Annotated in this window: 49 protein-coding genes, 2 tRNA genes, 2 pseudogenes and 1 riboswitch (2 of these 54 only partly in view); of the genes and pseudogenes, 19 read left to right on the top strand and 34 right to left on the bottom strand. The window is 58.1% G+C overall.

Annotation, left to right across the window (positions count from 1 at the left end; all coding sequences use genetic code 11):
* Together ACZ5FP_RS05860 and ACZ5FP_RS05855 are read right to left on the bottom strand one after the other, a co-directional pair.
* Nucleotides 1-26: the 5' portion of a hypothetical protein gene (locus ACZ5FP_RS05860; protein ID WP_464662709.1), read on the bottom strand. Its footprint begins 265 nt before the window's first position; 26 of the gene's 291 nt are visible here — the first part of the coding sequence; its start codon is at nt 24-26; its stop codon lies beyond the left edge, outside the window.
* Between the two features lie 92 nt (nt 27-118).
* Nucleotides 119-556, bottom strand: coding sequence for a MarR family winged helix-turn-helix transcriptional regulator (locus ACZ5FP_RS05855; protein ID WP_464662707.1), 438 nt, complete (start codon nt 554-556; stop codon nt 119-121).
* 90 nt (nt 557-646) lie between these two features.
* Between ACZ5FP_RS05855 and ACZ5FP_RS05850 the strand changes: the two genes are divergently transcribed.
* Nucleotides 647-1525, top strand: coding sequence for a haloalkane dehalogenase (locus tag ACZ5FP_RS05850; protein WP_464663194.1), 879 nt, complete (start codon nt 647-649; stop codon nt 1523-1525).
* Between the two features lie 109 nt (nt 1526-1634).
* Here the strand turns inward: ACZ5FP_RS05850 and ACZ5FP_RS05845 are convergent, their stop codons facing one another.
* From ACZ5FP_RS05845 to ACZ5FP_RS05830, 4 genes are all read right to left on the bottom strand, one after another.
* A complete protein-coding gene (locus ACZ5FP_RS05845) occupies nt 1635-3026 on the bottom strand; it encodes a reverse transcriptase domain-containing protein (protein WP_464662705.1) in 1392 nt (463 codons plus the stop codon).
* 891 nt (nt 3027-3917) lie between these two features.
* Nucleotides 3918-3988, bottom strand: a tRNA-Gly gene (locus tag ACZ5FP_RS05840).
* A gap of 101 nt (nt 3989-4089) precedes the next feature.
* Entirely contained in the window at nt 4090-4398 is a 309-nt protein-coding gene (locus ACZ5FP_RS05835) for a hypothetical protein (protein ID WP_464662703.1), read from the bottom strand.
* 80 nt (nt 4399-4478) lie between these two features.
* Nucleotides 4479-5573: a 2'-deoxycytidine 5'-triphosphate deaminase gene (locus ACZ5FP_RS05830; protein WP_464662702.1), complete on the bottom strand. Its 1095-nt coding sequence runs from the start codon at nt 5571-5573 to the stop codon at nt 4479-4481.
* An 83-nt stretch (nt 5574-5656) separates the two neighbouring features.
* Nucleotides 5657-5736: riboswitch (SAM riboswitch) on the top strand.
* Between the two features lie 62 nt (nt 5737-5798).
* Here ACZ5FP_RS05830 and ACZ5FP_RS05825 point away from each other — a divergent pair.
* The 3 genes from ACZ5FP_RS05825 (at nt 5799) to ACZ5FP_RS05815 (ending at nt 7935) form a co-directional block, all read left to right on the top strand.
* A complete protein-coding gene (locus ACZ5FP_RS05825; protein ID WP_464662700.1) occupies nt 5799-6986 on the top strand; it encodes an O-succinylhomoserine sulfhydrylase in 1188 nt (395 codons plus the stop codon).
* Nucleotides 6987-7154: 168 nt separating this feature from the next.
* Nucleotides 7155-7547, top strand: coding sequence for a Co2+/Mg2+ efflux protein ApaG (gene apaG / locus ACZ5FP_RS05820; protein WP_105736766.1), 393 nt, complete (start codon nt 7155-7157; stop codon nt 7545-7547).
* 79 nt (nt 7548-7626) lie between these two features.
* Nucleotides 7627-7935 (top strand): hypothetical protein, encoded by a 309-nt coding sequence (locus tag ACZ5FP_RS05815; protein WP_223611880.1) that lies wholly within the window; start codon nt 7627-7629, stop codon nt 7933-7935.
* Nucleotides 7936-7965: 30 nt separating this feature from the next.
* Here the strand turns inward: ACZ5FP_RS05815 and ACZ5FP_RS05810 are convergent, their stop codons facing one another.
* Genes ACZ5FP_RS05810 through ACZ5FP_RS05795 form a run of 4 tightly spaced genes read right to left on the bottom strand, consistent with a single transcriptional unit; the run spans nt 7966 to nt 11358 of the window.
* Nucleotides 7966-8178, bottom strand: coding sequence for an alkylphosphonate utilization protein (locus ACZ5FP_RS05810; RefSeq protein ID WP_162800123.1), 213 nt, complete (start codon nt 8176-8178; stop codon nt 7966-7968).
* 23 nt (nt 8179-8201) lie between these two features.
* Nucleotides 8202-9203, bottom strand: coding sequence for an Hsp33 family molecular chaperone (locus ACZ5FP_RS05805; protein WP_464663193.1), 1002 nt, complete (start codon nt 9201-9203; stop codon nt 8202-8204).
* 1 nt (nt 9204) lies between these two features.
* Nucleotides 9205-10143, bottom strand: a complete 939-nt coding sequence (gene argF, locus ACZ5FP_RS05800) for an ornithine carbamoyltransferase (protein WP_346307647.1) — start codon at nt 10141-10143, stop codon at nt 9205-9207.
* A 9-nt stretch (nt 10144-10152) separates the two neighbouring features.
* Entirely contained in the window at nt 10153-11358 is a 1206-nt protein-coding gene (locus tag ACZ5FP_RS05795) for an aspartate aminotransferase family protein (protein WP_223611883.1), read from the bottom strand.
* Nucleotides 11359-11841: 483 nt separating this feature from the next.
* On the opposite strand from ACZ5FP_RS05795, the gene ACZ5FP_RS05790 reads away from it, so the two are divergent.
* Nucleotides 11842-12369: a GcrA family cell cycle regulator gene (locus ACZ5FP_RS05790; protein WP_223611884.1), complete on the top strand. Its 528-nt coding sequence runs from the start codon at nt 11842-11844 to the stop codon at nt 12367-12369.
* Between the two features lie 54 nt (nt 12370-12423).
* Here the strand turns inward: ACZ5FP_RS05790 and phoR are convergent, their stop codons facing one another.
* The gene (gene phoR / locus ACZ5FP_RS05785; RefSeq protein ID WP_464662698.1) at nt 12424-13701 is read right to left on the bottom strand and encodes a phosphate regulon sensor histidine kinase PhoR; all 1278 of its coding nucleotides are present in this window, start codon (nt 13699-13701) and stop codon (nt 12424-12426) included.
* 162 nt (nt 13702-13863) lie between these two features.
* Here phoR and ppk2 point away from each other — a divergent pair, with 162 nt between their 5' ends.
* Complete coding sequence (gene ppk2, locus ACZ5FP_RS05780) at nt 13864-14706, top strand: polyphosphate kinase 2 (RefSeq protein ID WP_464663192.1); 843 nt, start codon at nt 13864-13866, stop codon at nt 14704-14706.
* On the opposite strand, the gene ACZ5FP_RS05775 is transcribed toward ppk2, so the two are convergent.
* Nucleotides 14675-16519, bottom strand: a complete 1845-nt coding sequence (locus tag ACZ5FP_RS05775; RefSeq protein ID WP_464662696.1) for a glycosyltransferase — start codon at nt 16517-16519, stop codon at nt 14675-14677. The genes ppk2 and ACZ5FP_RS05775 overlap by 32 nt on opposite strands.
* 367 nt (nt 16520-16886) lie before the next feature.
* Here ACZ5FP_RS05775 and ACZ5FP_RS05770 point away from each other — a divergent pair, with 367 nt between their 5' ends.
* The 3 genes from ACZ5FP_RS05770 to ACZ5FP_RS05760 all read left to right on the top strand — a co-directional run bounded on the left by ACZ5FP_RS05770 (nt 16887) and on the right by ACZ5FP_RS05760 (nt 19861).
* Nucleotides 16887-17675, top strand: a complete 789-nt coding sequence (locus ACZ5FP_RS05770) for a transporter substrate-binding domain-containing protein (protein ID WP_464662694.1) — start codon at nt 16887-16889, stop codon at nt 17673-17675.
* A 106-nt stretch (nt 17676-17781) separates the two neighbouring features.
* On the top strand, nt 17782-19440 hold the full coding sequence (locus ACZ5FP_RS05765; RefSeq protein WP_464662692.1) for a lysine--tRNA ligase: 1659 nt from the start codon (nt 17782-17784) through the stop codon (nt 19438-19440).
* A 37-nt stretch (nt 19441-19477) separates the two neighbouring features.
* On the top strand, nt 19478-19861 hold the full coding sequence (locus tag ACZ5FP_RS05760) for a VOC family protein (RefSeq protein ID WP_464662690.1): 384 nt from the start codon (nt 19478-19480) through the stop codon (nt 19859-19861).
* Between the two features lie 14 nt (nt 19862-19875).
* Here the strand turns inward: ACZ5FP_RS05760 and ACZ5FP_RS05755 are convergent, their stop codons facing one another.
* The 6 genes from ACZ5FP_RS05755 to ACZ5FP_RS05730 all read right to left on the bottom strand — a co-directional run bounded on the left by ACZ5FP_RS05755 (nt 19876) and on the right by ACZ5FP_RS05730 (nt 28201).
* Nucleotides 19876-20763, bottom strand: a complete 888-nt coding sequence (locus ACZ5FP_RS05755; RefSeq protein WP_464662688.1) for a thermonuclease family protein — start codon at nt 20761-20763, stop codon at nt 19876-19878.
* 16 nt (nt 20764-20779) lie between these two features.
* Complete coding sequence (locus ACZ5FP_RS05750; RefSeq protein WP_464662686.1) at nt 20780-21424, bottom strand: S24 family peptidase; 645 nt, start codon at nt 21422-21424, stop codon at nt 20780-20782.
* Between the two features lie 276 nt (nt 21425-21700).
* Complete coding sequence (locus ACZ5FP_RS05745; protein ID WP_464662684.1) at nt 21701-23923, bottom strand: 3-hydroxyacyl-CoA dehydrogenase NAD-binding domain-containing protein; 2223 nt, start codon at nt 23921-23923, stop codon at nt 21701-21703.
* Nucleotides 23924-23936: 13 nt separating this feature from the next.
* Nucleotides 23937-25145 (bottom strand): acetyl-CoA C-acetyltransferase, encoded by a 1209-nt coding sequence (locus ACZ5FP_RS05740; protein WP_464662682.1) that lies wholly within the window; start codon nt 25143-25145, stop codon nt 23937-23939.
* Between the two features lie 26 nt (nt 25146-25171).
* A complete protein-coding gene (locus tag ACZ5FP_RS05735; RefSeq protein WP_464662680.1) occupies nt 25172-26344 on the bottom strand; it encodes an acyl-CoA dehydrogenase family protein in 1173 nt (390 codons plus the stop codon).
* A 63-nt stretch (nt 26345-26407) separates the two neighbouring features.
* Nucleotides 26408-28201: an acyl-CoA dehydrogenase C-terminal domain-containing protein gene (locus ACZ5FP_RS05730; protein WP_464662678.1), complete on the bottom strand. Its 1794-nt coding sequence runs from the start codon at nt 28199-28201 to the stop codon at nt 26408-26410.
* A 535-nt stretch (nt 28202-28736) separates the two neighbouring features.
* On the opposite strand from ACZ5FP_RS05730, the gene ACZ5FP_RS05725 reads away from it, so the two are divergent.
* The 3 genes from ACZ5FP_RS05725 (at nt 28737) to ACZ5FP_RS05715 (ending at nt 34116) form a co-directional block, all read left to right on the top strand.
* Nucleotides 28737-32186, top strand: a complete 3450-nt coding sequence (locus tag ACZ5FP_RS05725; RefSeq protein ID WP_464662676.1) for a peptidoglycan-binding protein — start codon at nt 28737-28739, stop codon at nt 32184-32186.
* A 191-nt stretch (nt 32187-32377) separates the two neighbouring features.
* On the top strand, nt 32378-33331 hold the full coding sequence (locus tag ACZ5FP_RS05720) for a sulfite exporter TauE/SafE family protein (protein ID WP_464662674.1): 954 nt from the start codon (nt 32378-32380) through the stop codon (nt 33329-33331).
* The gene (locus ACZ5FP_RS05715) at nt 33328-34116 is read left to right on the top strand and encodes a TIGR02186 family protein (protein WP_226904557.1); all 789 of its coding nucleotides are present in this window, start codon (nt 33328-33330) and stop codon (nt 34114-34116) included. The genes ACZ5FP_RS05720 and ACZ5FP_RS05715 overlap by 4 nt, the downstream gene beginning before the upstream one ends.
* On the opposite strand, the gene ACZ5FP_RS05710 is transcribed toward ACZ5FP_RS05715, so the two are convergent.
* The 7 genes and pseudogenes from ACZ5FP_RS05710 to ACZ5FP_RS05680 form a co-directional block, all read right to left on the bottom strand.
* Nucleotides 34076-35026: a methyltransferase domain-containing protein gene (locus tag ACZ5FP_RS05710; RefSeq protein WP_464662673.1), complete on the bottom strand. Its 951-nt coding sequence runs from the start codon at nt 35024-35026 to the stop codon at nt 34076-34078. The two genes, ACZ5FP_RS05715 and ACZ5FP_RS05710, sit on opposite strands and share 41 nt — an antisense overlap.
* Before the next feature lie 6 nt (nt 35027-35032).
* Entirely contained in the window at nt 35033-36031 is a 999-nt protein-coding gene (locus ACZ5FP_RS05705; RefSeq protein WP_464662671.1) for a hypothetical protein, read from the bottom strand.
* 221 nt (nt 36032-36252) lie between these two features.
* Entirely contained in the window at nt 36253-37032 is a 780-nt protein-coding gene (locus ACZ5FP_RS05700) for an amino acid ABC transporter ATP-binding protein (RefSeq protein WP_346305632.1), read from the bottom strand.
* A 14-nt stretch (nt 37033-37046) separates the two neighbouring features.
* Nucleotides 37047-38018: an amino acid ABC transporter permease gene (locus ACZ5FP_RS05695; protein ID WP_464662669.1), complete on the bottom strand. Its 972-nt coding sequence runs from the start codon at nt 38016-38018 to the stop codon at nt 37047-37049.
* The gene (locus tag ACZ5FP_RS05690; protein ID WP_464662668.1) at nt 38015-38911 is read right to left on the bottom strand and encodes an ABC transporter substrate-binding protein; all 897 of its coding nucleotides are present in this window, start codon (nt 38909-38911) and stop codon (nt 38015-38017) included. Before ACZ5FP_RS05690 ends, ACZ5FP_RS05695 begins: the two co-directional genes overlap by 4 nt.
* 40 nt (nt 38912-38951) lie before the next feature.
* Nucleotides 38952-39752, bottom strand: a complete 801-nt coding sequence (locus ACZ5FP_RS05685) for a deaminated glutathione amidase (protein WP_464662666.1) — start codon at nt 39750-39752, stop codon at nt 38952-38954.
* Nucleotides 39749-40745, bottom strand: a pseudogene (locus ACZ5FP_RS05680) (substrate-binding domain-containing protein). The gene ACZ5FP_RS05685 and the pseudogene ACZ5FP_RS05680 overlap by 4 nt, the downstream one beginning before the upstream one ends.
* Nucleotides 40746-40849: 104 nt before the next feature.
* Between ACZ5FP_RS05680 and ACZ5FP_RS05675 the strand changes: the two are divergent.
* Both ACZ5FP_RS05675 and ACZ5FP_RS05670 read left to right on the top strand, forming a co-directional pair.
* The gene (locus tag ACZ5FP_RS05675; protein WP_464662664.1) at nt 40850-42190 is read left to right on the top strand and encodes an aminotransferase-like domain-containing protein; all 1341 of its coding nucleotides are present in this window, start codon (nt 40850-40852) and stop codon (nt 42188-42190) included.
* A 141-nt stretch (nt 42191-42331) separates the two neighbouring features.
* Nucleotides 42332-43294: an NAD(P)H-dependent flavin oxidoreductase gene (locus ACZ5FP_RS05670; protein ID WP_464662663.1), complete on the top strand. Its 963-nt coding sequence runs from the start codon at nt 42332-42334 to the stop codon at nt 43292-43294.
* Here the strand turns inward: ACZ5FP_RS05670 and ACZ5FP_RS05665 are convergent.
* Complete coding sequence (locus ACZ5FP_RS05665) at nt 43291-43809, bottom strand: N-acetyltransferase family protein (protein WP_464662661.1); 519 nt, start codon at nt 43807-43809, stop codon at nt 43291-43293. The genes ACZ5FP_RS05670 and ACZ5FP_RS05665 overlap by 4 nt on opposite strands.
* Nucleotides 43810-43838: 29 nt before the next feature.
* Between ACZ5FP_RS05665 and ACZ5FP_RS05660 the strand changes: the two genes are divergently transcribed.
* Complete coding sequence (locus ACZ5FP_RS05660) at nt 43839-44408, top strand: helix-turn-helix domain-containing protein (protein ID WP_464662659.1); 570 nt, start codon at nt 43839-43841, stop codon at nt 44406-44408.
* Here the strand turns inward: ACZ5FP_RS05660 and ACZ5FP_RS05655 are convergent.
* The 3 genes from ACZ5FP_RS05655 to ACZ5FP_RS05645 all read right to left on the bottom strand — a co-directional run bounded on the left by ACZ5FP_RS05655 (nt 44405) and on the right by ACZ5FP_RS05645 (nt 48139).
* Nucleotides 44405-45205 (bottom strand): FAD binding domain-containing protein, encoded by an 801-nt coding sequence (locus tag ACZ5FP_RS05655; protein WP_464662657.1) that lies wholly within the window; start codon nt 45203-45205, stop codon nt 44405-44407. The genes ACZ5FP_RS05660 and ACZ5FP_RS05655 overlap by 4 nt on opposite strands.
* Before the next feature lie 11 nt (nt 45206-45216).
* Nucleotides 45217-47562: a xanthine dehydrogenase family protein molybdopterin-binding subunit gene (locus ACZ5FP_RS05650; protein ID WP_464662656.1), complete on the bottom strand. Its 2346-nt coding sequence runs from the start codon at nt 47560-47562 to the stop codon at nt 45217-45219.
* Nucleotides 47563-47650: 88 nt separating this feature from the next.
* Nucleotides 47651-48139: a (2Fe-2S)-binding protein gene (locus tag ACZ5FP_RS05645; protein ID WP_105736548.1), complete on the bottom strand. Its 489-nt coding sequence runs from the start codon at nt 48137-48139 to the stop codon at nt 47651-47653.
* 413 nt (nt 48140-48552) lie between these two features.
* Here ACZ5FP_RS05645 and ACZ5FP_RS05640 point away from each other — a divergent pair.
* From ACZ5FP_RS05640 to ACZ5FP_RS05630, 3 genes are all read left to right on the top strand, one after another.
* Nucleotides 48553-48628: transfer RNA gene (locus tag ACZ5FP_RS05640), tRNA-Thr, on the top strand.
* Nucleotides 48629-48835: 207 nt separating this feature from the next.
* Entirely contained in the window at nt 48836-51073 is a 2238-nt protein-coding gene (locus ACZ5FP_RS05635; protein ID WP_464662655.1) for a KAP family P-loop NTPase fold protein, read from the top strand.
* A 320-nt stretch (nt 51074-51393) separates the two neighbouring features.
* Complete coding sequence (locus ACZ5FP_RS05630) at nt 51394-51717, top strand: hypothetical protein (RefSeq protein ID WP_464663354.1); 324 nt, start codon at nt 51394-51396, stop codon at nt 51715-51717.
* A gap of 125 nt (nt 51718-51842) precedes the next feature.
* On the opposite strand, the pseudogene ACZ5FP_RS05625 reads toward ACZ5FP_RS05630, so the two are convergent.
* Both ACZ5FP_RS05625 and ACZ5FP_RS05620 read right to left on the bottom strand, forming a co-directional pair.
* Nucleotides 51843-51998, bottom strand: a pseudogene (locus tag ACZ5FP_RS05625) (VapE domain-containing protein); the annotation flags it as partial.
* 102 nt (nt 51999-52100) lie between these two features.
* Nucleotides 52101-52790 (bottom strand): Crp/Fnr family transcriptional regulator, encoded by a 690-nt coding sequence (locus tag ACZ5FP_RS05620; protein WP_464662654.1) that lies wholly within the window; start codon nt 52788-52790, stop codon nt 52101-52103.
* A 314-nt stretch (nt 52791-53104) separates the two neighbouring features.
* Between ACZ5FP_RS05620 and ACZ5FP_RS05615 the strand changes: the two genes are divergently transcribed.
* Nucleotides 53105-54325 (top strand): hypothetical protein, encoded by a 1221-nt coding sequence (locus ACZ5FP_RS05615; protein ID WP_464662652.1) that lies wholly within the window; start codon nt 53105-53107, stop codon nt 54323-54325.
* Nucleotides 54326-54508: 183 nt separating this feature from the next.
* Here the strand turns inward: ACZ5FP_RS05615 and ACZ5FP_RS05610 are convergent, their stop codons facing one another.
* The 3 genes from ACZ5FP_RS05610 to ACZ5FP_RS05600 form a co-directional block, all read right to left on the bottom strand.
* The gene (locus ACZ5FP_RS05610; RefSeq protein WP_464662651.1) at nt 54509-55306 is read right to left on the bottom strand and encodes a hypothetical protein; all 798 of its coding nucleotides are present in this window, start codon (nt 55304-55306) and stop codon (nt 54509-54511) included.
* 48 nt (nt 55307-55354) lie between these two features.
* Nucleotides 55355-56176 (bottom strand): acid phosphatase, encoded by an 822-nt coding sequence (locus tag ACZ5FP_RS05605; protein ID WP_464662649.1) that lies wholly within the window; start codon nt 56174-56176, stop codon nt 55355-55357.
* A gap of 63 nt (nt 56177-56239) precedes the next feature.
* On the bottom strand, nt 56240-56984 hold the 3' portion of the coding sequence (locus tag ACZ5FP_RS05600) for a DUF1254 domain-containing protein (RefSeq protein ID WP_464662647.1). The gene runs 377 nt beyond the window's last position; 745 of the gene's 1122 nt are visible here — the last part of the coding sequence; its start codon lies beyond the right edge, outside the window; the stop codon is at nt 56240-56242.

Here is a 56984-nt window from a genome sequence, read left to right as displayed (position 1 = left end):
GCCACTAGGGAAAAAATATTCTTCATGACAGCTCCCTCCAGATGATCCCTCTCCACATTACGCCGTTGTTGATGAACATTCAAACAAGTACACCACGGCAAGCGAAAAGCAGGCGGGTCTATTCGCCGCGAGGCAATTTTTCGAGCACAAGCTGCAGAGTGGAGGTCAAAATGTCGATATTCTCTTTGCCGGCGACGCTTTCCCAGTTCTGTTGAATACGTTTGCCCGCCGCCATCGCCGTGGGCTGCACCGCCTGCCCCCGGGCTGTGAGAAAGACCAATCGCCCCCGCTTGTCCCGAGGATCGGGGCGACGCTCCGCATAGCCAAGCTTTTCAAGCTCTTCCACCGCCTGGGTGATCGATTGTTTGCGGGTTTTTGACAGTTTCGACAGTTCGCTGACCTGAATTCCGGATGAAGGCGTAAAGGCCAATACATTCGAATGGGATGGACGGATATCGACGAACCCCGCCTCATCGAGCGCGGTGTCGATGGCCTGCGTCCATTGCTGATGCAGGAGCCGCAGAAGAATTCCGAGATTGGGCGTTGGTGAATTCATCAGCGTGCTGTTTCCTGTTCGTGTGTGGAGCCAGAATCCTTCAGATATTGACAGGTGACTGTCTACACGATATTAGACAGTCACCTGTCAATATCTGAAGAGGACAATCTCATGCCATCCATCTCCATCCTTGATTCAACCCTATACTACGAAGAAACGGGCGTGGGTACGCCCATTGTATTTCTCCATGGGAATCCCACCACATCGCATTTGTGGAGAAACATTACCCCCGCTCTGTCGGGTTATCGCCGTCTGGCTCCCGATCTGATCGGCATGGGGCGCTCGGGCCGCCCCTCCCTCGGCTACAGTTTTGCCGATCAAGCCCGATATCTCGACGCCTGGTTCGATGCACTGGGACTATCCGATGTCATCCTTGTCGGTCATGACTGGGGCGGTACGCTCGCCCTGGATTGGGCGGCGCGTCATCCGGAGCGGGTGCGGGGCGTCGCCTTCATGGAAACAATTCTGCGGCCGATGCGCTGGGCCGATTTTCCGCCGGAGGTTGCAGAACGGTTTCGTGCATTGAAGACGGAGGGGCTTGGCGAGACCATCGTGCTCCAGAGCAATAGCTTCATCGAACAAACCTTGCAGGCAACGGTGCTTTCCGGCCTTTCAAGCGAAGATATCCATGCCTATACGCAGTCATACACCACCCCTGAAAGCCGCCGGGCCATTCTCGAATGGACGCGCTCAATGCCTGTCGATGAGGAACCGGCGGCGGTGATTGAAAGAATGCGGCATTTCAACACCTGGCTTGCCGACAGTGTCGATGTTCCGAAACTGTTGATTGCGTTCGAAGGATCGGGAAAAAACCTGGCGATCGGGGCGGACATGGTAGCCTGGTGCAGGGCCAACTATGCCAACCTCAGCGTTGTCAACTGCGGTGCCGCCAAACACAATGCACCGGAAGATCAACCCGAGGAAATCGCGCAATCACTTGGCAAGTGGCTGGAGCAGATCAATATTTGACAACCGGGGCAACGCGAGGCGGCATCCTTGCTGCCGTCTTGCGTTCCATGCAAACAGGGATGGAGCGGGTGAAGAGGAACCTCATCTAGAAGGCAAATATTTGTTTTAATTATAGAATTTTTGTTGAGGACTTTGTCGATACCGTCACCGATACCGACAAATTTGTGAGATTTTGAGAGCCTTCCTGAGACGATTTGCGGGGATTTTTGGCAACATGATATTCTTCTAGCTGCTCTTCAATATCCACCTTCTTTGTATCGCTCAGTAATGCCACGCCATAAGCGCGTCTCCAGAGTCGAGCATCTACCTTCACCGTTTTCTTCGCAAACCATTTCCTGAAAAACAGTAATTTTTGGTCTATCGCATCATCCACCTGCGAAAAAATCAAACGATCGGTGCAAAAGGCGTATGCATCTCCCCATCCTCTGACTTGTCGATCAATTTTTGAAAGCGCCTGAACATAGCATTCTTGAGATCGTCTCAACGACTTATTTACAGCCATTTTGGCTATCGTGGTTCTGGCGTTCTTGATTGTCGTGTCAATGTCAGCAAGAAGGTTTCTTCGAGTTTGTTTTCCAGGGACTACTCGAGCTGAGCGGATGTCACACCCTATAAAAGTAAAACCATCGGCAATCTTACCTTCCGATGCCTTTTGAGGGTTTTCCTGAGGAGTATACGCTGTCAATCCAAGTGACTTTAAAACCTCTACACCCTCCCTTAGAGCGCATCTTGTCGACTCCTGGTCTGGCCCGAGTACAACAAAGTCATCTATGTAACGAATGGTAACGATTTTCCCCTTGTTCACCGCTTTATCAAAAGCAGCCAAAGCTACGTTAGCAGCAAGGCACGAGAGAGAATTCCCTTGAGCCACACCCAGTTCTCCAAGAGGAAAGAGTGAAAGTTCTTCGCGAATCTCTTCTTCATTCGAAAGCTCAACTTTTAGGGCTTCGACTATAATTTCAGTGAAGTAGGTATCGGATATCTCACTGCGAAGAGTTTCGAATAACCGGCTTCGATCCACATTATCAAAGAAGCCTTTAATGTCTGAGCGAGCATAAAACTTCGCTCCATTTTCTATCGTCGGCATAATGCGGCTTAACGCATATGGCACACCGCGTTTTGGAATACCGCCAACACTTGTCGGACACTCAAGGATTTCTGGAATGCTCCCCAAAGACGCCCTTACGCCGATATTCTCAGACTGTAGTATATTTAGAATGGCTCGTTGGACAACGCGGTTTTCTAGAGGAGATGCTACAATGCCACGAGATTTCCCGTTGCTTTTCCTTTTGACTATTCCTTGTTGTGCTTCAATAATAAAGCGATGCTCCCTGAGCTGCCGTTGAAGACGACTGATAAACTGGATGGGATTTTCATCAATCTCAGCAACTCTTTGTCGCGTTTCGGCACGGGAGCTTTGGCGCGCATTTCGACGCACCGCAATCCATGCTTCATACAAATTCTTTGTGCGATGAATTTGACCGTAAAGAGACTTATCCAATTACAATCCTGTGTTGTCGAGTGCTCAAACCTACACCACGAAACTCGACCTCGACAGGGCTACGGTCTCCGAGAGCACTCACCCGATAAATGTTCCGAGTTCGTGACGATCTCAATTCCTGTCTGCATCGACAGAGCTCCAATCGAGCCTGTTCCTGCAGTCAGGAGAGCCGCAATCGCGGTTATTACCGCGACTATAGTTGACGCAGAGCGCCAAGGTTTTTGTTGAGATACATGCGAATTTCTCCAGCTTCTACCTTAACAGGTTTTTGGCAAAGTCAAGCCGCAACTGCACCCCAACCCCGGCCTCGCCCGTGAAAATTATGCTACTCGCCACCGTTTGAACTTTTATCGTGGTAATGGCTTTTAGCTTGGCCGAGGTCGTTGGTCTCCGAGAGCACTCACCCGATAAATGTTCCGAGTTCGTGACGATCTCAATTCCTGTCTGCATCGACAGAGCTCCAATCGAGCCTGTTCCTGCAGAGAAAGAAAAAAAGACTTATGATTCTTATCTCTTTTCCTTCTTCGTTTCACAAGAGCGACTAATTGCTTTCCCCTGCTATCTAAAGATAGCTATCAAATATCAAGGATAAACCCATTAAAATTGATATTAGGTTCATCATCAAAGAATCGAACTTCCATGATTTAAAGAACTGAACAATAAACTTAACCCACTGATATGATAAGCCTTTGATTGGACTCCATAATCCATCTTTTTGTCGGTATCGGTAAGAAACTTGCTCCGATACCGACAAAAATACCGTCAGATTCGCAGCTACGTAAGTCGATGTGTTCCATTTTCACAAAAATACGAGATAAAAGCACTATGTTTCAGCAATAATTAAGAAATAAATTCCAAAATAATAAAATATTTGGAATAAAATTCTAACGGAGCGGGTGAAGGGAATCGAACCCTCGTATGCAGCTTGGGAAGCTGCCGTTCTACCATTGAACTACACCCGCCTATGCCCGCGGACTTGCCTCGGGGCAGATAACCGGAATGAAAAGCAGCCGGGATCGATAGTCAACCGGATTCGCACATCACCCTGCAAACAGCGTGTATATCAGCTGCGGCGCATGCGGCCGGCGATAGCGACAATGCCAAGGCCGATCCAGCCCAGCACCGCAATCAGCAGAAGCGGCGCGGCCTGGATCATCAGCCAGCCCAGCACACCCATCGTGTAAAGCGTATCGCCAATGTCGATGCCGCCCAGCAGACACGGGTGAACGCTGTTCTCATCCACCGTGCAGCCAAGCGTATTGGCGATCGCATAGGTCACCAGGACCGACAACAGCGGCAGCAGCGCAATGAACGTCAGAATGGCGAGCACGACAGCTGCTGCACGCCGTTTCGAGCCGGTTTTCCGAGGCATCGCAAACCTCCAATCCTGCATGACAAATCCCAGGAATACATCCAGGCCGTCAAATCGGCGTCTTGTCAATCAACCGCGGTTCACGACCGGAAATGTTTGGAGAGTTTCAGGCCCTGCGCCTGATAATTCGAGCCGAGGTCGGTGCCATAAAGGGCCTTGGGCCGCTCCAGCATATGTTCATAGATCAGGCGGCCGACGATCTGGCCATGTTCGAGAATGAATGGCACCTCGTGGCTGCGCACTTCAAGCACCGCGCGGCTGCCGGTTCCGCCTGCGGCGGTGTGCCCGAAACCCGGATCGAAGAACCCGGCATAGTGCACGCGGAATTCGCCGACCAGCGGATCGAACGGCGTCATCTCCGCCGCATAAAGCGGAGGAACATGCACGGCTTCACGCGACACGAGAATGTAGAATTCATCGGGATCAAGCACGAGTTCGCGCGCGCCACGATCATGGATCGGCTCCCAGAAATCGAAGAGGTCATGCGCCCCGCGCTTGTCGACATCCACCACGCCCGTGTGGTGCTTGCCGCGATAACCGACGAGGCCGTTCTTGTCGCCCGTGAGATCGATGGACAGGGCAATGCCGCCGCCCGATATGTTCGGCGTGTCCGATGCCACGAGCGTCTCGCTTGCATGCAGTGCGGTCAGTTCCGTCTCGTCGAGCTGCGCCCGTCCGGTGCGGAAGCGTATCTGCGAGAGACGCGATCCTGCACGCGCGACAATCGGGAAGGTGCGCGGGCTGACTTCGAGATAGATGGGGCCATTATATCCCGCCGGCACCTTGTCGAATTCCTGTGCCCCGTCAACGATGACGCGGGTGAAAATATCAAGACGCCCGGTCGAACTCTTGGGATTGGCCGATGCGGAAACCCCGGCAGGCAGCGCCAGGCTTTCCAGCAGCGGGACGATATAGACACAGCCGGTCTCAAGCACGGCACCGTGACTGAGGTCGATCTCGTGCAGCTTGAGTTTCTCCAGCTTGTTGATGACGGGGGTTCCGGGCCCCGGCATGAAACTGGCCCGCACGCGATAGGCCTTCGTGCCCAGGCGCAGGTCCAGGCTGGCCGGCTGGATCTGATCAGCGTCGAAATCACGCTCGGTTTTCAGTGCACCGGCCTGATGCAATGCCCTGATGCCGCTATCCGCCAGAATGCCCGCTTCACGTATACTCATATCGACCGCCGAAACCTCATATAATTTCCCAAAAGCTTTAGCGTCTCACCCGATTGACGCAAGCCGCCAAGAGGATTAAAGCAATTTTATCCCGTGGTGATTTGGCCGGCCGGCTTGCAGCCACGTTAAACAATTTGCTAAAAGAGGCCCGGTCTCGTCCGGCCTTTTTGCGATTCCCGCAAGGCCGGTTTTTTATTGGCCAGATTCTGGCAGATTGAGAAGACGATGACCACAACCCGTAAGCTGCGCCCCGCGACACAACTCGTTCATGCCGGAACCTTGCGCTCCGGTTTCGGTGAAACATCGGAAGCCCTCTTCCTTACCCAGGGCTTTGTCTATGACACGGCGGAAGCTGCCGAAGCCCGTTTCAAAGGCGAAGAACCTGGCTTCATCTATTCACGCTACGCCAATCCGACAACCGATATGTTCGAAAAGCGCATGTGCGCGCTCGAGGGCGCGGAAGATGCGCGCGCAACGGCTTCTGGAATGGCTGCGGTTGCGGCAGCAATCCTGTGTCAGGTCAAGGCCGGTGACCATGTTCTTGCAGCGCGCGCCCTGTTCGGCTCGTGCCGCTACATCATCGAGACGCTCCTGCCAAAATATGGCGTGGACTTCACCCTGATCGATGGCTCCAAGGCCGAGAACTGGGAAAAGGCCATCCGCCCGAACACCAAGGCGCTGTTCCTGGAAAGCCCGACCAATCCGACCCTCGAGATCGTCGATATTGCCGCCGTGGCCAAGGTCGCCAATTCCGTCGGCGCCAAACTGATCGTCGACAATGTGTTTGCGACCCCGCTGTTCCAGAAACCGCTGGAACTTGGCGCCCACATCGTCGTCTATTCGGCCACCAAGCACATCGAAGGCCAGGGACGCTGTCTTGGCGGCGTCATCCTTTCCGACAAGAAGTGGATTGACGAAAACCTCCACGAATATTTCCGCCACACCGGTCCGGGCCTCAGCCCTTTCAATTCCTGGATCATGTTGAAGGGGCTTGAAACCTTGCCCGTCCGCGTCCGCCAGCAAACCGAAAGTGCGGCGAAAATTGCAGACTTCCTCGCGGACCATCCGGCAGTTTCCAGGGTTATTTACCCCGGCCGTGCGGATCACCCGCAGGCGGACATCATCGCCAAACAGATGACCGGCGGTTCCACGCTCGTGGCCTTCGAACTCAAGGACGGCAAGAAAGCGGCCTTTGATTGCGAGAACGGACTGGAAGTGGTGCGGATTTCCAACAATCTTGGAGATTCGAAGAGTCTCATCACACACCCCGCGACAACCACGCACAAAAACCTTACAGATGAAGCACGTGCAGAACTTGGCATTTCGGACGGGCTGCTGCGCCTGTCGGTTGGCCTGGAAGATGCCGACGATCTGATCGAGGATTTTGATGCTGCCCTCAAGGCAGCCAAGTAAGACAGGACCAATCCCGCACTGAAACCAATTTCAGTGCGGGAGCGGTATATTTAAGTATAAACGTTGCAGAATGTTGGCTATTCACATTAAATTTAATCATCTTTATGTATTGTAATGGTTGACGAGACGGCCACGACCCGCAATATCATTGATAAGACAAGGTTTATCATGTATCGCGCAGTCACTCAGAATATTGAAGTAATCGTAGAACCATTCTATCTGGAGGAGCAGTCCAATCCGGAAGAAAACAGATATGTCTGGGGATACCGGATTACGATCGCCAATGAATCCGACGGCACCGTCCGGCTTCGGGCACGCTATTGGAAAATCACCGATGGGAACGGCCAGATCGAAGAGATTCGCGGCCCTGGGGTCATCGGTGAACAGCCAGTGCTCAATCCCGGAGACTCGTTCCAGTATTCCTCAGGCTGCCCGCTGACAACGACATCCGGTGTGATGGTTGGCCGTTATTCCATGGAAAGCGAAACCGGAAACTTGTTCGACATCGAGATACCGGCTTTTTCGCTTGATTTGCCGGATCAATTGCGGACATTGAATTAATTCTCGACCGGACTGTTGCCTTTGCGGAGCGCAATCGTTGCAAGCGCCGTTTTGATCACATGCATGAGTACACGCCCTGATGACCAGCCAAACTGAAATGCCGTACCTGAAGGCGCTTGCCTGCTCCGTTGTCACCTTTGCCATTGGTGTCGGCGCACTTTTTATGGGCTATGCCCTGCCGAGCATTCAGGCTGGCAAGGCCGGCATGCCGGAACTTCTGGCGCTGGCGCTTGTACCGGGCCTTGTCGTCGGTCTCTTCGCCAAACGTTCGGCGAAGCCGTGGCCGTTGTGGCTGATCATCGGTGCGTTCCTGATTGTCCTGGTTGCCGTCACCGCTGCCCACGAGGCGCTGGTATCCTGGCGGATCGCCAACGGGCTGCTGAAATAGCAATTCCCCTGCGGCGCTTGTGACGTCGCACTACGCCTTCTTGACGAATTCCGTTTTCAGAACCAGGCCTTTGACCTGTTTGGTGTTGCACTCGACTTCACCCTCGCGGCCGTTCAGGCGGATATTCTTGACGAGCGTACCCCGCTTGATCGTCTCAGATGTTCCCTTGACTTTCAAATCCTTGATCAAGGTGACGGAATCGCCGTCCTGAAGCTCATTTCCGTTGCTGTCGCGTACGTCCACAGGGGCAATCCTCGCTTGGATAATCAGTTCTTTGGCAGGAATTCCGCCGGGTCAAACTCGTAATGGGTCGAGCAGAACTCGCAGGTCACGCTGATCTTGCCATCTTCGATGCTGTCCGTGATTTCTTCGGCGGTAAATCCGGAGAGGACGCCTGCAATCTTGTCACGCGAGCAGGAACAATCGTCATTCACCGGCACGGCGTCGAACACGCGGACGCCGCGTTCATGGAACAGGCGGTACAGCAGCCGTTCGGCGCCCACCTGCGGATCGGTCAGTTCCGAACTCTCGATGGTCGCAACCAGAGCCTTCACTTCAGCCCAATCATCGTCCTCTTCAATATCGTCCTCATCCTCGTCGGTATCCGGCGCATCGCCCGCAGGCAGATCACGCTGGCGGATACGCAGCTCGGATTCCGGCAGGAACTGCACGATCAGCCCTCCGGCGCGCCATTGCTCGACGGGTTTGCCATCCTCGCCGCGTTCTATGAGCTTGGCGACGGACAGGCGGATATCGGTCGGAATCTGCTCCGACTGGCGGAAATAGGTCTTGGCTATTTCCTCCAGATTAGAACCGTCGAGGGCAACGATGCCCTGATACCGCTGGGTGTACTCGCCCTGATCAACCGTCAGCGCCAGCGTTCCCGTCCCCATCAACTGCTCCGGCGAAAGCCGGTGTGCGGCGATCGCCTCTGCCAGCCGGTCTTCGTCATAGCGGGCATAGGCGCGCACCGAATTCGGCGTGCGGAAATCAACCACCAGCATGTCCACAGGCCCATCGGACTGCGACTGGAAAATGAACTTGCCGTCGAATTTCAGTGACGTTCCCAGGAGCACGGTCAAGACAATCGCTTCGGCCAGGAGCTTTGCAACCGGCTCCGGGTAGTCGTGCCGGCTGAGAATATCGTCCAGTGTCGCACCCAATTGCACGGCGCGGCCGCGGGCATCGAGTGTCTCGACTTGGAACGGCACAACCGCATCATCCCCGGCGAAGACGTATTCGTCGGAGCGCTTGGTGATGTCAGGCATATCAGACACGCGGGCGACCTCCTTCGAGACACCAGGCTAGAATGGCTTTTTGCGCATGCAACCGGTTTTCGGCTTCATCGAAAACGACCGAGTGCGGCCCGTCAATAACGGAATCCGTTACTTCTTCGCCGCGATGGGCAGGCAGGCAGTGCATGAACAGGGCATCGGGATGCGCGTGCTTTATCAGGGCATCATTGACCTGATAGGGCATGAACACATTGTGACCGCGCGCACGGCCTTCCTGTCCCATCGAAACCCACGTATCGGTGACGATGCAGTCAACGCCCTCGACAGCCGCGATAGGATCGGACGTCAGCTTGACATTACCGCCGGCGCTCTTGGCCCAGGCAAGATATTTGCTCTCGGGCTCGCTACCTTCCGGCGTGGCAATGTTCAGGTTGAAATCAAAGCGCGCAGCCGCTTCGACGAGCGAATGCAGCACATTGTTGCCATCGCCTGTCCAGGCAAACGTTTTACCCTTGACCGGACCGCGATGCTCTTCGAACGTCATGATATCGGCCATGATCTGGCAGGGATGCGTGTCGTCCGTCAGGGCATTGATGACGGGAACCGTGGCATTCTCAGCCATTTCGATCAGCCGGTCATGGGTCGTCGTGCGCATCATGATGATATCGACGTAGCGCGAAAGCACCTTTGCCGTATCCGCAATGGTCTCGCTGCGGCCGAGCTGCATTTCGGAACCGGTGAGCATGATGGTTTCGCCGCCCAGCTGGCGCATGCCGACATCGAAGGACACGCGGGTCCGCGTCGAAGGCTTGTCGAAAATCATTGCAAGCACCTTGCCTGCAAAGGGCTTCTCAATATTGCCTGCCTTGAGGCGGTTCTTGCGCGCGCGCGCATCATCAAGAATGGAACGCAACACACCGGAAGAAAGCGCCGAGATGTCCGTGAAGTGACGGAGGTCCTGCTTGATTGTCATGACAGTTCCCTACGCACTCTTCTGCCGGGCCGTGACCGACAGACGTTCGGCAGCGGCTTCAATCCGGGAAAGGGCCTCACGGGCCTCTTCTTCGGTCACGACCAAAGGCGGCAGCAACCGAATGACGTTGTCGCCGGCACCAACAGTGAGCAGGTGTTCATCACGCAGGGCCTGAACGAGCGCTGTATTGGGAACAACACTCTTGATGCCCATCAACAGCCCGCGGCCGCGTACTTCCGCAATGACCTCGGGATAGCGATCGGAGATCGATGCAAGGCCCTGCTTCATGAAGAGGGCGACCTGCTGCACATGCTCGAAAAAGCCGTCAGCGAGAATGACATCGAGCACGGCATTGCCGACGGCCATGGCAAGCGGATTGCCGCCATAGGTCGTGCCATGCACGCCGGCTGTCATGCCCTTGGCTGCCTCGGCCGTTGCGAGACAGGCGCCGAGCGGGAAACCGCCGCCGATGCCCTTGGCGACAGCCATGATATCGGGCGTGATACCCGACCACTCATATGCAAAGAACTTGCCCGTACGTCCGACACCCGACTGAACTTCATCGAGGATTAGCAGCAGGCCATTCTCGTCGCAAATCTTGCGCAGACGGCGCAAATCCTCATCCGGCACGGGACGCACACCGCCCTCGCCCTGGATCGGTTCAATCAGGATGGCAGCGGTCTGGGGACCAATGGCCGCCTTCAATGCCTTCTCGTCACCAAAGGGCACCTGATCGAAACCCGAGACTTTGGGGCCGAAGCCTTCGAGATACTTTTCCTGGCCGCCGGCAGCGATCGTCGCCAGCGTCCGGCCATGGAACGCGCCTTCGAACGTGATGATATGAAACCGTTCCGGGTGACCGTTGACATAGTGATAGCGCCGGGCGGTCTTGATCGCGCATTCCAGCGCTTCCGCCCCGGAATTGGTGAAAAACACCTTGTCGGCAAACGTGTTGTCCACGAGACGCTGACCAAGACGCCTTTGCCCCGGAATTTCATAAATATTGGACAGATGCCAGAGCTTGTCAGCCTGGGTCTTCAGGGTTTCGACGAGATGCGGATGCGAATAACCCAGCGAATTGACGGCAATGCCGGCAGCGAAATCCAGATAGCGTTCACCGCTCTCAGTCGTCAGCCAAACACCGTCTCCTCGCTCAAAGCGCAGATCCGCACGAGCAAAAGTGTCGTATAGCGGTTGCGCGTTTGCGTCCGTCATGTCGTTTCGGGCCTCCAATACCCTGTTTTGATCTGCTGTTTGCTAAGAAGAAACCTGCAGCGATGAAATCAAAAAGCCGCCCACAAGGGCGGCCTGACGCTGGTAATATCATCATTCAATCCGCAATTGTCAAATGAACACTTCAAAAACATAGACGCGACAGTGCGTCCGCGCGAGGCGGTCTTTCCATAAGGTTTTCAAATCTGTAGCCAAGCGACCATACGGAAAGCGACGGGATTTGCGGGAAATGTCATTTATGCCGCGTTTTCACGCGCAAGTTGGGGAAAACCCAAAAAAGCAAGCCGCTTCCCACGCCCGACTCTTGTCACAGAGTCATCGCATATTGTAGCTTGAGAAACGGAATAGCTAGATTTCGTGCGGCGGACCTCGTCACCTGGATAGATATAGTATCTGCAATCTGGAGCAATCCAGATGTGAGGGAAGGATTCAGCCTAGAGTCCGCACAATACGGAGCCAAGGAAGATGAACTGGACAGATGAGCGCGTAGAACAGCTGAAGAAGCTTTGGGCCGAAGGTCTGAGCGCAAGCCAGATCGCTGCACAGCTGGGTGGCGTCAGCCGCAATGCGGTCATCGGCAAGGTGCACCGCCTGAAACTGTCAGGCCGCGGCAAGACCACATCGACCCAGACACGCAGCAAGAAAGTCAACACGACCGCTTCGGCCGGACATCGCAGCAGCGTCAGCACGTCGGCGCAGATGACGAGCCGCGTTGTGACCAAGAGCGTTGGCGCAACAGCGCTGCAGCAGGAATATTTTGTCGACACGGTTACGCAGACCGTGATGAAGCCCTCGACGGATGTCGTGGTGCCGATCTCGCGGCGTCTCGAACTGGTGCAGCTCAGCGAGCGCACCTGCAAGTGGCCGATGGGCGATCCGTTGCAGCCTGATTTTCACTTCTGCGGAAATGATGTCGGCGAAGGCGGCCCGTACTGCACCTATCATGCCCGCCTGGCCTATCAGCCGGCGTCCGATCGCCGCCGCGCCCGGTAATCGGCGAGGCACATAGATAGGGAAAGGCGCCGTCAGGCGCCTTTTTTGTTGGCGTCAAGCCTTGGCCTTCTGCGGACCGAAGGCAACCGTGAACGATGAACCTTCGCCAACACGGGAGCGAACGACAAGCCGGGCCCGGTGCCGCGTAAGGATGTGCTTGACGATTGCCAGACCGAGGCCTGTGCCTTTCTGGGCCCGGCTGGTTTCGATATTGACGCGATAAAAGCGCTCGGTCAGCCGCGGGATGTGCTCCTCCGGTATACCCGGGCCAAAATCCTGAATAGTGGCTTTGATCCCCTCGCCATTGTTTTTGAGCTCGACAACCACCTTCTTGCCGGACTGGCCGTATTTGCAGGCGTTCTCCAGAAGATTCTGGAAAACCTGCGTCAGTTCATCCCGGTCGCCGAGGACCATGACCGGCCCGGGATCGATGTGGCGTTCGATTTCAATGTCGAGGTGCGTGGCGAGCGGGCGGAGAGTATCCACCACATGATTGAGAACGATGGTCAGGTCCACCTGGTCCTTGACCGCTATATGGGCCTTCATTTCGATGCGCGACAGGGACAGAAGATCATCGATGAGCCGGGCCATGCGCTCGGCCTGCTTCTGCATGATCTCCAGAAAATTGTCGCGGGCAACGGCGTCGTTGCGCGCCGGACCGCGCAGCGTTTCAATGAAACCGCTGAGTGACGCCAGTGGCGTGCGCAATTCATGGCTGGCATTGGCGATGAAGTCCGAGCGCATGCGCTCCAGACGATGCGCCTCGGTCAGATCGCGGAATGACAGGAGATACTGGCGGTCGGAGCCGCCCTGATCCAGACGCAGCACTGTGGCGCGATACCAGCGTTCAACCGGGACACGCTCGGAATAATCGATCGATCCGGCCTGCGCATCCGACATGACCGACTGGACCAGCGTCTGCATCTCCGGTGCGCGGAAATGCAGAAGCAGCGTACCGCCGCGCGCCAGAGGCCCGAAAGCGCCGTTGGCCGCCGGATTGACGTAAAGAATTGTCCCTTCGTGATCAAAGATGATCAGGGGATCGGGCAATTGCGCCGCAAGCTGCTGACCGGACAGGCGAAAGATCGCCGGATCGCTGACCGGCTGCGCACGGTTGGTGTCGTCGCTGCGCGGAATGCTTGCCGACAAGGCGACCACGCCCAGAAGCAGGAGCATCAGAATGGCAAAGCTCAGCCACAAGGACGCGCCGGAATTCAGAACGAGCGCGGTGAGAAAGGCAGCGGCACCAAGAATATAGCGCGCGCGGATGATCCGCTGCATTGCCCTTTGCCGCAAACCGCGGCTTTCCTGCCCTGAACCGAATATGCTCATGCGTTCAACTCCCTGCCCTGCCATGCTTGTCATCGACACTGGACGCCACAACGCTGTCCCAATAACATGGCTTCATGTCAATTGAGGGAGACTGTCTTGGCCAAAAATTCGAAAGAGAAATCCGACCAGCCGCATGTCGGTAAGACAACGCTTAAACTCAGCATCGACGGGAAGAAGCGGAGTTTCGATATCGACGATGCCAAACTGCCGGACTGGATTGACGACGGCGCCCTTGCGTCCGGTGACTTTCCCTACACGGATAAAATGAACAGGGCCGAATACGAAAAAACACTTGAGCAGCTGCAGATTGAACTGGTCAAAATGCAGAGCTGGCTGCAGGAAACCGGCGGCCGCGTGATAACCGTCTTCGAAGGGCGCGATGCCGCCGGCAAGGGCGGAACGATCTTTACCTTGCGCCAATACATGAACCCCCGCAATGCGCGCAACGTTGCCCTGCCCAAGCCCACGGAAACCGAAAGTGGCCAATGGTATTATCAGCGCTACGTCTCGCATTTTCCGACAAAGGGCGAATTCGTCACGTTTGACCGCTCCTGGTACAATCGCGGTGGCGTCGAACCCGTCATGGGTTTCTGCACGCCGGAACAGCATGAAACGTTCCTCGAGGAAACACCCGGCTTCGAACGCATGATCGTTGCCGACGGTATCTTCTTCTTCAAATTCTGGCTCAATATCGGCCAGATCATGCAGTTGAAACGTTTTCACGATCGACGCCACAGCCCGTTGAAGAACTGGAAGTTCTCGCCGATGGATATTGCCGGTGCCGAAAAGTGGGATGACTATACCAACGCCCGGAACGAGATGATGGCCCGGACCCATACGGCGCATGCGCCGTGGACCGTGGTGCGCTCCAATGACAAGCGCCGCGCCCGCATCGCCGTTATCCGCCGGGTTTTGCTGAGCTTGCCCTACAAGGGCCGGGATGTCGGGGTGATCGGCAATGAAGACGCTCTGATCATTGGTTCCGGCCCGGGGTTTCTTGAGTAGATTGTGCGGGCCGATGCGGCGTTTTCTCCCATAGGAAAGGCCGCGTGTTCAACTGCCCCAAAGCGCGCCACGCCGCCAGGGACATGAGCAACCAGTAGAGCGGTATCCATGGCAGGATCCTGCCGGGCATCCCCTTGCCCGCCAGCGCGCGCTGCCCCAGCCGGTGGAACGAGAGATATCCCATCACGATATTGATGAGATCGATGCAGAGAATATCCCGATGCCGGGCAAAGACATCGCTTCCGGAAAACCAGCACAAGGTGACCGAGAGCATAAACAGCAGCGTGACGGGATAAAGCAGGGATGAAACGATCATCCCCACCGCCAGAAGGTGATAGACGACGAAGCGCAGAATGCCCAACTGGACGAGAAGGGTAAACGGCTGGCGCATCTGCACAAGCCACGTCTGCATCCAGCCCTTGAACCAGCGCGTTCGCTGGCGAAACCAGATGCCGATTTCAGTTGGCGCATCTTCGATCGTCGCGCGTTCGATCATATCCGTCCGATACCCCAGGCGCGCCAAACGGGTGCCGAGCTCCGCGTCCTCCGTGACGTTGTGCGGATCCCATCCTCCGATGGCGGTCAGGCAATCGGAACGAAAATGATTGGAGCTGCCGCCAAGGGGCAAGACCAGCCCGCGATGCGCAAGCCACGGCAGGAAGCTCTGGAAGTGCGCCGCATATTCGAAGGCGAACAGACGCGCGACCAAACTTTCATGGGCGTTGGCGACCTTCAACGGAGCCTGAAGGCACCCGAGCTTTTCATCGGCGCACTGGAAGCGTTGAAAGGCTTCCAGCAACTGGTCTGGGTGGGGGCGATCCTCCGCATCGTAAACCACGACAAACGCTCCCTTCGACAGCAGCAGCCCGTAATTGAGCGCCTTTGGCTTCGTCCGTGGGCCATATCCGGATACGGAAATGATGTCGAAGGGCTGAGGCAGCCCCTGGCGCCTCAATGCGGCGAGCGTCGCCGCGTCATCCCCTTCGCAGAGGAAGAGAACCTGAAGCTTTGAACGCGGCCAGTTCAACGACAGCATGGCTCTGACGAGCTGCGGAACAATGTCTGCTTCCTGATACAGTGCAATCATAACCGTGTAGATCGGAAGCTCTGCTGGATTTATTGCCAGCAGGGGTAACGGATTGTCGCAACGAGCATTTTTGCATGCCACCAACCGCAGCAGGACACAGGCAAGAAAGAACAACGAGAGGATGACATGCGCACCCTTCCAGCTCAGCTGCTGCTTTTCAAAGGCGCCCAGCAGCAGACAGCTTGCCAATATGCCGATCAGGATGCCCTGCTGACCTGTCAGGACAGTTTTGGCCGAGTATTCGCAGCGGGAGTCTTCGATCATTCTAGCAGCTCTATCGGCGAGCAGATGCTGATGCCCGGCCCTGAGAAGCACGCGCACCCCTGAGGGCGTGGTCACGCTCAAGCGGCCAGCCAGCTCTTTGCGGCTCGACAGATAGCGTTTGACAACAGCAATGTCGGCGATTGTCGGCGCAATATAGGTCAATGCATTGTTGTCGTGGTTGAGCGTCGTCGCAATGCGTGCGTGCGGCAGAATGGTGATATCCGGGCCCGATCGCAGAAAAATGCCGGTTGTTTGCGGTGCCGCTTCAAAAGCCAGTCCTGTTATGTCGGCGATACATTGGCCGATCAGCGCATCTTTGCCGCGAACGCTGGCATAGAGTTCGTCGATAAAGGACGTGTTGCCGGCAATGGAGTCCCTGAAGGCCCGTACGATCAGGATTTTCGCCAATCCGGCGCGGTAGAGACGCGCGGCCAGAGCCACTTCGATGTCTCGATGCAGCATCTTCCCTCTACCGGGAGCCTGATCTTTGAATATTATCGATCGTCAAGGCGCGTGTTTTCTGTAGAGGGAACGCCAACAGCATGAACTCAACTCACAATTCATAATTGAAAATAAAATTCGGGACAATTTATAGCGTTATAAGCGAAGAATAATATTGTTACGTCTCTTTATACCAGTGGCAATTCTTCATAAGTCGAAGAACAGCATCTATTGCAGCCCGTCGCTCCGTGCAGCGGCACAGGACGGCCATCAAACCTGTCATGTCAGGATCACCCATGCTACTCTTCGGGCAAATCACATGGGCTTCTCAAATCGAATGCATATCCGCACAATCGCTTTTTGCACGGCAGTTTTCCTTGGGGCAGGATTGTCTCAAACCAGTGCAGCATCGGATTTCCCGCACTATTGGGATGGCCGGGAACATGTTGCCAAGCCAAATCTTTCGACGGTCGAGCGCATCCGGTTTGTGACCACGGTGGATTACCCTCCGTTCAATTTCATCGACGCCAGCGGACGGATATCCGGTTTCAACATCGATCTGGTGCGGGCCATCTGCAGCGAATTGAATGTGACTGCGATTTGCCAGATCGAAGCGCGTCCATGGAATGAACTTCAGCAGACCGTGGAAAACGGCGAAGCCGAGGCCATTATCGCCGGATTGAAGCCCACGACACAATTGCGTGAAAAGTTTGCATTCACCGCTCCCTACATGCGGTTGCCTGCCCGTTTCGTCACCCTGAAGGAAACGACACTGGAGGAACCCCTGGCGGACAAGCTCGACAAGAAAGTGGTTGGCGTCGTGGACGGGTCGGTGCATCAGGCGATTTTCGCCGATTACTTCCCCAAGGACAGATGGGTCGGCTATCCTACACGCGCGCTGATGCTGAAGGATTTGCGTGACAAGAAAATCGATGCGGTTTTTGGCGACGGATCCGACCTGTCGTTCTGGATCGGCAGCCCGGAAGCGCAGAATTGCTGCACATTTTCCGGCGGCCCGTATATCGCACCACAGTTTCTGGGCGACGGCATGATGATCGCCACAACCGCGAAGAACACCGATCTCGTCGATGCCTTCAATTTTGCATTGAAATCCATGGAGGAAAAGGGCACGACCTCTGAACTCTATCTACGGTACTTCCCCGTCGATTTTTATTGAAAGCGCATGCAAAAGCCTTGTGTGACGCCGTGGCAATTGACGCGGCGAAGCTGCCGCCATAGTGTCCGCGCGCTTCACCACATGGCAGGAAAACAGGAAACCAAGAATGACTTCGCGCCCAAACACCAAAATCGAACTGACCCCCGAGCTGATCGCGGCGGCAGCAGAGGCCAAAGCATGGCCCTTCGAAGAGGCGCAGAAGATCATCAAACGCTACGAAAAATCCGGCTATCCCGACTCGATCCTGTTCGAGACAGGATACGGCCCGTCCGGCCTGCCGCATATCGGCACGTTCGGCGAAGTCGCGCGCACGTCGATGGTCCGCCACGCCTTTCGTGTCCTGACGAAGGACAGCGTCAAGACAAAGATCCTTTGCTTCTCGGATGACATGGACGGATTGCGCAAGGTTCCGGACAATGTGCCGAACCGGGAGATGATGGCTTCGCATCTGGGCAAGCCGCTCAGCCGCATTCCCGACCCGTTCTCCAACGAGTATCCATCGTTTGGTGCGGCCAACAATGCGCGGCTGCGGGCGTTTCTCGACCGTTTCGGTTTCGACTACGAGTTTGCCTCGGCAACGGACTATTACGCTTCCGGCCGGTTCGACGAGACATTGCTCAAGATGCTGGCGGCCTATGATGATGTCATGAACATCATCCTGCCCACCCTGGGTGAGGAACGCCGGGCGACCTATTCGCCGTTCCTGCCGATCAGCCCGCGCACCGGCGTTGTCCTGCAGGTTCCGATGATCGCCCGCAATGTGCAGAAGGGCACCATCACCTATGAGGACCCCGATACCGGTGAACACGTCGAAACGGAAGTGACCGGCGGCAAGGTCAAGTGCCAGTGGAAGGCTGACTGGGCTATGCGCTGGACCGCCCTTGGCGTTGATTACGAGATGGCCGGCAAGGATCTCATCGATTCCGTGACCCTGTCATCCAAGATCTGCCGCGCCATTGGCGGCCGGGCGCCCGAAGGCTTCAATTACGAGCTCTTCCTCGATGACAAGGGGCAGAAGATTTCCAAGTCGAAGGGCAATGGCCTGACCATCGATGACTGGCTGACCTACGCGCCGACCGAGAGCCTGGCACTTTACATGTTCCAGAAGCCGAAGACGGCGAAGAAGCTGTATTTCGACGTGATCCCGAAGGCCGTGGACGAGTATTTCACCTTCCTGTCCGCCTATCAGCGGCAGGAGTGGAAGGAGCGCCTCGGCAATCCGGTCTGGCATCAGCATTACGGCAATCCGCCCGTGCTCGACATGCCGGTGCCCTTTGCCATGCTGCTCAACCTCGTCAGCGCGTCGAATGCCGAAAATGCCGATGTCCTCTGGGGGTTCATCTCCCGCTATGCGCCCGGCGTGACGCAGGAAAACAATCCGAAGCTGAACGAGCTCGTCACCTATGCGATCCGTTACTTCAACGATTTCGTCAAGCCGACCAAGAAGTTCCGCCCCGCGGACGACGTTGAGCTTGCGGCGTTGAAGGGTATTGATGCGCAGCTTGCCACCTTGCCGGCGGATGCGGATGGCAATGCCATCCAGAACGCCATGCTGGATGTTGCCCGTGGCATCGAACGCTATCAGGATCACACCAAGAAGAGCCCCGAAGGCGGGCCCGGCGTATCGGTGTCGTTCTTCCAGATGCTCTATGAAGTGCTGATCGGACAGGAACGCGGGCCGCGGTTCGGTTCCTTCGTCGCGCTTTACGGCATCGCCGAAACGCGGGCCCTCATTAAAAAGGCATTGATGGGCCAACTGGCATAGTTGCTCCATATCTGGAGCGAAATCGAGGGAGGACGGAATGATTGACCATATCGGAGTGAATGTCAGCAATTTCGACGAGAGCAAGAAATTCTACCAGAAAGCCCTTGCGGCCATTGGCTATGAATTGATCCTCGAGTTCCCGGCATCCGTGACCGGGAGCGCCGACGTTGCCGGCTTTGGCGAAGGCGGCAAGCCCGATTTCTGGATCGCCGGTGGCATCGCGAACAATCCGCCGGCGCACGTTGCATTTCGTGTCAACACGCGCGCACTCGTCGATGCCTTTCACAAGGCAGCCCTGGAAGCTGGCGGCAACGACAATGGCCAGCCAGGACTGCGCCCCCATTACCATCCGGACTATTATGGCGCCTTCGTGCGTGATCCGGACAACCACAATATCGAGGCCGTCTGCCACGAAGGCTGACACCTCCAACCTTTCTACTGCGGCTTTGGCGGGAATGGCGCATCCGGAGCGGGTACAGCCAGCGGTGCCGGCTGTGGTTCTGCCGATGGCAGCGGCAGGTCGCCGGCGGCAACGGGAGATGGCAAGTCGCTGGCGGCGGGAAGCGATGGCGGCGGGCTGCCGAAAATGCCGCGTTTTGCCTCCTGCGCCTTTTTCATATTATCGGCCAGGGGCGAGCCGTCACTGGCTCTCGCCCAGCCATTGTCAACTAGCCATGCGGCCAGATCGGTCGTACCAAGCTTGCACTGGGTGGAAACGAGCGCTTCCGGAGGAAGGTCGGGAACATTGCATTCTATGGCGCGCGAACGCAGCCAGTTGCGAAAGGCAGTCCGCGCCGCCGTGCCGCATGGCCACGACGTCCCGCCATCGACAGCGCATGTTTCTTCCGGCGGCACGACATTGATCCCCTCGATGGCGATCCTGTAGCCAGAGACATCCACGGTTCCTGCGGCCGTCGCTACCGGGCGGTAAAGCAGTTTGGGCCGTGCCGTCGCATCGACAGGCACGGGAGGCGGAGGGGGTGCAGGGGGTGTCGCATGCCCCATGTCACTCAAGGGTTGGCGTGGTTCGATACGCTGCAAGGGCCCGGATTGCTTGCCGGTCATCGAAAATCCATCCGGATCGACCTGCCGTGCGGCAGTGGCGGTTTGTGCTGGAGGTGATGCAGATTCCGGCTGTTGCGGCGGTGTGTCCGGCGCGGCCCCAACTGTATCAGCCGGCACCTGAAAATTTTCGGGGGCAATCGTCACGTCCTGCCCGCTTACCCCTGCCGCTGGCAGCCCGATATAGAACGGGGAAACAAAGACATAGGCCAGACAAAGTCCGACCAGAACGGTCAGAACGTAAAGCGGTATCCGGCGCATGGGAAATGGCTCCCTGTTATTGGCTGGCCCACAGGATCCGGGCAATCCAGTCGATATGAACCGCATCAAACGTCCGGTTGGCATGCTCCGGATTCATTGATTGCAGTTCAATGGTGCGCGGGGTCTGGCGCGTCAGAATCTTCGCCATGACCTCGCCTTCCTTCGTACGGACCACGACGCGGTCGCCGCGGCGCACCGGAGCGCCTGGAGCGACAATGATCGTATCGCCGTCGCGATAAAGCGGCAGCATGGAATCCCCGGAAACCTCCAGCGCATAGACCGCTTCTCCGGAACCGACGGGAAACTCAACCACATCCCAGCCCTGGCCGACCGGGAAACCGCCATCGTCGAAGAAGCCGCCGGCGCCCGCCTGGGCAAACCCCAGAAGCGGTACGGACCGCATGGCACCCATGCCGGCCCTTGTACCCTTGCCGCCGACAACCAGCGTCATGAATTCATCGATCGAAGCGCCTGTCGCTTCCATGATCTTGGCCAGCGACTCCGTCGACGGCCAGCGGGCACGACCGTCGACCGCATAACGTTTGGATTTGTTGAAGGTGGTCGGATCAAGCCCGGCGCGCTTCGCCAGTCCCGAAACGGAGAGCGAATGACGTTCCGCCAGCGCATCGATGGCCGCCCAGATACGGTCATGTGAGAACATGGGACTCTTCCAGATAAAGGAAAAAATACCTTCACTAAAGTTTTAGGAGGGAATTGGGGAAAAGTCGAGATAAAATGCGGAAAACTTTCTTATATTGCGAGAAGACCCGTGTGTGGTTCGACAAGCTCACCATGAGGGAGGGCAAGGATTGCAGGGAGCTATATTCTGCAACGTTCGGGATTGGCCTTGCAGCCAAATCACTCCCCTCATGGTGAGCTTGTCGAACCACGCACAACGGCAATGAGGGGATCAGCAAGTGATCCCCTCATATCTCAGTCAGGCCGCCTTTTTCTTCTTGGCTTCAACCGGATAGGGATTGAAGCGTTCATAGAAGGTGTCGCCCTTCTCGGCCATGTCGAGCAACAGCTTCGGCGCCTTGAACTGGGCACCGTATTTGCGCTGCAGGCCCTTGGCGATTTCCACGAACTTCGCCGCACCGATGCCATCGATATAGGACAGCGTTCCGCCCGTATAGGGTGCAAAGCCGAACGCCAGGATCGAGCCGACATCCGCTTCACGCGGATCGGTGACAATCCCCTCTTCCATGACGCGCGCCGCTTCCAGCGCGATGGTGAAGAGGAAGCGCTGCTTGAGCACTTCCACATCGATCTTGTCGGCGTCCTGCTGCGGATAGAGCGTCTTCAACTCCGGCCACAGATGCTTCTTGGCCGGCTTGGCCGGATAATCATAGAAGCCCTTGCCGTTCTTGCGGCCACGGCGGTCGTACTTGTCGACAAGCGTGTTGACCAGTTCCACATGCCGCGGATCGACAGCCTTCGGTCCAAGATCGGCAAGCGTCGCCTTGAGGATTTTCTGCGACAGATCGATGGCCGTCTCGTCATTGAGCGCAAGAGGCCCGACCGGCATGCCTGCCATACGAGCGACATTCTCGATCATCGCAGGCGGAACGCCTTCCACCAACATGTTGTAGGCTTCCGACATGTAGCGCAGGACGCAGCGATTGACGTAGAAACCGCGGGTGTCGTTGACGACAATCGGGGTTTTCTTGATCGCACGCACGTAGTCCAGCGCGACGGCCAATGCCTTTTCCGAGGTCTTCTTGCCGAGGATAACCTCGACCAGCATCATCTTGTCGACGGGCGAGAAGAAGTGGATGCCGATGAAGTTCTTCGGACGCACCGATACCTTGGCAAGGCCGGTGATCGGCAGGGTCGAGGTATTGGAGGCAAACACGGCCGCAGGCTTCAGCACGGCTTCCGCCTGCTCCGTTGCCTTGCGCTTGACGTCGCGGTCTTCGAACACGGCTTCGATCACAAGGTCGGCACCGTCAAGTTCGGCATATTGCGTGGTGGCGGTGATCAGGCCAAGGAGCTTTTCCTTGTCTTCCGCGGTTGCCTTGCCCCGCTGGATATCCTTGGTGATCAGCTCAGCCGTATGCGCCTTGCCTTTGTCGGCGGCTTCCTGCGTCTGATCGATCAGGACAACAGGAATCCCCGCCTTGGCTGTGACAAAGGCAATGCCTGCGCCCATGAAACCAGCACCGATGACACCGACCTTCTTGAACTTGGTCGGCTTGACGTCAGCAGGACGGCGCGCACCCTTGTTCAGTTCCTGCAGGGAAACGAACAGTGAGCGGATCATCATGCCCGCTTCCGTGCTCTGCAGGATGTTGGTGAAGTAGCGCTGCTCGATCTTCAGACCGGTATCGAAGGGCACGAGGAGGCCTTCATAGACGGATTTCAGGATCGCTGCGGCACCGGGATAATTGCCATAGGTTTCGCGGCGCAGGATAGCCGTGGCGGCTGGCCAGAGATTGGCACCGGCTGCCGAATAGATCGCGCCGCCGGGAAGCTTGAAACCCTTTTCATCCCATGGCTGGACCGGCTTCAAACCGGCCTTGATCATCTTCTTGGCGGTTTCGACGAGCTTCTTGGCCGGCGCGATTTCATGCACGAGGCCCATGGCCTTGGCGCGGGCAGCAGTCAGGCTGGAGCCGGTCGTCATCATCTGCAGGGCATCCTGCTGGTTGGTCAGGCGCGGAACGCGCTGTGTGCCGCCGGCACCCGGGAAAATGCCGACCTTCACCTCAGGCAGGGCCATCTTCACCGACGGGTCATCGGAAACAACGCGGCCATGGCAGGCCAGCGACATTTCGAATGCGCCGCCCATGCAGGTGCCGTTGATGGCCGAAACCCATGGCTTGCCCGATGTTTCGAGCTTGCGGAACAGGCCGCCCATCTTGCCGGTGTTTTCGAACAGGAGTTCGACCGCTTTCTTGGGGTTTTTGGCCTTTTCCTCCTGGAACAGCTGGAACATTCGCTTGAGCATGGTCAGGTCCGCGCCGCCGGAGAAGGTATCCTTGCCGGATGTGATGACCGCACCCTTGATCGCCTCGTCCTTGGCAACGCGATCGACGATGGCGTCGAGTTCCTTCATCACCTCTTCGGTGAAGACATTCATCGACTTGTCGGGCATATCCCAAGTGACCAGCGCAATGCCGTCCGCGTCGACGTCGAATTTGAAGTTTGTATAGCTCATCTTCTGCTCTCCCTCAGACGCGTTCGATAATCGTTGCGGTGCCCATGCCGGCACCAATGCACAGGGTTACCAAGGCCACATTCAGGTCGCGGCGTTCCAGCTCGTCAAGCACCGTGCCGAGGATCATCGCACCGGTTGCACCGAGCGGATGGCCCATGGCGATGGCACCGCCATTGACGTTGATCTTGTCGCGCGGAATGTTGAAGGCCTGCATGTAGCGCAGCACAACAGCCGCAAAGGCTTCATTCAGTTCGAACAGGTCGATATCCGAAATCTTCATCCTGGCGCGCTTCAGCAGTTTTTCCGTCACATCGACCGGGCCGGTCAGCATCAAGGCCGGATCGGAACCGATATTGGCAAAGGCGCGGATGCGGGCACGCGGCTTGGCGCTCAATGCCTTGCCGGCACTTTTCGAGCCGAGCAGGACACCGGCGGCACCATCGACGATGCCGGAGGAATTGCCGGCGTGGTGCACGTGATTGATGGTCTCAACTTCCGGATGCGCCTGAATACCAACGGCGTTGAAGCCGCCCATTTCGCCCGGCATCACGAAAGAGGGATTGAGCGACGCCAGCGCCTGCATGTCCGTTGCCGGACGCATATGCTCGTCATGATCAAGGATGGTCAGGCCGTTCTGATCCTTGATGCTGAGAACGGAATTCTTGAAGTAGCCCTTCTTCCAGGCTTCGCCGGCCCGCTTCTGGCTTTCGACGGCATAGGCGTCGACGTCATCGCGGGTGAAACCGTACTTCGTGGCGATCAGATCGGCCGATACGCCCTGCGGCATGAAATAACCGGGAAGGCCCACCGACGGGTCCATGTACCAGGCACCGCCGGACATGCCCATGCCAACGCGCGACATGGATTCCACGCCGCCTGCGATGACGATGTCATCGGCACCCTGCACGATCTTGGCGGCGGCAAAATTCACCGCATCGAGACCGGAAGCACAGAAACGCGAAATCTGCATGCCGGGCGCCTTGAAATCGTATCCGGCTTCGAAAGCCGACGAGCGCGGAATGACAGCACCCGCTTCGCCGACAGGATCAACGCAGCCATAGATGATGTCGTCGACCAGTCCCGTGTCGAGACCATTGCGGTCGCGCAACGCTTCCAGCACCTTGGCGCCGAGACGGACGGCGGGCACTTCATGCAGGCTGCCATCCTTCTTGCCCTTGCCGCGCGGCGTGCGGACGTGGTCATAAATATATGCTTCGGCCATTTCATTCTCCCTTTTCGAACCGCACCTCAGAGGCTGCGGGCGATCAAAAGCTTCATGATTTCATTGGTTCCGCCATAAATCCTCTGGACGCGGGCATCGCGGAACATACGTGCGATCGGGTATTCGTTCATATAACCGTAGCCGCCATGCAGCTGCAGGCATTCGTCAACGATCTTGTTCTGCAGGTCGCTCAACCAGTATTTCGCCATCGAGGCAGTGACCGGATCGAGCCCGCCATTGACCTGGCGTTCCACGCAGTGATTGTAGAAGACGCGGCCGATGGTGGCTTCCGTCTTCATTTCGGCCAGTTTGAACTGGGTATTCTGGAAGTCGATGACCGCCTTGCCGAAGGCCTTGCGTTCCTTGACATAGTCCGAGGTAATCGCGATGGCGCGCTCGGCCATGGCAATCGCCGTGCCGCCGATTTGCAGACGTTCCTGCGGCAGTTGCTGCATCAGCTGTACAAAGCCCTGGCCCTCTTCGGTTCCGAGCAGGTTCGCTGTGGGCACGCGGACATTGTTGAAGAACAGTTCCGACGTATCGTTTGATTTCAGCCCGACCTTGTCGAGGTTGCGGCCGCGCTCGAACCCTTCCTGTCCGTCCGTCTCGACCACAATGAGCGATGTGCCCTTGGCGCCCTGCGACGGGTCGGTCTTGGTCACGACGACAACCAGATTGGCGAGCTGACCATTGGTGATGAAGGTCTTCGATCCGTTGATGACGTATTGATTGCCGTCCTTCTTGGCGCTTGTCTTCACGCCCTGAAGGTCGGAACCGGCACCGGGCTCCGTCATGGCGATGGCGCCGATCAGTTCGCCGGTCGCCATCTTCGGCAGCCACTTCTTCTTCTGCTCTTCCGAACCATAATGCAAAATATAGGGAGCAACGATTGAATTGTGCAGGGCTATGCCGAAGCCATCGACACCAACATGGCTGATAGCTTCCAGGATGGCGCTTTCATGGGCATAGGTACCGCCGGCACCGCCATATTCTTCCGGCATGGAGGCGCACAGAAGCCCATTCTCGCCGGCAAGCTCCCAGATGGAACGGTCAAAAATTTCCTGCTTTTCGAAACGGTCGTAGTGCGGCAGAACCTCCGCTTCGAGAAACTTCGAAGCCATGTCCTGCAGCATCACCACATCGTCAGTCTTCCAGTCGGGTTTTGGCACGCCCAACACGTCTTCCGGCCGAATAGACATCTCTAACCTCCCTAGAAATCACCTTTCGCTGCATATGGGAGCCTCCGCTCCCTTTTGCATCAATCAGAATGCCTCCGCCGTCAGCGCCATCATCGTGTCCGCGCCGGTCTGGATGCGGGCGAGATGCGCCGATGTTTCCGGCATGACGCGTTCCATGAAGAACTTCCCGGTGACGAGCTTGGTCTCGTAGAAATCCTTCTTCTCGGCACCTTCCGCAAGCTTCGCATGGGATGCCTTGGCAATCTGCGCCCACATGTAGCCAAGCGATACCAGACCGAAGAGATGCATGTAATCGGTCGATGCTGCCCCGGCATTGTCCGGGTTCGCCATACCGTTCTGCATCAGCCACATCGAGGCGGCCTGCAGGTCATTGAGGCCTTTCTTCAGATGCTTGGTGAAGAAGGCGAGGTTTTCATCACCGCGGTTCTCCTCGCAGAAATCACCGACCTCTTTGAAGAACGCCATGACAGCGCGGCCGCCATTGGCACCAAGCTTGCGGCCGACGAGATCGAGCGCCTGAACGCCATTGGCACCTTCATAGATCATGGCAATGCGCGCATCGCGCACATACTGGCTCATGCCGTGTTCTTCGATGTAACCGTGACCGCCATAGACCTGCTGCGCCATGACCGCATGTTCAAAGCCCTTGTCCGTCAGGACGCCCTTGAGAACCGGGGTCATCAGGCCGAGAATATCATCGGCAATCTGCTTGTCACCCTCGTCGTCGGAACGATGCGCGACATCCGACTTGAGCGCGGACCACAGGATGAAGGCGCGGCCCGCTTCATTGAACGACTTGATCGTCATCAGAATGCGGCGGATATCCGGATGCACGATCAGCGGATCGGCTTTCTTGTCCGGCGCCTTCGGTCCGGTCAACGAACGGCCCTGGAGACGCTCGCGCGCATAGTCCACCGCGTTCTGGTAGGCGATTTCCCCGATGGACAGGCCCTGCAGGGCAACGCCGAGACGCGCCTCGTTCATCATCGTGAACATGGCGCGAAGACCCTTGTTCTCGCCGCCAATCAGATAGCCCGTGGCTTCGTCATAGTTCATCACGCAGGTCGAATTGGCGTGGATGCCCATCTTCTCTTCAATCGAGCCGCAGGACACGCCATTGCGGGTACCGGCATTGCCGCTGTCGTCGAGATTGAACTTCGGCACGATGAACAGGGAAATACCTTTCACGCCTTCCGGCGCACCCTCGATACGGGCAAGCACCAGATGGATAATGTTTTCCGACATGTCATGCTCACCGGCGGAGATGAAAATCTTCTGGCCGGAAATCTTGTAGGAGCCATCGCCATTGGGCGCGGCCTTGGTGCGCAGCAGGCCGAGATCGGTGCCGCAATGCGGCTCGGTGAGGTTCATGGTGCCGGTCCAGGTACCATCGACCATTTTCGGCAGATAGGTCCGCTTCTGGTCGTCGGTGCCATGCGTCAGGATCGCGGCAATCGCGCCCTGCGTCAGGCCGGGATACATCACCAGCGCCATATTGGCCGAAGACATGTATTCGCCCACCGCAACATGCAGCGCATAGGGAAGACCCTGACCGCCGAATTCCGCCGGTATGGCCAGGCTCATCCAGCCGCCTTCACGGTACTGATCGAAAGCGGCCTTGAAGCCTTTGGGCGTGGTGACCGTGCCGTCCGCATGACGCACACAGCCTTCGTGATCACCGGACTGGTTGATCGGAAACAGCGTGTTTTCGGCCAGCTTGGCGCCTTCGCTCAGGATTGCCGCAACGATATCGGGCGATGCATCGGCGAAACCTGGCAGATTGTTGTAGCGTTCATAGCCCAGGACATCATTGAGAATGAAAAGCGTGTCTTCAACGGGCGCGCGATAACTCGGCATCAGTTTCCTCCAAAACATAAACGAGCAAAACGGCCCGGAGACTTCGGTGCCGTCGGAATTTCCATCTCTTTAACAAATTTTGACGTTTCCGTAAACGTCAAAATTTTGTGAAATTTTGCTCCTGTGGATCAATCTTTCTGAATGGGATGCCCTGTTCAACGAGACGATGGCGATGAGAGATGGATTCTAGCGATTTCGGCTGGTGCCGCGTCTATGAATTACAATGCCAGCGTATCACATTTTTAACGCTTCCGGCCCATCTCTTAACCAGTTGTTTACCACGTTTCGCCAATGTCACGGTGTCGGTAAACCGTGTCTATGAGTGATTTGTTTTTCACGGCTTGTCGGACCGCATGGGGCAAACGGTCCCGGCTTTCCGGATTGGCAATGTGCAGAACGCATTCTTCAGCTTCGGAAGACCGAGACCAGACAAAGCCAGAATGGCAGGCGAACATCGCCAGCGCTTCCGGCCCTGCCCCGTGGAACAGAATTAACCCGCCGGATCACTGGCGTAAACACGGCAAAGCAGGCGTCCATGACGAACCAAAGGTCACTACTGGAACAGGTCAATGTGAACCGGTCACGCCGCGAGACCACATCGCTCGACAGTATCAACCGTACGCTCGAAGCGCTGGAAAGCCAGCTGCGCGAGACGATGGAGCCGGATTATCCGGATTTCGACCAGGACCAGACAGATATTGCCGACCGCTTCGCCGCACTGGCTTCCCGCGCGGGCGCGGCATCGGCGCCGAGACACAAGCCATCCGACGATCTGCCGTCCTTTGCCAGCAAGCCCCATAACGGCAAGCACGATCTTTCGGCCATTGCTGCCCGCATCAAGCAGTTGCGCGAAGAAATGCGCGACGATGCCCGTGCACCGGCCCGGCACCACGCCGAACCGCACACGGAAACCTTGCAGCGCCTGCACCAGTCAACTGCAAGCCGCAATCTGGACGACAGGTCCGGTCGCGCGGACAATGGTCATCTGTCGATGCTGCGCGGCGATCTTGATGAATTGAAGCGCACCGTTACGACACTCGCCCGCGAAGAATCGGTCAAGAGCCTGAACAATCGCTGGGATGCGATGGACGAACGCTTCGACGCCTTCCGTCAGGATCATCCGCTGGGCGGCCGGCTCGACCAGATCCGCCAGGCGGTGGATGTATTGCCGCAATCGATTCCGCTGAAGAAGGTCGAAGACAAGCTGAAGACACTGGCAAGCGCCGTGGAGCAGATGTCGCGCACGGGAACATCCGGCGTGAATGGCGATTTCATGCGCCAGATGGACGAGCGGCTCGATGAAATCAGCCGCGCCATCGTGGCAACGGCCCGCCCTGCCCAGGCAAATCACATCGACACCGATGCCTTTGAGCGCCTTGAAGCACGCATCGCAACCCTGAGCAGCAAGGTCGAAGCGGTTGCCTACGACCGCACCTCGGACACGATCCTGCAGCGCATGGGCGAACTGGCCGAGCGCGTTGATCATCTGGCAGCGATGCGCGCAACACCAGCCATCAATCTTGACGCGCTGTCCGAACAGCTGTCGTCTGTCACCCGCCATCTGGAGAATACGCCGGCCTCCATCAGCATTTCCGATTTCCGCGATCTGGAAGACCGGGTCCTGCACATCATCCATCGTCTGGAAACAGCGCCCCAGCAAGCACCGGCCGCCGATCCGGCATTCATGCACCAGATCGACCAGCGCTTCGAAGAGCTGACCCGCCGCCTCGATGACCATCACATGATGGCTGAGCACAGCGACATCCGCCTGACCGACAACCTGGAAGCCCGCTTTGACGATATGGCGCGCTATATCGCCCAGAACGTGCCGCAGGCCGATGGTTCGAACGATGCCATCCGCAATCTTGAGTTGCAGATTGCCGGTCTTGCCGAGCACCTCTCACATTCCAACGATCGTTATGCGGAATTTGCGGCCATCCCGCCGCGCCTTGACGCCATCGAGGAATCGATGGCCATGAACCGCGACTTCGTCGTGGAAGCCGCGCGTCAGGCGGCGTCGGAAGCCATCCGCAATTCGGCCAATTTCGGCAATGCCCATGACGGCGTTATCGCCCGCGAGCTCGCCGACGATCTGAAAACGCTGGAAAGCCTTGCCCGCAAGTCGGAAGACCGCAATTCCAAGACTTTCGAGGCCATCCATGACACGCTTTTGAAGATCGTTGACCGCCTTGGCTCCCTGGAGAATGGCGCTGTCGCCGGATCGCATGTCACGGCGGCCGCCAAAACCAAGACCGTGGTTGATGCCTATGAGGCACCATACCGCGATGCCGAGACCGCTTTTGAAGCCCCGGTCTTTTCCAAGCTGGATGATGTTCCGGCGCACGTGACAATGGCCGCAGACGACGCTGACCAGCTGGAACAGACGACTCCGGCGCGCAAATCCCTGTTGGGCAGTCTGACCCGCGGCATGAAGTCCCGCAGCAAACAGGAACAGGCACATCGGGAACCAACCATCGAGACAATCGGCAGCGATGAAAAGATCGACGACAAGGCCGATCTTGACGCCGAAATTCTCAACCGGCCGCTTGAACCCGGCTCGGGCATGCCGGATCTCAACTCCATCCTCAAGCGCGTTCGTGACGAACGCCGCGAGATGAACCTTGGCGGCGATACGGGCATTGGCAAGGCGGATTTTATTGCTGCAGCCCGCCGCGCCGCGCAGGCAGCGGCAGCGGAAGTCGAAAGCCAGACGCGCGGTTCCAGCCGCAAGGACAGCGCGGAGGGCAAGAAGGGCAGCCTGCTGGCCCGCCAGCGCAAGCCCATTCTCCTTGCCATCGGCGCCATCATGATTGCGATCGCGGGCCTGCAACTCAAAAACGCCTTCTTCAGCGGCCCCGTAGCAGTGAACGGCGATACCGGTTCCGTCGCTGCGCCGATGGTACCAACAGTCGAACCCAAGGCGCAGGTTGCAGCATCGGCAGCTCCTGCAGCACCGTCACCGTCCGCTCCTGCCCCCACACTGCAAACTGCCGCCGGAAGCACCCCGAACGAGGAGCAGACCGCTGCACCGGCACCAACGCGGGAAACCGTGGGTAGCCTGATTGCCGCCCAGTCTTCCGGTACGGATGTCCCGGCATCGGCGAAGGTCGATACGAGCGTGAGCCAGATTCCTGCCATCCCGGCCGAAGCAGGCCCGGAACCGCTGCGCGAAGCGGCGGCCGGCGGCAATACCAAGGCTCTGTTTGAAATCGGCGACCGCTACATGGAAGGCCGGGGCGTCCAGAGCGATTACACCAAGGCCGCCGAATGGTACACGCTTGCCGCCGACAAGGGCTTTGCGCCCGCACAATACCGCCTGGGGAATTTTGCCGAAAAGGGTCTCGGCGTTCCGCGCGACCTTGCCAAAGCAAAGACCTATTACCAACTGGCCGCCGAACAGGGCAATGCCAGCGCGATGCACAATCTGGCCGTGCTGTTCGCAGCCGGAGCGAATGGCGCGCCGGACAATGAATCCGCGGTCATGTGGTTTACCAAGGCAGCCGAACTCGGCGTGAAGGACAGCCAGTTCAACCTCGCAATCCTGTCGGCCAAGGGCATGGGGATGCGGCAGGATCTGGAAGAAAGCTACAAATGGTTTGCGCTTGCCGCCAATGCCGGTGACAAGGATGCCGGCCAGAAGCGCGACGAAGTGGCAAAGGCCATGACCACCGATCAGTTGACCCGGGCCCGCGAAGCCACCGCGCTGTGGAAGCCAAAACAGATGAATCCGGAAAGCAATGCCTTGAGCGTGCCGGAGGAATGGCGCGAGAGCCCGGCCACCACCGGTTCGATCAACATGGAAAAAGCCGTCCGCAATATTCAGCTGATCCTCAACAAGAATGGCTATGACGCCGGCGGCTCGGACGGCAAGATGGGCACGAAAACCCGCGATGCCATCATGGCGTTCCAGAAGAGCAACGGCTTGAAGCCAACGGGCAATATCGACAAGGACCTGGTCAAGCGGCTGCTCGAAAAGAACACCTGAACCGGCCAAGGCGACTGTTGCGACACACGGGTTCGTGTTTGGGGCAACACGTTGACGCCCCAGCAGTCATTGTTTGACTTGGCGCGCGGCTGAGGGCAAGAAACTTTAACGCATTCTGTGTCAGCCTGCGCGCAGAATGCATTAAAGAATTTCTGTCATCATGGTGTGCGAACAATCGCCATAACGCCGTGATGGGTTCGGGGTCTGAATTGGGAATCTACCTGCCAATAGCCGAGATTTCGGTCAATATCTTCGTGCTGTTCGGCATGGGGGCAGCGGTTGGATTCCTGTCGGGCATGTTCGGCGTCGGCGGCGGATTTCTCATCACGCCGCTGCTGATCTTCTACAACATCCCGCCCGCCGTTGCCGTTGCCACCGGCGCGAACCAGGTCATTGCCTCGTCCTTCACCGGTGCGCTGTCGCATTTCAAGCGCGGCACGCTCGACGTCAAGCTGGGAACGCTGCTTGTCATCGGCGGCGTGGTGGGGGCGGGCGTCGGCATTTACGTCTTTGTCCTGCTGCGCGAACTCGGCCAGCTCGACCTGATCGTGTCGCTGCTCTACGTGATCTTCCTGAGCACGATCGGCGGGCTGATGCTGCTGGAAAGCGTCAGGTCCATGCGCCGGACAAGGGCCGGCCAGCTTGCCAGTCTCAAGAAACCGGGACAGCACAATTGGGTGCACCGGCTGCCCTTCAAGATGCGGTTTCGCACCTCGAAGATCTATGTGAGCATCATCCCGATCCTGGCGCTCGGCGCGGCCATCGGCTTCCTCTCGTCGATCATGGGCGTCGGCGGCGGCTTCATCATGGTCCCCGCCATGATCTACCTTCTCAAAGTGCCGACCAATGTGGTTATCGGCACATCGCTCTACCAGATCGTTTTCGTGACGGCTTTCACCACCGTCATGCAGGCAACGACCAACCAGTCGGTCGATATCGTGCTGGCCTTTCTGCTGATGAGTGGCGGCGTCATCGGCGCGCAGTACGGTACCCGCATCGGGCAAAAACTGCGCGGCGAACAATTGCGTGCACTGCTGGCGACGCTGGTTCTGGCCGTGGGTCTGCGCCTTGCCATCGAACTTTTTGTCACCCCCGACGATCTCTATTCGATCGCCATCGCGCTTGCCGCGCCGGGGGCGTCATGAGAATTCTGGCAACTGCCCTTCTCCTCATCCTGGCGTCGCTGTCCGCGGCCATGGCACAGCAGTTGCCGGGGAACAAGGAAACGATCGAGATTGGCCTGTCGACCGATACCATCGCCATCACCTCGGGCTTTCGCGGCACGGATCTGACCGTCTTCGGCGCGCTCGACAATGCCGATCCGCTGATCCAGCGGCAGGGCCGTTATGATATCGTCGTGATCCTGCAGGGACCCGAACGCGATTTCGTCGTGCGCCGCAAGGACCGGTTTTTCGGTGTCTGGATCAATGCGGAATCGGTGTCGTTCCAGCATATTCCGGCATCCTATTCCCTGGCCTCGACGCGGAACCTTCAGGACATCGCCGTTCCCAAGACATTTGCCCAATTGTCACTCGGCGTGAACAATATCTTTTACGAGCCCATGCCCGACGGCTTCGGCTCCAGCGCATCGCTGCGGGAATTCACCAAGGAGCTGCCAAGGCTGAAGCTCAAGCAGAACCTGTACAGCCAGCGTCCGGGTGACGTGCAGTTCCTGTCATCGACCCTGTTCCGCGCAACACTGTCCCTCCCTGCCAATGTGCCGGTCGGCAAGCATCAGGCGCGGGCCTTTCTGTTCCGCAATGGCGAATTCCTGCGCGAAAGCTCGACCAGCCTCAATATCGTGAAAGCCGGGCTGGAATACCGCATCTACAAGGCGGCGCACGAGAACAGCCTGCTCTACGGTCTGTTTGCCGTGTTCCTGGCCGTGATTACCGGCTGGATGGGCCGCCTGATGTTCCGGAAAGACTGATCAGGCGCCCGGCAACGACGATCAGGCCCTGCAGGGGCTCACCGCGGTCAAAGCGGATCGCCTCGCGCCCGATCGTTGCCGGAGCAAGGCCATGTTCGGCCAGAAGGCGGCGGACATAGCCTTCCGAATGGGTATAGCGCAGCGAGGATTGCAGGATCAGTTCGCCATCATCGGCATGGGTTTCCACCGAGAAGGCAAACAGCCCCCGGGGGCCGAGCGCGTGGACAAGACGGGCGAAGGCTCTGTCGAGATCGCCGACATAGACAAACACATCCGCCGCGATAATGAGATCGGCCGAGCCTTCGGGATAATCGAGTTCGTTGACATCGCCTTTGAAGAGGCGGTCATAGACGTGCTTTTCCTCGGCCTTCTGGAGCATGGCTTCGGAGAGGTCCATGCCTGCCATATGGTCCACATCCGCCCGGAAATAGTCGCCCATCAGACCCGTGCCGCAGCCGACGTCGAGCATGGACTGATAGTGTCTGCCCGGCGCCGCCGCCTTGATGGCCTTGGCCAGCAGTTCCGGCACGCGATAGTGCAGCTTGTCCAGAAGCGCCGCCTCGAAGGTCGGGGCATAGGCATCGAACAGGGTCTCGACATAGGCCGTCGGCGGATTGTCCGGCACCACCGCATAGCCCGAGGCCGCCAGTTTCAGCGTCGCGCCAAAGCGGTCGTCGGGATCGAGTTCCAGCAGGCGCCGCCACGTTTCGGCTGCGGCGTCCTCGTCACCCGCGGCTTCCTCCATTTCGCCCAGGCGATAGAGTCCGGCGGTCCATTCCGGTGTGATCTCCAGCGCCTGCCGCATCAGATCGGCGGCGGCCACGTGATCACCGGACTCGAACAGCATGTCAGCATAGGAAGCGCGGCGGTCCGCAATCAGATCACCCGAGGACAGGAACGCCCGCGCCATGCTGGTTCAGTTCGCAACCAGCACGCGGATGGAAAAGATATCGATCGCTTTCCCCGTGCGGGCAATGTCCGAGTTGATCTTGATGATACCGCCCGCACCCGGCTTCTTGCCTTCCGGGAATTGCAGTTCGAACAGATATTCGTTGCTCGCATCGGTCACGTCGTAACGCTTGCGTCCGCAATCGCCGAGGGCACCGAAATCGCAGCTGACCGCCATCTGCGTCGCGGAACCGTCCTCGGCCTTGGCAATGATATCGAAGATGGCATGCTTGCCCGCCAGTTGCTGCAGAACGCCCTGCCCGACCTGGAAGCTGATATCGTCGTTCTCGCCCGGCGACTTGATGCGCACGAATTTCTGCAGATTGTCGCCGGCAACGCTGGCGGTCGCCCGGCCCGCCATCGAAACGCGGGTCATGTCAGACGGGTCGAAAATCGAGATCCAGTTGCCATCCGCGGCAAGCTGCCCGCCCTTCATCGGCTCGTGGCTGCCAACGGCAGGACCAGCACTCGACGAAGGCGGTGTGCTGCCCGATGGCTTCGAATTGATCAGGCCCGATGCAACAAGCCAGAGAAGGCCGATGGCTACCAGCAGGATCGCCACCATGATGACGAATTTCTTCAGGCCACGCGCCTTCTGGCGTTCGCGGGTCTTCTTGACACGCGGCTGGTTGTAGGCGGGCCGGTAATTGTCGGCGCGGCTGTTGTCCGTCGGGCCAAGGTCGGAATCCAGCGATCCGCCCATGGAGGGTTCGACGCGGCCGGATGTTGTCTGCCTGGATTGCGCAGGGCCCGCAGACATGGAAGGCTCGCGCCGTTCCGCGACGGGTTCCGGCGCAACACGCGAAGAGTCGCGCGATTCACCCTCTATGCGTGTGATCGTGGCCTTCAGATGCTCCCGGCGCTCTTCACGCTCGGCCTCATCCAGCGCGCCGTTGGCGATCAGCGAACGCTCATGCGCGGTCCAGGCTGATTCGTAAATTTTCTGACGAACGGCAGGGTTGCTCACATCTGCTTTGGCGAAAGCATTTCGGATGGCTTGTTCAATCGCTTCCAACTCGACGATTTCCCCTTCAAAGCAGCTCGTATGACCCGGCTAGGCATAGACGATTTGACTGCTTATTCAAGACTACCGCGGCGCAATGATGGCGGTTTTCGCCCGAATTGGCGCTCTATACAAAGCGAATATCCCCGGCATCGAACGCGAGCGGACGGCCGGGGGATCGATATTCAGATGAAACGGCTGAGAAACGCCCGCGTGCGGGGATGCTGCGGGTTGCCGAGAACGTCTTCAGGTTTGCCCTGTTCGACGATGTAGCCGCCGTCCATGAAGACCACCCGGTCAGCAGCTTCCCGGGCAAAACCGATTTCATGCGTGACCACGATCATGGTTAGCCCCTGGTCCGCCAGATCGCGCATGGTCGCCAGCACTTCACCGACCAGTTCCGGATCGAGCGCCGAGGTCGGCTCGTCGAAAAGCATCAGTTTAGGGCGGATTGCGAGTGCCCGTGCGATGGCGATGCGCTGCTGCTGGCCGCCGGACAATTGCCGGGGGTAGGCATCGGCCTTGTGGGTCAGCCCGACGCGGGCCAGCAGTTCCATGGCAAGTTCCGTGGCTTCCCTGCGGCTTTGCTTGTGCACGCCGATGGGCGCTTCGATGATGTTCTGCAGGGCGGTCATGTGCGGGTAAAGGTTGAACTGCTGGAACACCATGCCGATCTGGCGCCGCTGCACGGCGATGGCCCGCGCCGGCAGCTTGTTGAGCCGGCCATTGCGCAAGGAATAGCCGATCTGTTCCCCCGCCACGACAATCGAACCGCGGTCGATCGCCTCCAGATGGTTGATGCAGCGCAGGAATGTGGATTTGCCCGAGCCCGAAGGACCAAGCACAACCACGACTTCGCCGGGGGCAACATCGAGGTCGATCCCCTTCAACACTTCCACTTCGCCAAACGACTTGTGGACATTGCGGGCCCGCACCAGCGCTTCGCCCGGTTCGGTGCCATTCATGGAAAACTGCGCGGTCATTTGCTTGCCTCCTGCGCCAAGGCTGGCACTGTGGCGCTCAACGCGGCAGCGGCAACCTTGTCCTGCTTCCTGGCCGTTGAAGAACCCCGCTCGCCGCGACCGTAGTAGCGCTCGATGAAGCCCTGTCCGACGTTGAGGATCGACGTGATGAACAGATACCAGATGACGGCGACCATCAGCATCGGGATGACCTCGAAGGTCCGGTTATAAACGGCCTGCACCGAATAGAGCAGATCGGCCATGGCGATGACGCTGACGAGTGACGTCGCCTTGATCATGCTGATCAGCTGATTGCCGGTCGGCGGCACTATGGATCGCATGGCCTGAGGGATGATGATGCGCCTGAGGGCGCGGGTGCGCGTCATGCCGAAAGCTTCGGTGGTTTCGATCTGCCCCTTGTCGACGGACAGAAGACCGCCGCGAATGATTTCGGCCATATAGGCAGCCTCGTTCAGCGCAAGGCCGGCAATGGCCGCCGTCATCGGCGTGATCAGATCATTGGTGTTCCAGCTCGCCAGCGTCGGGCCGAAGGGAATGGCAATGGAAATTTCCGGAAAAAGCGTCGAGAGGTTGTACCAGAAGATCAGCTGAACCAGCAGCGGCGTCCCGCGGAAAAACCAGATGTAAAGACCCGCCAGGGAACTTGCCAGCCGGTCGTTGGACAGGCGGGCAATGGCAAGAACCAGCCCGATGACCACGCCGATGGCCATGGCAACAACGGTCAGGCCAAGCGTGACATAGAGGCCGCGCAGCACGGTGGCTTCGGTGAACCATTGAAACACGATCGGCCAGCCGAAATTCTGGTTGTTGGCGACGATCCAGAGGAAGTTCGCGGCAATGAGAAGCGTGATACCCCACAGGAGCCAGCGATCCGTGCGAAAGGGCTTATGCGCATTCGCCACATCGCGAAGCGCAGCCTCCGCATCGCCCTTTGCGGGCGATGCCAATGTTTGCGTGTTTCCGGTCATTTTGCGGCTTTGCCCGCGAGATTGATCCCGGGTTCCTTCAACATGTTCTTCTCAAGGCCCCACTTCTTCAGAATGGCGGCGTAGGTGCCATTGTCCATGAGGGTCTTGATGCTTTCCAGGAGGACGCCGCCGAGCGGCGAACCTTTGGCGACCACGGCGCCCTGGAAAATATCGTCGAACCCGTTTTTCAGGCCGGTGCCCGTCAGCTCAAGCTGGCCATTGGCCTGCTCGACGAAATAGATCAGCGGCGCCTGCGAGGAGAAGAAAGCGTCGGACCGCTTTGAGCGAACCGCCAGGATGGAAGTGGGCTGGTCGGTGAAGGACTGAACCTCGATGGCTGCCTTGCCATCCTTGGTGCATTTCTCCGCCTGCTCCTTGATGACCTTTTCCGCCGAACCGCCAGCCATGACGGCAATGCGGCTGCCGCAGGTGTTGTCGAGCGAGGTGATGCCCTTGGGATTGCCCTTCTGCACGGCAAACACCACGAACTCCTGCACATAATCGACAAAATCATTGGCGCCCTGACGCGAGGGATAATCGCCCACGGGGCCCATGGCGAACTGGTAGCGGCCGGAATTGATGCCGCTCAAGAGCGCCGGAAGGCCGCTGACCGTTGCGTGCTTGATCTCGACACCCCACAACTCGCCGACAGCCTTGGTCAGATCGGCGCTGGCGCCCTGCATTTCCGTGTTGCCGGTGACGATTTCATAGGGCGGGAAGGAGCCGTTGTTGACCGAGGTGATGCTTCCGGCCTTGCGGATTTCCTCGGGCAGCTTGGCCCGCAATGCCTCGTTGACCGTCTGCTTGGCGATGGCCACCTCCGCAGCCATTGCGGGGGCAGCGACGAGCGTTGCCGCAAACAGCGCGGCAAAGGTCAGGTGTTTGAATTTCATTATTATTCCCCTTTTTATATCTTTTGAAAACCTATTGCGTTCAGGCAGTCGTATCGGCCAGTTCGGGCCGGGCAAAACGGCGGTTGGCGAGAACCGGCAGGACCGCACGCGCATGACTGATGCGCTTGGGATCGATGTCGGCGAAGATCAGTGCTGGGCCTTCCCCTGCCCGCACGACGGCCACGCCGAGCGGGTCCACCACCATGCTGGCACCGATATTGCGCTCGCCGCACTCACCCACGGCAACGATGTAGCAGGTGTTTTCCAGCGCCCGCGCCGTCACCAGCACCTCCCAATGCGCCTCCTTGCCGGGGCCCTTGACCCATGCGGCGGGAAGGATGAGCACATCCGCGCCGTCCACCGCATGGCGGCGCGCCAGTTCCGGAAAGCGCAGGTCGTAACAGGTCATGAGGCCAAGCTTGAGCCCTGCAATTTCGATAAGACCGGGAATCTCGCCGCCCGGCTGCACATTGGTGGATTCCTTGGCGGCAAAAGCGTCATAAAGATGAAGCTTCAGATATTGCGCGACGATTTCGCCGCCGCGGATGGTCACCAGATTGTTGAAGACGCGCTGACCCCCGGTCGGAACGTGCACGCACATCATCACGGTCATGTCGCTGTTGCGGCTTTCGGCCAGCAATTGCGTCATGAACGGGCCATCCAGCGGCTGCGCCGTCTTCAGCACGATATCCGGATCGGTGATGTCACGGGCCAGGATGCCTTCCGGCAGAACCAGGAGATCGGCACCGCCCGCATGCGCATCACGCATCAGCTTTGTGCAGATGTCCGCATTTTCCTGCCAGACCTTGCTGACGGCAAATTGACCCAGCGCGACCCTCATGCCGGCACTCCCGTGCGGCTGGTGGAGCCGGAAGTCTGGCCGCTGTGATGCGGGAAAAGGTCGGTGGGCGAGAGAAGCATCGGTGTCAATCCTTGCAGGTGCAGTTGTTCGGCAAAATCGGCGATCATCCGTTCGTTGACGGCAAACCCGCTGTCGTTCCAGTGGACCGGCAAATCCCGGGCGACGTGGCCAAGCTCATCAATGATCCATGGCGTGGTATCGGCATATTTGCGCCGCTTCTCCAGCCAGACCCGCTGGGATTCATCCAGCAGGTTGCTGAGCTCTTCCGGCAGCCAGGGATGCTCGGCGACAAAGGATGTTTTCAGGCCCAGAAGATGCATGCCGGGAACGTAGCCAACCTCGTGGAAATAGGCGAGTTCCTCCGCCCGGAAATCCGTCAGCACATGGCGGAATTTGGAAGCGGGGCCAAAAAAAGCCTTCCGGCATGAACGGCGTGAACACGGCGTCAAGTTCGCCGGTTTCCAGCAGCTGCATCATCGGCCGCTCGCCCGGCACCGCTTCGATGCGGCCGGTGCGGCCAAAACCGTCGAGCCTGTCGGTGATGGGATGAGCCTCGGTCAGGCGGCCGGCATACCAGAATGCATCCTCGATACCGACGCCGGCATGGGAAAGCGCCGCGCGGGTCCAGGTATTGCCGGAATCGCGCCAGCCGGTCACGCCGATCTTCTTGCCCGCCAGATGTTCCAGCCGGGTCACCGGGCTGTTCCTGGCCGTGATGATGCAGCGATGGCGAAAGCCGCGCATGACAAAGTTGGGAACGCCAAGGACATCGGTTTCGCCATTGGCGCGCGCCGAGGCATAACGGCTGAAGGACATTTCAGCGGCATCGTGATGCGGATCGGCGGCGACGTTGCCGATCAGCGTGCCGACGCGATCAACTTTGACATCAAGCCTCTCGGAGGTGACGTCACCCAACGCCAGCGGCGTATAATAATCCCAATCGCGAACAGCCAATCGAACAGTGATACGCAAGACATTTCCTCGTTGCAATTTCGGTTTTCGTGCGGGAAGCTAAATGTTCATTATTGACTGATCAAATACTATTACGTTACTGAACATTTAAAAGAGGGACAGATATGAGCGAATTGGCCTCAGTTCAGTGGTTTGCAGAGAAGTTGCGTGACCGGACGATGCGCGGCATCGCCATCGAGACCAGTGCACTGATCCGCGCCGGCGCCATTCCCGTCGGCACCAAACTGCCCGCCATCCGCGATCTTGCCTACACCCTCGGCATCAGTCCGGCGACAGTTTCCGAGGCCTGGAGCGAGTTGCGGCGGCAGAAGATCATCACCGGGCGTGGGCGCAACGGCACATGGGTCAGCGGCGACCGCATTGCACCGAAACCCCTGCGGCTGGCGAGTTCAGGCGATTATGGCGATGGTGTTCTCAACCTTGCCATCGCCTCGCCTGACGTGGACGTGCTTCCGCCTCTTGAAGAAGCCTTGAAACATGGCGCGACAGCGGAAGCGCTGAACAGTTACCAGCGCGTCCCGATACTGCCTGAATTGCAAGCGGCGGTGGAGCCGAACTGGCCCTGCAGGCCGGAGGCGTTTCTTGCGACCAATGGCGGCTATAACGCCGTCTACGCCCTTCTGCATGCGCTCGTCATGCCGGGATCGTTCGTGGCAATCGAGGAGCCGACAGCCCTCAGGCTTCTCGACATCCTCGAGGATCTCGGCGCACACATCCTGCCGGTGGCGTGCGATGACAACGGCCCGCTGCCCGATGCTTTGATGGAGGCCCTCAAACGCAAGCCGGCTGCGTTCCTGTTTCAGCCACGCACCCACGCGGTGACCGGACGGGGTGTCAGCCGGGAACGGCTTGCCGCGCTGGGCGATGCCCTTGCCGACAGCGACGCGCTCATCATCGAGGATGACGGTGTCGGCGATATCTCGTCCCTGCCTCCGATCAGCCTCGGGGACCGGTTTCCGGACCGGGTCATTCACATCGTTTCCTATTCGAAATCCCTCGGCCCCGATCTGCGGCTGGCCGTCCTGTCGAGTTCGACGCGCATCGTCGAACAGATCCAGTCCTACCGCAGCTTCAGTGCAGGCTGGACCAGCCGGGTGCTGCAATCAGCCGTGGCTTTCCTGATCAAGGACGCGGCAACACAGCTGAGCTTACAGAGGGCAAGAGGTATCTATCGGGAGAGACGCGAGGGGTTGATGCAGGCACTGCGCGAGCGCGGTGTTCATCTTTCCGGCGGGGAAGGGTTCAGCCTCTGGGTTCCCGTGGCTTCGGAACAATTTGCCCTCGTGACCCTCGCGGCGCGTGGAATCGCGGTGGGCATCGGCCGCAAGTATGTCGTGAACCCGTCACCGCATATCCGCGTGGCCACCAGCATCTTGCGGGACAGGGAAGACGAGGTGGCCGATGCGATCGCCCTTGCGGTGAGGCACCCGGATCATCTTTACTGAGATCAACGCACCGCCCACGCTCACGCGCCTTTGATCAGGCGCAGGTAACCGCGCCAACCTTTCGCTTGATCACGGCACGCGGTCTGATAAAAGGAGTTACGTTTACGGAAACGTCAAAATTTATTCCATGGGAGGAAACACATGGCATTGCCCGAAATCCTGACGAAAAAGCTGCGCATTCCCGTTGTCGGCGCGCCGCTGTTCATCATTTCGCATCCGGCCCTCGTGCTGGCGCAATGCAAGGCCGGCGTCGTCGGCTCCTTCCCTGCCCTGAACGCACGGCCCGAGGCCCAGCTCGACGAATGGCTGGCCGAGATCACCGAAGGCCTGCGTGACCACGACGCTAAAAACCCGGACCGCCCGGCAGCACCGTTTGCGGTCAACCAGATCGTCCACCGCTCTAACAAGCGGCTCGAGCATGACCTTTCCGTGTGCGTGAAATACAAGGTGCCGATCGTTATCTCCTCTCTCGGCGCCGTACCGGAAGTCAACGCTGCCATCCACTCCTATGGCGGGATCGTGCTGCACGACATCATCAACAACCGTCACGCCAACTCAGCCATCCGCAAGGGTGCGGACGGGCTGATCGCGGTTGCCGCCGGTGCAGGCGGGCACGCCGGACCATTGTCGCCCTTCGCGCTTATCCAGGAAATCCGCGAATGGTTTGACGGGCCGCTGCTGCTGTCCGGCGCCATCGCCACGGGCAAGGCCGTCCTGGCGGCGCAGGCCATGGGTGCGGACCTTGCCTATATCGGCTCGCCTTTCATTGCGACCAAGGAAGCGCGGGCAGTCGACGCCTACAAGCAGATGATCGTTGATTCCGTCTCGTCCGACATTGTCTATTCCAACTACTTTACCGGCATTCACGGCAACTATCTCAAGCCGTCCATCACCAAGTCTGGCATGGATCCCGATCACCTGCCGGAAGCCGACCCCTCCAAGATGGATTTCGAAGCGGCAACCACCGGTGCCAAGGCTTGGAAAGACATCTGGGGTTGCGGCCAGGGTATCGGCGCGATCAAGGAAGTAACCGGCGCCGCAGAATATGTCGGGCGGCTGGAACGCGAATACCACGAAGCCAAGGCCAAAATCTGCGCCGCCTAACGCGGCGGAGCATTATCCAGAACGATCTGCATGAATGTCAGGTCAAGCCATTTGCCGAATTTGGTTCCAACTTCCGGCAGATGGCCCACTGCTTGAAAGCCCAGTTTTTCGTGCAGGAGGATGGACGCCGCGTTGCCGGACTCGATACCGGCCACCATGGCGTGCTTGCCCGCCTCCCGCGCTCTGTCGATCAGCGCCAGCATCAGGGCCTTGCCGATCCCGCCGCCCCGCGCCGCCTTGTGCACATAGACGGAATGCTCGACCGTGTGACGATAGCCATCGAAAGCACGCCAGTCGCCGAAGGAAGCATAGCCCGTGACACCACCGGCATCGTCGACGCTGACCAGCACCGGAAATCCCTTTGACTGCCGCTCGCCGAGCCACGCCTTGCGGTTGGCCAGATCGACCTGCGTTTCGTTCCAGATCGCCGTGGTGTTCAGCACCGCATCGTTGTAAATCTCGAGAATGGCTGGAAGATCCGCCTCACTGGCCGCACGCACGATCACGACTTGCATCCTTTTCAATCGTCTACTATAGTTTCATTATGTCTCATAAAATAGACGATGTCGATGCAAAAATCGGTGCCCGCATCCGGATCGAGCGGGAGGCACGCGGCTGGTCGTTGACGGAACTCGCGGAAAAATCCAGCGTATCGCGCGCCATGATCAACAAAGTGGAGCGCGGCCAAAGCAGCCCGACGGCCATGCTGATGGCGCGATTCTCGGGCGCTTTCGGCCTGAGCATGTCGACGCTGATGGCACGGGCGGAAATGCAGGAAGGACGGCTGCTGCGTCACAAGGACCAGCCCCTGTGGACCGATCCCGACACCGGCTATATCCGCCGCCATGTCTCGCCTGCCTCCGACCTGCCCATGGATGTGGTGCATGTCGACCTGCCGGCAAAGGCGCGGGTGGCGCTCCCCGCGTCCGCCTACACCTTCCAGCGGCAATTGATCTGGATTTTAAGCGGCGTGCTGAGCTTTACCGAGGGTGAAACGTTTCACCGGCTCGAAGAGGGCGATTGTCTCGAACTCGGCGCCCCCCATGACTGCGTCTTCGCCAATGAGAGCGATGCACCCTGCCGCTATGCGGTGATCGTACTGCGGCGGGCCTAGCCCGCGATCTCCGCCACGGCGCGCTTGGCCATGACCTTCACCAGATTGGCGCGGTAGTCGGCCGAGGCATGCATATCGGACATCAGGCCATCGGCGGAAACCACAACGCCGTCCAGCGCCGCAGCACTGAAACTCTTTGCCAGCGCCGCCTCCAGCGCTCGCGCCCGGAACACGCCATTCTCGCCAGCCCCGGTCACCGCAACCCGGACCTCGCTGCCAGCCTTGGCAACGAACACGCCGGCCATGGCATAGAGCGAGGCGGGATTCGGGAACTTCTTATAGGCAGCCCTGTCGGGCGCGGTGAATTCGACGGCCGTGACAATCTCGTCCGGCTCCAGCGCCGTTTCGAACAGCCCGGCAAAGAAATCCGCGGCGGCAAGCGAGCGCGCGCTGGTGATGACGGTTGCGTTGAGGGCGAGCAGCGCCGCGGGATAGTCGGCCGCGGGATCGTTGTTGGCGACCGAGCCGCCGATGGTGCCCATGTTGCGCACCTGTGGATCGCCGATATGTGCCGCGAGATGCGTGATCGCCGGGCAGAGCCTTGCCAGCTCGGCATGGGTCGCGACGTCATAATGCGTGGTCGCCGCGCCGATACGCACGGTTTTTCCCGTGATGGTGATGCCTTTCAAGCCGGGAATATGGCGCAGGTCGATCAGATGGCTCGGTGACGCCAGCCGCTGCTTCATGGTCGGAATGAGGGTCATGCCGCCGGACAGGAATTTGCCGTCCTCGGCCGCGCCCATTTGTTTTGCGGCATCCTCGACCGAAGTGGCCCGATGATACTGGGTTTCATACATGGCACATCTCCCTATTTCGCCGCCTGAATGGCAGCCCAGACCTTTTGCGGGGTCGCGGGCATGCTCAGGCTGTTGTTGCGGATGGCATCGGTGATGGCATTCATCACGGCAGGCGGCGAACCGATGGCACCAGCCTCGCCGCAGCCCTTGATCCCCAGCGGGTTGGACGGGCACGGAGTTTCCGTCGTCATGATGTTGAACGACGGCAGGTCCTGCGCACGCGGCATGGTGTAGTCCATGTAGCTCGCCGTCAAAAGCTGGCCGCTTTCATCGTAATGCGTGCCTTCCAGCAGCGCCTGGCCGATGCCTTGCGCCAGGCCGCCATGCACCTGCCCTTCGACGATCATCGGATTGATGATCTTGCCGAAATCGTCGGCAGCAACGAACTGCACGATCCTGGTCGTGCCGGTTTCCGGATCGATCTCCACCTCGCAGATGTAGCAGCCGGCCGGGAAGGTAAAATTGCTCGGGTCGTAGAACGCCGTTTCCTTCAGCCCCGGCTCCATGCCGGAGGGCAGGTTGTGCGCGGTGTAGGAGGCGAGCGCCACCTGGAACCACGGCAGCGACTTGTCCGTCCCCGCCACCCGCACATTGCCGTCCTTGATCTCGATATCCGCCTCGTCGGCCTCGAGCAGGTGCGCGGCGATCTTCTTGGCCTTGGCCTCGACCTTGTCCATGGCCTTGACGACCGCGGACATGCCAACCGCACCGGAGCGCGAGCCATAGGTGCCCATGCCCATCTGCACCTTGTCCGTGTCGCCGTGGACGATGGAAATGCTGTCGAGCGGTACGCCGAAACGCTCCGCCGCCAGCTGGGCGAACGTGGTTTCGTGCCCCTGCCCGTGCGAATGCGAGCCGGTGAGGATTTCGATGGTGCCGACGGCATTGACCCGCACCTCGGCGCTTTCCCACAGGCCGACACCGGCGCCCAGCGCCCCGACCGCCGCCGACGGCGCGATGCCGCAGGCCTCGATGTAGCAGCTCATGCCGATGCCGCGCAGCTTGCCGCGACCGGCGGCCTCCGCGCGGCGCTTTTCGAAACCGGCATAGTCCGCCGCCTTCATGCTGGCGTCGAGCGTCGCGTCGAAATCCCCGGCATCATAGGCCATGATGACAGGCGTCTGGTGCGGGAAGGCGCGGATGAAATTGCGCCGCCGCAATTCCGCCGGCGATATCTTCAGCTCGCGCGCCGCTGTCTCCATGATGCGTTCCAGCACATAGGAAGCCTCCGGCCGCCCGGCGCCGCGATAGGCATCGACCGGCGCCGTGTTGGTGTAGACCGTCTTCACATTGGCGTGGATCGCCGGAATATCATACTGGCCGGACAGAAGCGTCGCATAGAGATAGGTCGGCACGGAACTCGAAAACAGCGACATGTAGGCGCCGAGATTGGCGATGGTTTCCACCTTCAGGCCGAGAATTTTGTGGTCCTTGTCAAAGGCGATCTGCGCATGGGTGGCGTGGTCGCGCCCGTGCGCATCGCACAGGAAGCTTTCCGTGCGGTCAGCCACCCACTTGACCGGAACGCCCGTCTTCTTCGATGCCCACAGGCAGACGATCTCTTCCGGATAGATGAAAATCTTCGAGCCGAAACCGCCGCCGACATCCGGCGCGATCACCCGCAGCTTGTTCTCCGGCGCGACATTGTAGAACGCGCTCATCACCAGCCGCGCCACATGCGGGTTCTGCGAGGTGGTCCAGCAGGTGTAGTGATCCTCCGCCGCATCGTACTGGCCGAGCGCCGCGCGCGGCTCCATGGCATTGGGCACGAGGCGGTTGTTGTCGATATCCAGCGTCGTCACATGCGCCGCGCGGGCAAAGGCGTCAGCCGTCGCCTTTTCATCGCCGATATCCCAGTCGAAAATCAGGTTGCCCGGCGCTTCCGGGTGCACTTGCGGCGCGCCTGGCTTCAGCGCCTCGACGGCGCTGACGACGACGGGCAGCTCCTCATAGGCGATTTCCACCGCCTCGGCGGCATCGCGCGCCTCGCCCTTGGTATCGGCAACGACGATCGCCACCGCATCGCCGACATAGCGCACCGTATCGGTGGCGAGCGGCGACCAGGCGCCCATCTTCATCGGCGTGCCATCCTTCGACTGGATCATCCAGCCGCAGATGAGATTGCCGATGCCGTCGGCCTTCAATTCCTTGCCGGTGAGCACCCCGATGACGCCGGGCATCTTGAGTGCCGCGCCCGTGCTGATCCCGGTGATTTTCGCGTGGGCATGCGGGCTGCGCACGAAGACCGCGTGCTTCATCCCCGGCACGACCATATCGTCGGTATAGCGGCCCTTGCCGGTGAGGAACCGCTTGTCCTCCTTGCGCAGAACGCGTGATCCAATGCCTTCGACACCCATGACACTACCTCCCTGTCGCAGGCGCCTCGCCAAAATGTCTCAATTGTCTGTTTGGCCGGAAGCGGACTGCACGACGTGAATTGATTTCTCAGGCGGCCTTGACGGCGCCCTTGCCCATTTTTTCCGATGCGTCGAGCACGGCCTGAACAATGTTGTGGTAGCCGGTACAGCGGCAGATATTGCCTTCCAGCTCCGCGCGCACCGTCGCCTCGTCCAGCCCTTCCGGGTGACGGCGGATCATATCCACCGACGACATGATCATCCCCGGCGTGCAGAAACCGCATTGCAGGCCGTGATGTTCGCGGAAGGCCGCCTGCACCGGATGCAACTCGCCATTGAGGGCAATGCCCTCGATGGTTGTCACCTCGGCGCCGGACGCCTGCACCGCCAGCATGGTGCAGGATTTGACGGCCCGCCCGTCCACATGCACGACGCAGGCGCCGCATTGCGAGGTGTCGCACCCCACATGGGTTCCCGTCAGTCCCAGATTTTCACGCAGGAAATGCACAAGCAGCGTGCGGTCTTCGGCTTCGCCCTTGACGGCGCGCCCATTGACCACCAGTTCGACTTTGGCCATCGGTTCCTCCCAGAACGCCTTGGTCACCGCCCCTCCCTGGGCCGCATGACCACAACCGAAAGTTTAACCTGTCCTGCACGCTTGTCTATCGGCAAAATGGAAATATTCCAATCTGGCGATACTGCTGGCAACAAGAGTTGGCGAGCACAGGGATTTTCGCGGTTTCAGGCAAAAGCCGGCATGACGAGGCTTGCATTCCGCATGCAATAACGCTATCAGGCGCGTCATCCCTCCGGCACATTCCGATGGCCGGTCCAGGGATCGGGAAGTCCCTTCCCTGCCGCTTTAGCTCAGTTGGTAGAGCACATCATTCGTAAGTATTGGGTCCGCCCGAGAATGATGTTCAAAGCCAGTGAGTTGGCAGGTTTGGGAATAAAATAGTAGGGCATTAGTAGGTGCCCTGCGCTTGGTAGGCCGCTTTAGCTCAGTTGGTAGAGCACATCATTCGTAATGATGGGGTCCTCGGTTCGATTCCGGGAAGCGGCACCATTCTTTCAGGTCAAAACAGACGTCTGTATGGCGTTAAACTTGTGAAACACTTAGTTTAAATACTCTTCTAGCTTCTTCAATTCCCAAAACAATGTAAATCTGACGCGCGTAATGACGAATCCTAGTTTCAGACGGTCTTCGCACGCGCATCCGTTCACCAAACGCGAACGTTACTGCTGATATCGGTTCCTTGGGGATATCTATTTTATGAGGCGCTTTCTAAATAAGTTTATAAAACGACAGCACAATAAGCTGGAGAATGCATCAAACGAAACGGACGTCGAGAACTCTTCTGATGCCAGCGGTGTCAGGGGTGATTCTCCGATCCTACTTCCTGAGCATGACGCTTTCGGCATCAATTCCTTTGCAAGGGCAATAGCAAGAAGCATTTGTGACGCTGATGCAAGCGACGGTCTTGTCTATGCAATAAATGGGGCGTGGGGTTCTGGGAAAAGTAGTGCAATCAATTTAATTCTTCATTATCTTTCCGAACCAATTGGTGAAGGTCGCATTGTTCCAGCAAGCTTTAATCCTTGGTGGTTTTCAGGCACCGAAGCTCTAACGGTTTCGTTCTTTCAAGAGATGCGGGCTACAGTTGGAAAATCTCTTGATGAGAAGGCAAGAGAAACCTTAGCAGGCCTTGGCAACCGTCTATCCGCCGCGGGGCCTCTACTTGGTGGTATTGCTTCATTGTTAGCAACACCTGCAGCAGGGGCCGCAGTTGCAGGCGGGGCAGTACTCCTCGAAAAATTGACAAAACTTGATAGCACTGTCGAGAAGGAGCATCGTAAACTTGCTCGTGCGTTAGCAGCTCAAGATAAGAAATTCCTCATCATTCTTGACGACATAGATCGATTGAGTACAGACGACGCGTTGCAGATTTTCAAACTTGTAAAGTCTGCTGGCCGTCTTCCCAATGTTATTTATCTTATGGCATTCGACCGTCATTTGGCCGAAACGATGGTCGCAGAGCGATTTCCAGCGGAAGGTATCAGTTATCTTGAGAAAGTTATACAAGGTGCCTTCGATCTGCCAATTCCAGATTCAGACGATCTAAGGAATCAACTTCTTAAAATTGTTGAGAATGTTATGGGCGAACCTCCAGAGGAAAAGTTGCAGCGATTCTGGAATATCTTTTACGATGCCGTTGCGCCTCTTTTAAAGACTCCGCGCGATACAGTGCGACTAAGCAACGTTATTAAAGTATCGTGGCCTGCCGTGGGAGATAATGTTGACCTTGCGGACTTTCTGGCGATGGAGACGATGCGGCTGTTTTTACCTTCTGTGCATCAAGCAGTGCGCACTCACCCCGATTTGCTCACGGGCACTCAAAAGGAACGCAGCGACTCTCGCCAGACGTTGGAAGTGGAGTACAACACGATCTTTCTAGATGAGCTTTCCCCTCGCCAGCGGGAAATCGCAAAACGTGCTTTACGACGCCTTTTCCCTCGCTTGGATGCAATCTGGAGCAACACTTGGCATAGTAACGACGGGCAATGGCAGCGTAATCGCTTTATTTGCGCCCCAGAACACTTTCAGACGTATTTTGCATTCGGAGTAGTCAATGACGGCATTACGATTGCAGAAAGCGATGCCCTTGTAGATAGCGCAGGAATTCCTGGTGCAACATCGTCCGCTTTACTCGGGTTTGTTGCTGCCTCTCGCCGTAAGGGTGGTACCCGAGCGGCGCTTGCTTTAGAGGAATTGACCATCCGGGCCGGCGATATCGCGGAAGCGGATGTCGGCCAGGTTGTTAAAGACGTCTTCAACGTAGCTGACGAGTTGGATTCCGAGGCCGATAGGGGACGAGGTTTTTCCAACATTACGCGGCTGCATTGGCTTTTCAACAATCTGCTTCGAGATCGCTTCGAATTGCCAATTCGAACTCAAATAATTCGCGATGCAGCGATGGGCGCATCACTTGATTGGCTCATTAGCTTATCTGACCGTTGTAAAAGCAATAAGGATAAGCGCAGTTCAGATGACGATCACGGCAACGAAAATCTCGTAGACGACGAAGCTGCAGAATGGCTATATGATCTTTCGCGAGAACGTCTTCGAGAAGCGGCGACAGATGGCTCGTTAGCAAAAAAGCCAGGAATCGAGGCGTTGCTTTACCGTTGGCGTGATCGTGTAGATGGAAAAGAAGTACGCAAATGGACCGACGTTCAGCTAACAAAAGATGACTTCGTCGTAACTTTAGCGAAGGATGTAATTTCTGAAATGTTATCACAAGGGATTGGAGGCTTTGGTTCGTTAGGAGATCGTGTGGCGCGTAGGAGCCAATATGTGCATCTCGAACCATTAAGTCCACTTCTCGACATACAGCGTTTTAAGGAGCGGATTAATTCGATGCTAGAGGCTTCCGACACTAGTCCGTCTGATCGTGCAGCCTTGGAGCGATTCAAGGCAACTCCAGAACGTGATCCTAACCGCACTATCTAGTAATTGACTATTTTGAAGTAAACATAGACATCCTGCTATCTTTCCTCCTCACCCCTTTCACCTCCTCCCATTTCCCACTATGATTCCCGGCGAGACCGGTCGAAACGGATCGGTCTTGGGGCTTCATAACCCCTCCAAGAGCGGTCGGTGTCGACCGCAAAGGCACCTCCTCAGCCCTATGGCCGGGGAGGCCTCGGCGTATGTCCAGAGCTTCAGCTTAAAGGCCGTGGCGGTCGTCTCTTGGCGGCTTATGAACTCCCCGGTCACCAGAGGATAAACCTCGGGTGGCCACTTTCCTCGCGCGAGAAAAGGGAGTGCACATGAACGATTACAATTTCTGGTCAGACCTGCTCGATACGTTTCAATCCTCGCCGGACTGGATCAAGGCGCTGTGGCTGTTGATTCCGCCCGGCTTTCTGCTTGGCCTCGTGGCGCTGATGCTGCGCTTCAGGATCGCCGCCAAACAGATGGAGCAAAGCGCTGGGGGTGAGCTGATTTATTCAATCCATCGCGATGCGGGCCAGCTGCGTGTCGTCAGCCATATCCCCGTTACGGACGGCAATCCGGCATTGCTCCTGCTTGACCCGCCTGCCAGCGGCGAAACCGGATCGCAGGAGACGAGCCGCCTCGCCCCGCCCGCATAGGACCCGTCAGAACGCGCAAGGCAGGTAATGCCGGTATTGGCGGCCAAGCAGGCAAGCCCTTGGCTTGTAACCTGTACCTGTAACCTTGACCTCAAAAGAGATACGGGGGGAGTGGCAACCGCCTCCGCCCAAAACTGATGGACATCGCGGCTGAAGCGTTCAATGTCGACAGTCTTCACGCGCACCGGCCAGAACCGCCGGTTTCCCGTGAGGTCGCGCGGATGGGTCGTCTGCGAGGCTTGTCGCCGGTCGTGGCGCAGATGTTCTTGCCGCGTTTTCACGAGCGCGGCGTCGGACTAATGACAAGACCCGTCGAGTATTGCATGCGAGCGGCTACAGCTGAACTCGATGCTTCGCCACGGCACTCCGGCCGCTGGAACATGTCAGTCCGCCACGTCCTGTTCTGCATGCCGCCGCAAAGCCAAGGGATTGGTGACGGTTATGGACCGATAACCGGTCTCAATCCAACCCGCCTCGATGAAACGTTGGATGGCGCTGTTGACCTGTTTGCGAGAGGTGTTTGTCAAGATACCAAGATTTTCCTGGGAAACGGAAATCGGAACATCCGTCGCCCATGACATGCGATGCAGGACTGACGCGATCCTGGAGCTGACACTTTTTTTCTGCAGATCATGCACGATCCTGAGAAGCTTATCGGCTGCCAAGATCGAAATGACGCCGAAAGCGCGAATGTTGCCAGGATCCGAGGCGGCCATCTGCTCCATCGTCTCAAGCGGCACATGCATCACCCATGTCTCACTCCGCGCGAATAGCTCTATCCGTCTCGGCTTCCCGGTCATGAAGCTGTCTTCGCCGGTCCATCCACCGGGTACGGCGATGTGGATCAGGCGCGGCGTTGAGTCGAGAGGCGCGGTATCCACCGTCACAGTCCCTGAGACGAGACCATAGATGCCACCGGCCGGGTCGCCCGGGCGGAATATGACTTGGCCTGCGTCAAATTTCTGAAGCAGCGCATTTTGCAGCAGGCGCACCCGGAAGGTTTCGGGCATTTGAGCCAGCCAGCCGGCCTCGCACATGATGCGTTCCGCATTCGCCCGTGACATACGCGCCATTTTCTTCCCCCGATTGTGCGGTTTGACACAATGTCCCGTTCAAAAGCCTTGTATCAACTTTGTGACAAGAGAAAAGAGGCCGCGACGATCGGGGGGCAAGGCGGCTGGCATAGAAAGCGAAGCGCGCGTTTTGCGGGCGGCGACGGCTTATGGCTGCACGCGTCCTGATGCCTGCCCATCCCCATTGAATTGTTCGGCCGCGCCTGTGTAACCGCCTTGCGATCGCATGCGCAGGACTGCCATGGGAACGACAACCATCCGTGATCGCAGCATGGCGTTGTCGAGGGTCGCTATGTCAACAGATGGATTGCGAAATGAACGATACATCCAACCAGAGTTCAGCGAATACAGAAGATCCGACCCTGAGTGGCGAGCCTGATCTCGGGGAATTTCTTGTCTCACACGGCGGGCCGTTCTTCGAACTTCAACGGCAACTGAAATTGCTTCGCCACAATGCGCTTTGCGTCGGGCCCCGAGCCGCCCTGTTTGTGGCCCTGGCCTGGGGCGTTCCGTTTCTGCTTGGCTTACCGCGCAATTTCTCTTTGGAACACAGCCAGGGAGCCTATCTTGCCGATCTCGGAGTATGGGCAAAGTTCTTTATCGGGATCGGTGCCTTTGTTCTGGCCGAACGACAGGTAGAAACTGGCCTGAAGGCCAGGCTGTCCCATCTTGCGCGCGCACCCATCATAGCCCCGACATTCATCCCGATCGCCGCCGGCATCGTAGCCGCTACGCTTCGCGAGCGCGATTCACGCATGGCTGAATTTGCCTGCCTGGTCCTGGCGCTTTTCGCCGCGATCCTCTCCTATCTCAACCTCCACGCGACACAAGAATCATCATGGGCGGTTGAACACCTCGCCGCCGGCAATCGCGTCACGCTTGCCGGCTGGTGGTCGATCTGTGTCAGCCTTCCACTGTTTGTCTTTCTTCTTGCGCGGGGAGGATGGAGGCACTTCTTGTGGGCACGCATGCTGCGCAAACTTGCAAAGCTTGATCTTCGACTGGTTGCAACCCATCCCGACGGCAAGGGCGGATTGGCGTTTCTGGGACGGTATCCGAATGCCTACGCCATTTTTGTCTTTGGATTGAGCTGCGGCATTGCGTCAGTCGTCGCCAAGAGCCTCGCCCACGAAGATCCCTCCATAACAACACTCAGCATGGTCATGAGCGGTTGGCTCGCGATCGTCACCGGCTTCTTCGCCTACCCGCTATCTGCCTTCACCCCTCCTCTTCTTCGATTGAAGGAGGAAAGCCTTTCGTTGCTGGGCGCTCAGGCAACGCAATTTTGCCGATCTGCGGAGCGGAAGACCCTTGGCCGGAACGTGTTTTCCGATGCCGTGTCCGAGCCTGATACGGAGCTTTCGGACCCAAGCAAGCTCTATGACGCGACACGCAAGCTTTCAACGATCCTCGTTGACAGAAGCGCCGTCGTGCCCGTTGCGGCCGCGGCGCTCATTCCGTTCGCAGTAGTGGGCGCGACGAAACTACCCTTCAAGGAGGTGCTATCGCTCGTGAAGAAATTGCTCCTTCTTTGATGCACAGGGCCGATCAACAGGAACGGTAAACACGGCAACCGGCATGGGCTCCAACGCGAGGGCCTCAATCAGGAGGTGAAAGCGCAGGAGCACCCGTCCTTTGAGCCCAGCATCAATCGTTGAGCGGTGAAATTCACACCACCTCCGTAGGAGAACGCCGATCTCACATCCGTTCGCCCAGGGCTAGAAATGGAACACCATTCCCAATATCGGTCCCTTTTGAACCACGTCGTAGACGAAGCCATCCCGACTGTAGTCGACACCAAGCGCGCGATAGCCTGCGACCGCCGACAGGTTGTCCCTGAATTGGTATCCGAGTGTTCCGGCCAGGTCCCAATCGAGCTTTGCCTGTCCGGCACCCACGACGCCCCAGCCACTGAAATACAGAGTGTCTGTGAGGAAATATTTTCCCCTTATGCCTGCGACAGCATCAACCCATGCGGCGCTGTCGCGCCCGCTGTGTCCGTCGAACAATCCGCCATTAAAGGAGATTTCCGTGCTCGCATACCAGACGCGTCCTCCCGCCACTGCGTCAAGACGGTTTTTTCCATCTTCAAGCAGACTGTAACCTCCACCGAAAAAGCCGGAAAATGTTTGAGATGTAACGTCGACACTTTTGCTGAAGACGCCAAGAGGGGTCTGACCACCTGTCGATATCTTTGTATAAATGATATCGCTGAACAGACTGTAGCGGTCATAATGCCCTTCAATGATACCCATGAACGAGAAGTCAAGGTCATTGAAAAGGCTGCCGAAGTCGGATTGCATTCTTGCAGGAGGCAGCCCAAATTGACCCGCAGTGCCGCTGATACCGGCGGCCCAGAAATAAGGACTTGCGCTAAAACGCCATCCGTCCGGTTTGATCTCCCGCCTGTCAAATTCAGGCACGGCGGGCGTCAACGGAATATCCGCGGCGACAGCCACAGACTGGCTGCCAATCAACGCAGCCAGTGAAAGCGCGAGTAGTCTATGGTGATGCATTGGTCGCCCCGAAATTGCGCTGCGGTGATTTGTTTGGAGAATGATTTGTCAGCGCTTTTGCTCTGAGAGCACTTCGTCCTCGACGGCACAGTCGACTGCCGGGGAACTGGCTGTTTCCAATTCCTTGCGAGCTGCTTGAATATCAGCAAGGAATTCGGGATTGCTATGGAGTTTAGCAACCGTCGCGGCGCCCATAATGCGTCCCCCGTCGACATCGCTTTGCCAGTGGGCGTTGCAGATCACCCGGCTTTGCCCGAACGACAATCCGCGCTCGAGCAGATTATCGGCTCGCTTTGGATTGACTTCGGCCAAAGTGAGCGCCCAGGCCCAGCCCGCAGCAGTGTGCCCCGATGGATAGGAACCATCCTGGCGCAACACAGCTTCTTCGTCTGGCTGACACGTGCCCTCATTGTGCACGACGAAAGGACGGGTTCTGTTGTACCGGTTCTTGATGCCATAGGTCGACAACCCCGCATCCGTCAGCACGCGTTGCATCAGGCGATAGAGATGCGGTGTCTTCTCTTCGCTGATATCCGCGCCCATAGCACAAGAAAAGTTCTTCGCAGGCTGGGGAAACTGCAGATCAGCGTCTTTGCGCGCAAAATCCCAGCGCGCTTTTCCGCGCAGCGCCATCGTAGCTTCTCTGGCAGCCTCGTCACGCGCCAGCGCCGCACTTCCGTCCGCTGGAGGGGCCCCAAGTAAAACAAGACTGTTGGGAAGCTCGCTTGATTGCAGATAGCCCGGCGCCAGATGAAAATGTGGATCAGTCACCTTCGGCCCAACGGCCGTTTCCGCGATAGCAGAACTTATATTTTGGCCAGATAAAGCCACCGCGGTGAACAAGGCCATTTGACAGATCTTTGACAACATCCAACTGCTCCTCAAAATATAGCTCCGGATACCATCTGCGCGTGGTTCCACCAGGGACTGGGTTTAGTGCTTGGCCTCGGGAAGCTTCCACTCACCACTCACAAGGGTTGGCTCCGGACGATAAAGCCGTACAGTGTAGTTCCAGCCCTCAACGATTGGCAGGCAGTTGGGGATTTTGCCGTCACAGCCTCCGAACTGGGCAGTCACCGATCCGTCGGCATTTTTCGTGGCAGTGATGTCGTTGATCGAATAGGCATTGTAGTCGTTTTTCTCGAAGAAGCCTTTTGCGTTGTAAACGCTGATCGACCAGAAAGCCTTCACCGGCACGCTCTTTGGCACGTTAAGGGTGTAGACCGTTTTGCCATCGTTTTTCTCGGGAGTGAAACTCGGGTACATGGCGTCCTTTTCCGGAATGCCACCCCAACCGGAGGCTGTGCCAATCAAGTGCTGGATCGGATCGACTTCGCCGCGGGCTCCAAAGGAATCGTGATAGGACGTCTGATGTTTTGCCAGCGCAAGCAGCGCATTGCGAACATCCGTGAGGCCCTCTTCATCCCAGTTTGGAAGGTCGAGCTTGCCTGCGTCCTTCTGGCTGACCTTGATGGCATCCTGAAGCTTGTGAACCTCGTCGAGATCCTTCGGATCATTAGGGTCAACCAGCGTCCGGACAGCGACGAAGGCATATCTGGTGCCAACCGATTTCTGCGTCAGCGTAACCGGGTTCGTCCCGTAGGCGACGATTGGCAGATAGTGATCCTGATCGACGACCATCATCGACATATAGCGTTTGCCCGCGTCTGGCAGCGAG

It is taken from the genome of Phyllobacterium sp. T2-21, assembly GCF_055378485.1.
The sequence above is the reverse complement of the archived record's forward strand: the minus strand, read 5'-3'. Positions and strand labels throughout refer to the sequence as shown.

Excerpts from the sequence above, each read along its gene's own strand:
- ACZ5FP_RS05815 (WP_223611880.1), top strand. The coding sequence starts at position 7,627 with ATGACCAGCCAAACTGAAATGCCGTACCTGAAGGCGCTTGCCTGCTCC.
- ACZ5FP_RS05795 (WP_223611883.1), bottom strand. The coding sequence starts at position 11,358 with ATGACGGACGCAAACGCGCAACCGCTATACGACACTTTTGCTCGTGCG.
- ACZ5FP_RS05790 (WP_223611884.1), top strand. The coding sequence starts at position 11,842 with ATGAACTGGACAGATGAGCGCGTAGAACAGCTGAAGAAGCTTTGGGCC.
- ACZ5FP_RS05835 (WP_464662703.1), bottom strand. The coding sequence starts at position 4,398 with ATGCCTCGGAAAACCGGCTCGAAACGGCGTGCAGCAGCTGTCGTGCTC.
- ACZ5FP_RS05650 (WP_464662656.1), bottom strand. The coding sequence starts at position 47,562 with ATGGGTGTCGAAGGCATTGGATCACGCGTTCTGCGCAAGGAGGACAAG.
- ACZ5FP_RS05665 (WP_464662661.1), bottom strand. The coding sequence starts at position 43,809 with ATGCAAGTCGTGATCGTGCGTGCGGCCAGTGAGGCGGATCTTCCAGCC.
- ACZ5FP_RS05830 (WP_464662702.1), bottom strand. The coding sequence starts at position 5,573 with ATGAGTATACGTGAAGCGGGCATTCTGGCGGATAGCGGCATCAGGGCA.
- ACZ5FP_RS05645 (WP_105736548.1), bottom strand. The coding sequence starts at position 48,139 with ATGGCCAAAGTCGAACTGGTGGTCAATGGGCGCGCCGTCAAGGGCGAA.
- ACZ5FP_RS05700 (WP_346305632.1), bottom strand. The coding sequence starts at position 37,032 with ATGAATGGCACCGAACCGGGCGAAGCGCTGGTGCGGGCCCGCAATGTC.
- ACZ5FP_RS05725 (WP_464662676.1), top strand. The coding sequence starts at position 28,737 with ATGACGAACCAAAGGTCACTACTGGAACAGGTCAATGTGAACCGGTCA.
- ACZ5FP_RS05610 (WP_464662651.1), bottom strand. The coding sequence starts at position 55,306 with ATGCATCACCATAGACTACTCGCGCTTTCACTGGCTGCGTTGATTGGC.
- ACZ5FP_RS05675 (WP_464662664.1), top strand. The coding sequence starts at position 40,850 with ATGAGCGAATTGGCCTCAGTTCAGTGGTTTGCAGAGAAGTTGCGTGAC.
- apaG (WP_105736766.1), top strand. The coding sequence starts at position 7,155 with ATGTATCGCGCAGTCACTCAGAATATTGAAGTAATCGTAGAACCATTC.
- ACZ5FP_RS05775 (WP_464662696.1), bottom strand. The coding sequence starts at position 16,519 with ATGCTGCATCGAGACATCGAAGTGGCTCTGGCCGCGCGTCTCTACCGC.
- ACZ5FP_RS05690 (WP_464662668.1), bottom strand. The coding sequence starts at position 38,911 with ATGAAATTCAAACACCTGACCTTTGCCGCGCTGTTTGCGGCAACGCTC.
- ACZ5FP_RS05740 (WP_464662682.1), bottom strand. The coding sequence starts at position 25,145 with ATGGCCGAAGCATATATTTATGACCACGTCCGCACGCCGCGCGGCAAG.
- ACZ5FP_RS05660 (WP_464662659.1), top strand. The coding sequence starts at position 43,839 with ATGTCTCATAAAATAGACGATGTCGATGCAAAAATCGGTGCCCGCATC.
- ACZ5FP_RS05750 (WP_464662686.1), bottom strand. The coding sequence starts at position 21,424 with ATGTTCTCACATGACCGTATCTGGGCGGCCATCGATGCGCTGGCGGAA.
- ACZ5FP_RS05805 (WP_464663193.1), bottom strand. The coding sequence starts at position 9,203 with ATGCCTGACATCACCAAGCGCTCCGACGAATACGTCTTCGCCGGGGAT.
- ACZ5FP_RS05655 (WP_464662657.1), bottom strand. The coding sequence starts at position 45,205 with ATGTATGAAACCCAGTATCATCGGGCCACTTCGGTCGAGGATGCCGCA.
- ACZ5FP_RS05730 (WP_464662678.1), bottom strand. The coding sequence starts at position 28,201 with ATGCCGAGTTATCGCGCGCCCGTTGAAGACACGCTTTTCATTCTCAAT.
- argF (WP_346307647.1), bottom strand. The coding sequence starts at position 10,143 with ATGACAATCAAGCAGGACCTCCGTCACTTCACGGACATCTCGGCGCTT.
- ACZ5FP_RS05710 (WP_464662673.1), bottom strand. The coding sequence starts at position 35,026 with ATGGCGCGGGCGTTCCTGTCCTCGGGTGATCTGATTGCGGACCGCCGC.
- ACZ5FP_RS05855 (WP_464662707.1), bottom strand. The coding sequence starts at position 556 with ATGAATTCACCAACGCCCAATCTCGGAATTCTTCTGCGGCTCCTGCAT.
- ACZ5FP_RS05720 (WP_464662674.1), top strand. The coding sequence starts at position 32,378 with ATGGGTTCGGGGTCTGAATTGGGAATCTACCTGCCAATAGCCGAGATT.
- ACZ5FP_RS05825 (WP_464662700.1), top strand. The coding sequence starts at position 5,799 with ATGACCACAACCCGTAAGCTGCGCCCCGCGACACAACTCGTTCATGCC.
- ACZ5FP_RS05735 (WP_464662680.1), bottom strand. The coding sequence starts at position 26,344 with ATGTCTATTCGGCCGGAAGACGTGTTGGGCGTGCCAAAACCCGACTGG.
- ACZ5FP_RS05695 (WP_464662669.1), bottom strand. The coding sequence starts at position 38,018 with ATGACCGGAAACACGCAAACATTGGCATCGCCCGCAAAGGGCGATGCG.
- ACZ5FP_RS05635 (WP_464662655.1), top strand. The coding sequence starts at position 48,836 with ATGAGGCGCTTTCTAAATAAGTTTATAAAACGACAGCACAATAAGCTG.
- phoR (WP_464662698.1), bottom strand. The coding sequence starts at position 13,701 with ATGAGCATATTCGGTTCAGGGCAGGAAAGCCGCGGTTTGCGGCAAAGG.
- ACZ5FP_RS05715 (WP_226904557.1), top strand. The coding sequence starts at position 33,328 with ATGAGAATTCTGGCAACTGCCCTTCTCCTCATCCTGGCGTCGCTGTCC.
- ACZ5FP_RS05760 (WP_464662690.1), top strand. The coding sequence starts at position 19,478 with ATGATTGACCATATCGGAGTGAATGTCAGCAATTTCGACGAGAGCAAG.
- ACZ5FP_RS05670 (WP_464662663.1), top strand. The coding sequence starts at position 42,332 with ATGGCATTGCCCGAAATCCTGACGAAAAAGCTGCGCATTCCCGTTGTC.
- ACZ5FP_RS05755 (WP_464662688.1), bottom strand. The coding sequence starts at position 20,763 with ATGCGCCGGATACCGCTTTACGTTCTGACCGTTCTGGTCGGACTTTGT.
- ACZ5FP_RS05620 (WP_464662654.1), bottom strand. The coding sequence starts at position 52,790 with ATGGCGCGTATGTCACGGGCGAATGCGGAACGCATCATGTGCGAGGCC.
- ACZ5FP_RS05605 (WP_464662649.1), bottom strand. The coding sequence starts at position 56,176 with ATGTTGTCAAAGATCTGTCAAATGGCCTTGTTCACCGCGGTGGCTTTA.
- ACZ5FP_RS05765 (WP_464662692.1), top strand. The coding sequence starts at position 17,782 with ATGACTTCGCGCCCAAACACCAAAATCGAACTGACCCCCGAGCTGATC.
- ACZ5FP_RS05685 (WP_464662666.1), bottom strand. The coding sequence starts at position 39,752 with ATGAGGGTCGCGCTGGGTCAATTTGCCGTCAGCAAGGTCTGGCAGGAA.
- ACZ5FP_RS05615 (WP_464662652.1), top strand. The coding sequence starts at position 53,105 with ATGAACGATACATCCAACCAGAGTTCAGCGAATACAGAAGATCCGACC.
- ACZ5FP_RS05745 (WP_464662684.1), bottom strand. The coding sequence starts at position 23,923 with ATGAGCTATACAAACTTCAAATTCGACGTCGACGCGGACGGCATTGCG.
- ACZ5FP_RS05630 (WP_464663354.1), top strand. The coding sequence starts at position 51,394 with ATGAACGATTACAATTTCTGGTCAGACCTGCTCGATACGTTTCAATCC.